At 66.3% G+C, this 57,671-nt stretch carries 46 protein-coding genes, 1 tRNA gene, 1 pseudogene and 2 riboswitches (1 of these 50 running past the window's edge); of the genes and pseudogenes, 19 read left to right on the forward strand and 29 right to left on the reverse strand.

Annotated elements, in window-relative coordinates; all coding sequences use genetic code 11:
- Nucleotides 1-51: 51 nt before the first annotated feature.
- The 4 genes from ACLQ62_RS13585 to ACLQ62_RS13600 form a co-directional block, all read right to left on the reverse strand.
- Nucleotides 52-125 (reverse strand) — tRNA-Met (locus ACLQ62_RS13585).
- Nucleotides 126-299: 174 nt separating this feature from the next.
- Nucleotides 300-1,211 carry a class I SAM-dependent methyltransferase gene (locus ACLQ62_RS13590; RefSeq protein ID WP_411722166.1) on the reverse strand — a complete coding sequence of 304 codons (912 nt, stop codon included), beginning with the start codon at nucleotides 1,209-1,211 and terminating at the stop codon, nucleotides 300-302.
- Between the two features lie 22 nt (nucleotides 1,212-1,233).
- Entirely contained in the window at nucleotides 1,234-4,170 is a 2,937-nt protein-coding gene (locus tag ACLQ62_RS13595) for a UPF0182 family protein (RefSeq protein WP_411722167.1), read from the reverse strand.
- A 69-nt stretch (nucleotides 4,171-4,239) separates the two neighbouring features.
- Nucleotides 4,240-5,409: a PDZ domain-containing protein gene (locus tag ACLQ62_RS13600; protein ID WP_411722168.1), complete on the reverse strand. Its 1,170-nt coding sequence runs from the start codon at nucleotides 5,407-5,409 to the stop codon at nucleotides 4,240-4,242.
- Between the two features lie 118 nt (nucleotides 5,410-5,527).
- Here ACLQ62_RS13600 and ACLQ62_RS13605 point away from each other — a divergent pair, with 118 nt between their 5' ends.
- Together ACLQ62_RS13605 and ACLQ62_RS13610 are read left to right on the forward strand one after the other, a co-directional pair.
- A complete protein-coding gene (locus tag ACLQ62_RS13605; protein WP_411722169.1) occupies nucleotides 5,528-6,889 on the forward strand; it encodes a zinc-dependent metalloprotease in 1,362 nt (453 codons plus the stop codon).
- A 331-nt stretch (nucleotides 6,890-7,220) separates the two neighbouring features.
- Nucleotides 7,221-7,850: pseudogene (locus ACLQ62_RS13610) on the forward strand (hypothetical protein); the annotation flags it as partial.
- On the opposite strand, the gene ACLQ62_RS13615 reads toward ACLQ62_RS13610, so the two are convergent.
- On the reverse strand, nucleotides 7,789-9,531 hold the full coding sequence (locus tag ACLQ62_RS13615; RefSeq protein ID WP_411722170.1) for an ATP-dependent helicase: 1,743 nt from the start codon (nucleotides 9,529-9,531) through the stop codon (nucleotides 7,789-7,791). The pseudogene ACLQ62_RS13610 and the gene ACLQ62_RS13615 overlap by 62 nt on opposite strands.
- Complete coding sequence (gene nudC / locus ACLQ62_RS13620; protein ID WP_411722171.1) at nucleotides 9,528-10,556, reverse strand: NAD(+) diphosphatase; 1,029 nt, start codon at nucleotides 10,554-10,556, stop codon at nucleotides 9,528-9,530. The genes ACLQ62_RS13615 and nudC overlap by 4 nt, the downstream gene beginning before the upstream one ends.
- Before the next feature lie 57 nt (nucleotides 10,557-10,613).
- Here nudC and ACLQ62_RS13625 point away from each other — a divergent pair, with 57 nt between their 5' ends.
- Complete coding sequence (locus ACLQ62_RS13625) at nucleotides 10,614-11,951, forward strand: phosphotransferase (RefSeq protein WP_411722172.1); 1,338 nt, start codon at nucleotides 10,614-10,616, stop codon at nucleotides 11,949-11,951.
- Here the strand turns inward: ACLQ62_RS13625 and ACLQ62_RS13630 are convergent.
- Nucleotides 11,855-15,154, reverse strand: coding sequence for an ATP-dependent DNA helicase (locus tag ACLQ62_RS13630; protein ID WP_411722173.1), 3,300 nt, complete (start codon nucleotides 15,152-15,154; stop codon nucleotides 11,855-11,857). The two genes, ACLQ62_RS13625 and ACLQ62_RS13630, sit on opposite strands and share 97 nt — an antisense overlap.
- A complete protein-coding gene (locus ACLQ62_RS13635) occupies nucleotides 15,151-18,321 on the reverse strand; it encodes a PD-(D/E)XK nuclease family protein (protein WP_411722174.1) in 3,171 nt (1,056 codons plus the stop codon). The genes ACLQ62_RS13630 and ACLQ62_RS13635 overlap by 4 nt, the downstream gene beginning before the upstream one ends.
- Nucleotides 18,322-18,441: 120 nt before the next feature.
- On the opposite strand from ACLQ62_RS13635, the gene ACLQ62_RS13640 reads away from it, so the two are divergent.
- Together ACLQ62_RS13640 and ACLQ62_RS13645 are read left to right on the forward strand one after the other, a co-directional pair.
- Nucleotides 18,442-18,666 carry a DUF3107 domain-containing protein gene (locus tag ACLQ62_RS13640; RefSeq protein ID WP_411722175.1) on the forward strand — a complete coding sequence of 75 codons (225 nt, stop codon included), beginning with the start codon at nucleotides 18,442-18,444 and terminating at the stop codon, nucleotides 18,664-18,666.
- A gap of 9 nt (nucleotides 18,667-18,675) precedes the next feature.
- Nucleotides 18,676-18,963 (forward strand): hypothetical protein, encoded by a 288-nt coding sequence (locus tag ACLQ62_RS13645; RefSeq protein WP_411722176.1) that lies wholly within the window; start codon nucleotides 18,676-18,678, stop codon nucleotides 18,961-18,963.
- A gap of 98 nt (nucleotides 18,964-19,061) precedes the next feature.
- On the opposite strand, the gene ACLQ62_RS13650 is transcribed toward ACLQ62_RS13645, so the two are convergent.
- The gene (locus tag ACLQ62_RS13650) at nucleotides 19,062-19,778 is read right to left on the reverse strand and encodes a ferritin-like fold-containing protein (RefSeq protein ID WP_411722177.1); all 717 of its coding nucleotides are present in this window, start codon (nucleotides 19,776-19,778) and stop codon (nucleotides 19,062-19,064) included.
- 151 nt (nucleotides 19,779-19,929) lie between these two features.
- Between ACLQ62_RS13650 and ACLQ62_RS13655 the strand changes: the two genes are divergently transcribed.
- Entirely contained in the window at nucleotides 19,930-21,330 is a 1,401-nt protein-coding gene (locus ACLQ62_RS13655) for a DEAD/DEAH box helicase (RefSeq protein WP_411722216.1), read from the forward strand.
- Between the two features lie 330 nt (nucleotides 21,331-21,660).
- On the opposite strand, the gene ACLQ62_RS13660 is transcribed toward ACLQ62_RS13655, so the two are convergent.
- A complete protein-coding gene (locus ACLQ62_RS13660) occupies nucleotides 21,661-22,536 on the reverse strand; it encodes a PHP domain-containing protein (RefSeq protein ID WP_411722178.1) in 876 nt (291 codons plus the stop codon).
- Between the two features lie 77 nt (nucleotides 22,537-22,613).
- Here ACLQ62_RS13660 and ACLQ62_RS13665 point away from each other — a divergent pair, with 77 nt between their 5' ends.
- Nucleotides 22,614-23,636 (forward strand): endonuclease/exonuclease/phosphatase family protein, encoded by a 1,023-nt coding sequence (locus ACLQ62_RS13665; RefSeq protein WP_411722179.1) that lies wholly within the window; start codon nucleotides 22,614-22,616, stop codon nucleotides 23,634-23,636.
- 54 nt (nucleotides 23,637-23,690) lie between these two features.
- Entirely contained in the window at nucleotides 23,691-25,136 is a 1,446-nt protein-coding gene (locus ACLQ62_RS13670) for an aminopeptidase P family protein (RefSeq protein WP_411722180.1), read from the forward strand.
- A gap of 24 nt (nucleotides 25,137-25,160) precedes the next feature.
- Here ACLQ62_RS13670 and ACLQ62_RS13675 read toward each other — a convergent pair whose 3' ends face one another.
- Entirely contained in the window at nucleotides 25,161-25,661 is a 501-nt protein-coding gene (locus tag ACLQ62_RS13675) for a general stress protein (protein ID WP_411722181.1), read from the reverse strand.
- An 88-nt stretch (nucleotides 25,662-25,749) separates the two neighbouring features.
- Between ACLQ62_RS13675 and ACLQ62_RS13680 the strand changes: the two genes are divergently transcribed.
- The 4 genes from ACLQ62_RS13680 to ACLQ62_RS13695 are packed head-to-tail and all read left to right on the forward strand — an operon-like array spanning nucleotide 25,750 to nucleotide 29,560.
- Nucleotides 25,750-27,039 (forward strand): magnesium transporter MgtE N-terminal domain-containing protein, encoded by a 1,290-nt coding sequence (locus tag ACLQ62_RS13680; RefSeq protein WP_411722182.1) that lies wholly within the window; start codon nucleotides 25,750-25,752, stop codon nucleotides 27,037-27,039.
- Between the two features lie 52 nt (nucleotides 27,040-27,091).
- On the forward strand, nucleotides 27,092-27,544 hold the full coding sequence (locus ACLQ62_RS13685) for a DUF1003 domain-containing protein (protein ID WP_411722217.1): 453 nt from the start codon (nucleotides 27,092-27,094) through the stop codon (nucleotides 27,542-27,544).
- On the forward strand, nucleotides 27,531-28,694 hold the full coding sequence (locus ACLQ62_RS13690; protein WP_411722183.1) for an Mrp/NBP35 family ATP-binding protein: 1,164 nt from the start codon (nucleotides 27,531-27,533) through the stop codon (nucleotides 28,692-28,694). Before ACLQ62_RS13685 ends, ACLQ62_RS13690 begins: the two co-directional genes overlap by 14 nt.
- A 2-nt stretch (nucleotides 28,695-28,696) precedes the next feature.
- Nucleotides 28,697-29,560 carry a hypothetical protein gene (locus tag ACLQ62_RS13695; RefSeq protein WP_411722184.1) on the forward strand — a complete coding sequence of 288 codons (864 nt, stop codon included), beginning with the start codon at nucleotides 28,697-28,699 and terminating at the stop codon, nucleotides 29,558-29,560.
- Nucleotides 29,561-29,606: 46 nt separating this feature from the next.
- Here ACLQ62_RS13695 and ACLQ62_RS13700 read toward each other — a convergent pair whose 3' ends face one another.
- Nucleotides 29,607-30,068, reverse strand: a complete 462-nt coding sequence (locus tag ACLQ62_RS13700; protein WP_411722185.1) for a Sec-independent protein translocase TatB — start codon at nucleotides 30,066-30,068, stop codon at nucleotides 29,607-29,609.
- Nucleotides 30,069-30,152: 84 nt separating this feature from the next.
- Between ACLQ62_RS13700 and ACLQ62_RS13705 the strand changes: the two genes are divergently transcribed.
- On the forward strand, nucleotides 30,153-30,782 hold the full coding sequence (locus ACLQ62_RS13705; RefSeq protein ID WP_411722186.1) for an O-methyltransferase: 630 nt from the start codon (nucleotides 30,153-30,155) through the stop codon (nucleotides 30,780-30,782).
- A gap of 75 nt (nucleotides 30,783-30,857) precedes the next feature.
- Here the strand turns inward: ACLQ62_RS13705 and ACLQ62_RS13710 are convergent, their stop codons facing one another.
- The 3 genes from ACLQ62_RS13710 to dapE all read right to left on the reverse strand — a co-directional run bounded on the left by ACLQ62_RS13710 (nucleotide 30,858) and on the right by dapE (nucleotide 33,445).
- A complete protein-coding gene (locus ACLQ62_RS13710) occupies nucleotides 30,858-31,031 on the reverse strand; it encodes a DUF3117 domain-containing protein (protein WP_090712530.1) in 174 nt (57 codons plus the stop codon).
- Nucleotides 31,032-31,125: 94 nt separating this feature from the next.
- A complete protein-coding gene (locus ACLQ62_RS13715) occupies nucleotides 31,126-32,349 on the reverse strand; it encodes a hypothetical protein (protein ID WP_411722187.1) in 1,224 nt (407 codons plus the stop codon).
- Complete coding sequence (dapE, locus tag ACLQ62_RS13720) at nucleotides 32,342-33,445, reverse strand: succinyl-diaminopimelate desuccinylase (protein ID WP_411722188.1); 1,104 nt, start codon at nucleotides 33,443-33,445, stop codon at nucleotides 32,342-32,344. Before dapE ends, ACLQ62_RS13715 begins: the two co-directional genes overlap by 8 nt.
- Nucleotides 33,446-33,520: 75 nt before the next feature.
- Here dapE and dapD point away from each other — a divergent pair, with 75 nt between their 5' ends.
- Nucleotides 33,521-34,489, forward strand: coding sequence for a 2,3,4,5-tetrahydropyridine-2,6-dicarboxylate N-succinyltransferase (dapD, locus tag ACLQ62_RS13725; protein ID WP_411722189.1), 969 nt, complete (start codon nucleotides 33,521-33,523; stop codon nucleotides 34,487-34,489).
- A gap of 31 nt (nucleotides 34,490-34,520) precedes the next feature.
- Nucleotides 34,521-37,061 (forward strand): penicillin acylase family protein, encoded by a 2,541-nt coding sequence (locus ACLQ62_RS13730; protein WP_411722190.1) that lies wholly within the window; start codon nucleotides 34,521-34,523, stop codon nucleotides 37,059-37,061.
- A gap of 160 nt (nucleotides 37,062-37,221) precedes the next feature.
- Here ACLQ62_RS13730 and ACLQ62_RS13735 read toward each other — a convergent pair whose 3' ends face one another.
- The 11 genes from ACLQ62_RS13735 to ACLQ62_RS13785 form a co-directional block, all read right to left on the reverse strand.
- A complete protein-coding gene (locus ACLQ62_RS13735) occupies nucleotides 37,222-38,529 on the reverse strand; it encodes a citrate synthase (RefSeq protein ID WP_411722191.1) in 1,308 nt (435 codons plus the stop codon).
- 138 nt (nucleotides 38,530-38,667) lie between these two features.
- Complete coding sequence (gene dapC / locus ACLQ62_RS13740) at nucleotides 38,668-39,789, reverse strand: succinyldiaminopimelate transaminase (protein ID WP_411722192.1); 1,122 nt, start codon at nucleotides 39,787-39,789, stop codon at nucleotides 38,668-38,670.
- 3 nt (nucleotides 39,790-39,792) lie between these two features.
- The gene (fdxA, locus tag ACLQ62_RS13745; RefSeq protein ID WP_411722193.1) at nucleotides 39,793-40,110 is read right to left on the reverse strand and encodes a ferredoxin; all 318 of its coding nucleotides are present in this window, start codon (nucleotides 40,108-40,110) and stop codon (nucleotides 39,793-39,795) included.
- A gap of 38 nt (nucleotides 40,111-40,148) precedes the next feature.
- The gene (locus ACLQ62_RS13750) at nucleotides 40,149-40,628 is read right to left on the reverse strand and encodes a hypothetical protein (protein ID WP_411722194.1); all 480 of its coding nucleotides are present in this window, start codon (nucleotides 40,626-40,628) and stop codon (nucleotides 40,149-40,151) included.
- A gap of 47 nt (nucleotides 40,629-40,675) precedes the next feature.
- The gene (locus ACLQ62_RS13755; RefSeq protein ID WP_411722195.1) at nucleotides 40,676-40,990 is read right to left on the reverse strand and encodes an AzlD domain-containing protein; all 315 of its coding nucleotides are present in this window, start codon (nucleotides 40,988-40,990) and stop codon (nucleotides 40,676-40,678) included.
- Nucleotides 40,987-41,760, reverse strand: coding sequence for an AzlC family ABC transporter permease (locus ACLQ62_RS13760; protein ID WP_411722196.1), 774 nt, complete (start codon nucleotides 41,758-41,760; stop codon nucleotides 40,987-40,989). The genes ACLQ62_RS13755 and ACLQ62_RS13760 overlap by 4 nt, the downstream gene beginning before the upstream one ends.
- A gap of 68 nt (nucleotides 41,761-41,828) precedes the next feature.
- The gene (typA, locus tag ACLQ62_RS13765) at nucleotides 41,829-43,736 is read right to left on the reverse strand and encodes a translational GTPase TypA (RefSeq protein WP_411722197.1); all 1,908 of its coding nucleotides are present in this window, start codon (nucleotides 43,734-43,736) and stop codon (nucleotides 41,829-41,831) included.
- A gap of 235 nt (nucleotides 43,737-43,971) precedes the next feature.
- Nucleotides 43,972-45,735 carry a dipeptide ABC transporter ATP-binding protein gene (locus ACLQ62_RS13770; protein WP_411722198.1) on the reverse strand — a complete coding sequence of 588 codons (1,764 nt, stop codon included), beginning with the start codon at nucleotides 45,733-45,735 and terminating at the stop codon, nucleotides 43,972-43,974.
- Nucleotides 45,732-46,685 (reverse strand): ABC transporter permease, encoded by a 954-nt coding sequence (locus tag ACLQ62_RS13775; protein ID WP_411722199.1) that lies wholly within the window; start codon nucleotides 46,683-46,685, stop codon nucleotides 45,732-45,734. The genes ACLQ62_RS13770 and ACLQ62_RS13775 overlap by 4 nt, the downstream gene beginning before the upstream one ends.
- On the reverse strand, nucleotides 46,675-47,604 hold the full coding sequence (locus ACLQ62_RS13780) for an ABC transporter permease (protein ID WP_411722200.1): 930 nt from the start codon (nucleotides 47,602-47,604) through the stop codon (nucleotides 46,675-46,677). Before ACLQ62_RS13780 ends, ACLQ62_RS13775 begins: the two co-directional genes overlap by 11 nt.
- 177 nt (nucleotides 47,605-47,781) lie before the next feature.
- Entirely contained in the window at nucleotides 47,782-49,404 is a 1,623-nt protein-coding gene (locus ACLQ62_RS13785; RefSeq protein WP_411722201.1) for an ABC transporter substrate-binding protein, read from the reverse strand.
- Nucleotides 49,405-49,629: 225 nt separating this feature from the next.
- On the opposite strand from ACLQ62_RS13785, the gene ACLQ62_RS13790 reads away from it, so the two are divergent.
- From ACLQ62_RS13790 to ACLQ62_RS13800, 3 genes are all read left to right on the forward strand, one after another.
- Nucleotides 49,630-50,397: a CPBP family intramembrane glutamic endopeptidase gene (locus ACLQ62_RS13790; protein WP_411722202.1), complete on the forward strand. Its 768-nt coding sequence runs from the start codon at nucleotides 49,630-49,632 to the stop codon at nucleotides 50,395-50,397.
- A 100-nt stretch (nucleotides 50,398-50,497) separates the two neighbouring features.
- Nucleotides 50,498-50,848: a DUF485 domain-containing protein gene (locus tag ACLQ62_RS13795; protein WP_411722203.1), complete on the forward strand. Its 351-nt coding sequence runs from the start codon at nucleotides 50,498-50,500 to the stop codon at nucleotides 50,846-50,848.
- On the forward strand, nucleotides 50,845-52,425 hold the full coding sequence (locus ACLQ62_RS13800) for a cation acetate symporter (RefSeq protein WP_411722204.1): 1,581 nt from the start codon (nucleotides 50,845-50,847) through the stop codon (nucleotides 52,423-52,425). Before ACLQ62_RS13795 ends, ACLQ62_RS13800 begins: the two co-directional genes overlap by 4 nt.
- A gap of 171 nt (nucleotides 52,426-52,596) precedes the next feature.
- On the opposite strand, the gene gcvP is transcribed toward ACLQ62_RS13800, so the two are convergent.
- From gcvP to gcvT, 3 genes are read right to left on the reverse strand one after another with little or no spacing between them, the layout of a single operon-like run.
- Nucleotides 52,597-55,455, reverse strand: a complete 2,859-nt coding sequence (gcvP, locus tag ACLQ62_RS13805; protein WP_411722205.1) for an aminomethyl-transferring glycine dehydrogenase — start codon at nucleotides 55,453-55,455, stop codon at nucleotides 52,597-52,599.
- Complete coding sequence (gcvH, locus tag ACLQ62_RS13810; RefSeq protein ID WP_411722206.1) at nucleotides 55,455-55,829, reverse strand: glycine cleavage system protein GcvH; 375 nt, start codon at nucleotides 55,827-55,829, stop codon at nucleotides 55,455-55,457. The genes gcvP and gcvH overlap by 1 nt, the downstream gene beginning before the upstream one ends.
- Nucleotides 55,830-55,832: 3 nt before the next feature.
- Nucleotides 55,833-56,954: a glycine cleavage system aminomethyltransferase GcvT gene (gene gcvT, locus ACLQ62_RS13815; RefSeq protein WP_411722207.1), complete on the reverse strand. Its 1,122-nt coding sequence runs from the start codon at nucleotides 56,952-56,954 to the stop codon at nucleotides 55,833-55,835.
- Nucleotides 56,955-57,022: 68 nt separating this feature from the next.
- Nucleotides 57,023-57,183: riboswitch (glycine riboswitch) on the reverse strand.
- A gap of 1 nt (nucleotide 57,184) precedes the next feature.
- Nucleotides 57,185-57,273, reverse strand: a riboswitch (glycine riboswitch).
- Between the two features lie 191 nt (nucleotides 57,274-57,464).
- Here gcvT and ACLQ62_RS13820 point away from each other — a divergent pair.
- Nucleotides 57,465-57,671: the start of an NUDIX hydrolase gene (locus ACLQ62_RS13820; RefSeq protein WP_411722208.1), read on the forward strand. The gene runs 513 nt beyond the window's last position; only the first 207 of its 720 coding nucleotides appear in the window; its start codon is at nucleotides 57,465-57,467; the stop codon falls past the right edge of the window.

Consider the following 57,671-nt stretch of genomic DNA (forward strand, 5'->3'; position numbering starts at 1 on the left):
GACTAGCACTATGAAGCAATCCACTTCGAGATCTTCGCTGTGCGATTTTAGTAGCGGGGGCAGGATTTGAACCTACGACCTCTGGGTTATGAGCCCAGCGAGCTACCGAACTGCTCCACCCCGCGGCACAAGAAGAAACTCTAGCACGGGAATTGAGGGAGCGCGAATCGGCGACGGCGGATCTCTGCTGACGTCACGTGTCCGACCGTGGGAGACCGCTCTCCTGCTCGGCTTCGCCGCCCTGCTCCCGTGGAGACCCGCGACGCCACGGCGTGTCAGACCGCACCGATGACTCACGTTCACGACGATCCTCCCCCTGGCTTGGAGGCGACCAGGCTGACCGCCAGCGGCAGCCAGCTCTTGTCTGGCCAGCCGAACATGCCGTCGCCGACGGGAACGAGATACGGGTACATCCGCCAGGGAAGTTCGTCGTGCTCGGCAAGCCGGTCGAGGCTCAGTCCCGCGTCGAGCAGGGCCCCGACGGTCTGTGACAGCGGGTGTGCCCATTCCCACCCGCGGGTGTTCTTCAGCACTGCCGTCTCATCGGCGTAGTCGGAGGCCTCGTCGTAGACGTCAGGCGCATCATCGGCGTACGGAAAGCGGAACACCGGCAGCGTGTCGGGCTTCTCCGGGTCTGCGTCGAACACCTGGGCCGAGGGGTGGCTGTCGGCGAAGTAGAGGACGCCGCCTGGTTTGAGGAACCATTCGACGATGCGTGCCCACTCGGCGATGTCCGGCAGCCAGCAGATCGTGCCCCAGGTCGTGAAGACGACGTCGAACGAATCCGGCTCAGGCAGGGCATGCCTGGCGTCATACAGGTTGGATGCGAGGAACCGGGACTGCTCGTGGAGACCGAGCTCCGCTGCGAGCTTCCGTGCCTCCCGGACCGCGGCCATCGAGAAATCCAGACCGATAACGGATGCTCCGCGCTGGGCCAGCGTCAGCGTGTCCGCCCCGAAATGGCACTGCAGATGCAGCACCCGCTTGCCCGACAGGTCGAATCGTCCGTCGGCGCCGGGGAAGAGCCTGAACAGTTCTGCCTCGTCGACCCGGCTGAGCCGCCCCGCGCCGGCACGGAGGGGCCCCTGGTCGTAGAACGTGCTGGCCACGTGGATGGGAACGCGTTCGTCCCAATGGGCACGGTTGGCGTCGAGCCACTCCCCTGATCGGAGATCGACACTGCGCGGGGAGCCTGACGGATTTCCGGTCACGCTCCCCACGCTACCGTGTCGGTCAGCGGTTGAGCAGGGCGAGTGCCCTGCCGAGGGCGTCACTGAGTCGGGCGTCAGCCTCGCCGTACGCGGCCCAGTCGCCTTCGGCGAGAGCCGCGGACTTGTCGTCCATCGCGGTCTTCGCCTCGGCCAGCACAGCGCGCAGCGCCTGGTCGGTGGCGGGGTCACCTGAGCCCGGCTCTGTGGGCGTCGACGGCTCCGCGCCCGGCTCGGTCGGCTCGGTCGGTTCCGTCGGCGTCTCCGGGGCCGGGGCACCGGTACCAGGCGTGTTGCCGTCACCGGCATCCGCACCGGAGTCTCCACCGAAGAGCGAATCCAGAGCCTGATCCAGGGTGTCCTCGAAGGCGATCTGGTCACCGAATGCCACGAGCACCTTCTGCAACAGTGGGTAACTGGTCTCACCGGTCGACTGGACGTACACGGGCTGCACGTAGAGCAGTCCGCCACCGACCGGGAGCGTCAGCAGGTTACCGTTGAGCACCTTCGACTGCCCCTGCTTGAGCAGGTTGATCAGCGAGGAGACCTCAGGGTCGGTGTTGAACGCGTTTTGCACCTGCCCGGGCCCTGGCACTGTCACGTCCTTCGGCAGCGTCAGCAACCTCAGCTTCCCGTATCCGTCTCCCGGCTGGCCTGCCTCGGCACCGGCGTCCGCATCCACCGCCAGATACCCGGTCAGCACACTCGAGGCACTGTCGCCCGTCCCACGTGGAACGAACGTCGAATACAGCGAGAAGGTCGGCGATTCCTGGCCCGGCATCTGCAGGGTCAGGTAATACGGCGGTTGCAGGGCCGCTTCCGCAGCCTCGGACTGTGGGTCGGCTGGGGTCGACCAGGCGTCGGTCCTGGAGTAGAACTTACCGGCATCCGTTACGTGGTACTGCCCGAGGATCTGGCGCTGCACCTTGAACAGGTCCGCCGGATAACGGACGTGGCTCATGAGATCGCCGCTCATCTCAGACATCGGCTGAAGGGTCGACGGGTAAATCTTCTGCCAGGTCTTGAGGATGGCGTCTTCGGTGTCCCACGCATACAGGGTCACCGATCCGTCGTATGCGTCGACCGTGGCCTTGACCGAGTTGCGGATGTAGTTGATGTCGTCGAGCGCGAACCGCTGGTCGTTCGTCGCTGAGTCGGCGATCGCGGTGGAGAGGCCGACGGTGCGTGAGTACGGGTAGGCGTCCGAGGTGGTGTACCCGTCGACGATCCAGACGACACGGCCGTCGACGACGCTCGGGTACGGGTCGGAGTCGAGCGTCAGGTACGGCGCAACCTTCTTGACGCGTGTTGCGGGGTCGCGGTCGTACATGATCTGCGATTCGCTGGTCACGTCATCGGAGAGGAAGATCTGCTCCGACTGGAACTTGAGTGCGTAGACGAGCTTGTTGAGCACCGAGTCAAGCTTGGGTCCTGCGTCCCCTTCGAACGTGTTGTACGTCTCGGAGGCGCCGTCCTCGCCGGACGGGAAGTCGAGCTCGACCGGATTGTTGCCCTTCGGTGCGCCGACGATCGAGTACTCGGGGGACGCCTCGCCGAAGTAGATGCGCGGTTCGAACTTCCCGAGCGCTCCGGAGGTCGGGATCCCGGACTCGAGGAAGACGGGCTGCCCGTCGACCGAACGCTGGTTGCCGTAAGCGGCGACGAGTCCGTAGCCGTGGGTGTAGACGAACGTGTTGTTCACCCAGGTGTCATCGGGGTCCTGGCGCAGCTCGCGGAGCGCCACGACGGCATCCTGGCTTTCACCGTCGACCTGGTAACGGTCGACGTCCAGGGTGGGCGCGAACGCGTAGTAGTTCTTGAAGCGCTCGAGCTGTGAAATGGAGGGGCTCACGAGCGCGGGGTCGATGATTCGAATGGACGCCGTGGTCTCCGCGTCCTCGCGCAGTGCGCCTGCGGTCGCATCCGTGGTGGCGTTGTACGGGATCTCCTCGAGGTCCGCAACGTCGTACGCGTCACGGGTGAGGTCGATGTTCCGCTGGATGTACGGCGTTTCGAGCGACTTCGCGTTGGGGTCGACCTGGAAGCGCTGGACGACCCACGGGTATGCGGTGCCGACGAGGAGGCCGGCGACGAGAAGGAGGGCCGTTCCGACGACGGGCAGACGCCAGCGGCCGATGAACGCCGTGACGAGGAAGAGCACGGCGACCAGCGCAGCGATGCCGGCGAGAATGACCCGGCCGGGGATCGTGGCGTTGTCGTCCGTGTAGTTGACCCCGGTGATGAGGTCACCGGTCTGGTTGAGCGTGACGTACTGGTCGAGCCAGATCGACACCGCCTGGAGGGCGATGTACAGCGCAGAGAGGATGGCGATCTGGATGCGGGCTGCCTTCGAGATGCGCAGCTCGCGGCCGGTGACGCGGATCGATCCGTACAGGTAGGTGACCGCGATGGTCAGAAGCGTCGCGAGGAGGACGACGGCGGACGCGAAGCCGACGAGGCCACGGAAGAACGGAAGCTCGAAGAAGTAGAACGATACGTCGAGGCCGAACTGCGGGTCCACTTTGCCGACGGGAGTGCGATTCAGCCACAGCAGAACGACGTCCCAGCGCGTCGCCGCGGCGAACCCGGCGAAGAGGCCAAGCACGATCGGAATGCCGTAGGTGGCGAGGCGACGGAGCGGCTCGACAAGTTCCTGGTACCGGTCGAGCTGGCTGCTCAGTTTCGCGTAGACCGGGCGCAGGCGGTAGGCGAGCATGATGCTCGCCCAGACCGGGAGAGCCATCCCGAGGAAACCGATCACGAACATGACCGCAGAGGCGACCCACTGGGTGGTCAGCACAGTGGAGAAGCCCAGCTGCCGGTACCACAGGAAGTCCGAGTACAACCCGGCGAAGATGAAGAATGCAACGACCAGCACGCCGACCACAGCTGCCGTGATGGCGAGCGGAGCTCTGCTGCGGTTCGGTGTGGGACGGGCTGATGCTGATGGAGCGGTTGTCACGTGTGGCCTCTGTCAGTTTTCGGGTTCTGTGACAAGTCTATGGGGCGCGCAGCCTTTGGTGGCTGGGAGCTAGCCCGCTGCTTCCTGGAGCTCACAGGCGGGCAGAGCGTCGATTCCGTCGGAAGTGGCGACCGCGTCCAGCGCGGCGAGCGCGTCGTCGAGCGTGGCGACGCTGAGGACCCGGAGGCCGTCTGGCACGTGTCCGGCGACTTCGTTACAGTTCGCCTCCGGTGCGAGGAAGTAGTCCGCACCCGCGTCGACCGCCCCGTAGAGCTTTTGTCGGATGCCGCCGATCGGCCCAACAACGCCTTCAGCGTCGATCGTGCCGGTTCCCGCGACCCTTTCCCCGCCGTTGAGCTCGCCTGGGGTCATCTTGTCGATGATTCCGAGGGCGAACATCATGCCAGCGCTCGGCCCGCCGACGTTGTCGAGCTGGATCGTGACGTCAACCGGGAAATCGTAGAGAACCTTCGTGGCGACACCGATGATGCTCGTCTTCTCCCCGTCTGCCGCTGTGGCCGGGACTGGAGTGATGGACACCGTGGTCGGCACTCCCGCGCGCGCCACCTCGAATACGGCCGGGGACTCCGAACCGTTTTCGGCGATCGCGTTGCGCAGAGAAGCCAGGTCAGGGACGGCGACGTCGTTGACCGCGAGGATCTCGTCGTCGACCTTGAGTTTGCCGTCCGCCGGCGCACCATCGGCCACCTGGCCGACGGCGAGCTGGGCGGGGAATTCGTAGTCGAGTTCGGTCAGGGCCGCCGCGATGGCATCCTGCTGGGAATCGACCATCAGCGCCGCGTTCTCCGCCTTGCGTTGCTCCGTCGTCACGCCTTCGGGGAACACCGACTCCACGGGAACGATGGCTTTACTCGGTGCGAACCAGGCAAGCGCAACTTCGAACCAGTTCGGCCGGGTCTCCCAGTTGCCGACCGCCTGCACGGTGAGCATGTCGAGCGAACCGCTGGTTTCGTAGGTCTCGACGCCCTCCACTGTCACGAGCGGAACTTCCTTCTCCTTGATCGTGACCGAGCCGAGCGTGTTGAACACCGGCCCCGGCTGCTGGATGACGTACGACGTCGGCCAGAAGGAGAGCCCCAGAAGGATCACGAAGGAAACGGCGAGCGCCAGCCAGCCGCGGTTACGACGACGGCGGGAGGACTCCATTCCCGCGATTTCGGCCTCTGAGTACAGCGCCTGCGCTCCGGATTCGGGCGGGTGTTCGTTGAACAGACTCATCGTGCCTTTCGGGGTGTTCGCGGCGGGCGGACACCTGCCACGGGCAGCCACGCGAATCTCAGGGGATCAACGACTAGCGTAGATCCCGCAACCGAATGCTGTCTGAAAGGTGGCCTCTGTGCCCGACGAATCCGACAAAAACCCCGAGGACGAGTTCCGCGACATGCTGCGGCAGTTCCTGGCAGGCAACGCCGGCATCGATCCCAGCCAGCTCGCCGGAGCCGCGGGCCTCCCAGGTGACCCTGCCTCGGTCAACGCCATGATCAGCCAGCTTCGAAACGCTCTCCAGGGTGCCGGCGACGGCAAGATCAATTGGCAGGCCGCCACCGACCAGGCCGTCTCCCTTGCTACGAACGACGCTGTTCCCGCGAGCACCGCGCAGCGTGCAGCTCTCGACCAGGCTTTCTCGGTTGCCGCGCTCTGGCTCGACGATGTGACCGGGATCAGCGAGTTGACGAACGTGCCAAGGCTTCTCACCCGGGCCGAATGGGCTCGCGCGACGATGCCGGTGTGGAGCCAGCTCGCCGAACCGGTTGCGACGAGCATTTCGGATGCTCTCACCGGTGTGCTCCGCGACCAGGCTCCCGAGGAGTTCCAGGGCATGGTCGAAAACGCCGGCGCGCTCCTGAAGAGCATCGGCGGCGCCTTGTTCGCGATGCAGCTCGGGCAGGTCGTCGGCCAGCTCTCCACAGAGGCGGTCTCGGGTGGCGACATCGGCATCCCCCTGCTCGATGACAACCAGGCCGCCATCCTGCCGCAGAACGCGACAGCGTTCGGCGAGGGTCTCGACATTCCGGACGACCAGGTCCACCTGTACCTGGCTGTCCGCGAGATCGCCCACGCTCGCCTGTTCCGGCACGCGCGGTGGCTGCGCCTGCACCTGATCTCGTCCATCACCGAGTTCGCCCGCGGCATCCGGATCGACACCGATCGGCTCGAGAGTCTCGCCGAAGGCTTCGACCCGTCGAATCCGGAGGAACTGCGCCAGGCCATGGTCGACGGTTCGCTGATCCCGCCCAAGACGGATGCGCAGCTGGGCACGCTCGCCCGGCTGGAAACCACCCTCGCCCTGGTCGAAGGCTGGGTCGATGTCGTGACTGCCCGTGCGACATCCCGGCTGCCGAAGGCCGACGCGATCGCGGAGATGGTTCGCCGTCGCCGCGCCACCGGCGGGCCTGCCGAGTCGGCGTTCTCCACCCTCGTCGGCCTCGAATTGCGGCCGCGCCGGCTCCGGGAGGCGGCAGCGATGTGGCAGCAGATCACGGATGCCGTCGGCGACGAGGGACGGGACGCCCTGTGGGCTCACCCTGACGTCCTTCCAACCGGTGACGACATCGACGATCCGGCGGCGCTGATCGCACGCCTCGAAGCACGTGCCCGCGGCGAGGTTCCTGAGCCTGACGATTTCGACACGGCGCTCGAGGACCTCCTCCGAGGCGAAGAGGGCCCGTCGAAGGACGACGCTCCGCCGGCGGTCTGAGCCGGAGCGCAGTCGGACCACTCGGCGGCGAAGGGGCCCAAAAAGTCGTCCCCGGGCAGGCGGTTTCAGGTTTCTAACGCAACACGAGCGACCGTTCGGGACCCCTCAATTCCCGCAGCGACATCTGACAGTTCTCGACCGCACGAGCCACTGTGGATAACGTGCACGCCGGGGCGCAGCATGGGGCATGATCTCCGGCATGATCCTCCGACTCGATCCCCGCTACCCGATCGTCTGGCGCACTCCCACGGCCCTGCAGATCGGCGCCGAGCACCCGATCGCTCGGCTCGACGGAATCACACCGGCCCTGGAACACCTGCTCGGCGCGGTGATGGCGGGCACCAGCCGGAAGCAGCTCGAGGTGCTGGCCGCACGCGTCGGCGCCCGACCGTCAGAGGTGGATCGGTTCCTCAGCGACATCACCCCGGCGCTCCTCGCCCCCGAACCACACAGCAGGAGACCCGGGTGGATCGTCGACGGCGAGGGGAAGACGGCCGACGGCATCCGTTCCCTTCTCCGTTCATCCGAGTTCCCTGAGGCAACCGGAGCGGACCCTGCAGGGCCACCTGAGCTCGCCGTGCTCGTCTCGACCCATGTCATCGACCCGCGGCGGTATGTGCGCTGGCTGAGCCTCGACATCCCCCACCTTGCGGTGATCTACACCGACATCGGCGTGCAGATCGGCCCGTTGGTCGAGCCGGGCGCCGGCCCCTGCCTGCACTGCCTGGCTCGGGAACGCACAGACGCGGATGCCGCATGGCCGGTGATGGCGTCGCAGCTCCTTGGCCAGCCCTCGCTGGCGGAGCAGGAACCGCTGATCAGCGAAGTCAGCGCGCGGGCGGCCCGGATCGTGACGGCGCGACTCGGGAACGGCTCGAACGACCTGGTCTCGGCGTCGCTCAGGATCGACGGGTTCCGAGTGTCTGGGAGCCTGACCGCGCACCGGCCGCACCCGGAATGCGGATGCCGATCTCTGTCAGAAAACGTGAACGTTCCCGCGGCTGCGGAGACCGTCCTGAGTGCTCCGCCCAAGACATGAACAACCGGGACCGGGCACGGGTGATACCCACGTACAGAAGCCGCCGTTCCTCGTCGACCTGCTCGAAGGTTTTCGCGTAGCTGATCGGGACGAGACCCTCGCTGAGACCGAGCAGATAGACGGCATCCCATTCCAGTCCCTTGGCGGAGTGCAGGGTCGCGAGAGTCACCGCCGACACCGTCGGTTCGTGCTGGCCAGCCTGCCGCTCCAGCAATTCGTCGGTGAACTGGCGGAACGTCGTGCCCGGCGCGGCCTGGTCCACGAGCCCCATGATCGCGTTGAGCGACTCCCACTTGTCGCGCACCGCGCCGGCGGCCTCGGGGGCGACCTGCGTCCAGCCCAGTGAGCGCAGCACATCGCTGACCGACTTGAACAGCGGTTCGCCGGTGATCGACACGGATGCTCCGCGAAGCGCCATGATCGCCTGCCGCACCTCGGGCAGGTCGAAGAACCGTTTGCTGCCGCGCAGCAGGTAGGGGATACCGGCGTCACCGAGTGCGGTTTCCAGTGCAGCGGACTGCACGTTCACCCGGTAGAGGATGGCGATGTGTTCCGGTTTGGTCCCTGCGGCGATCTGCTCGAGCACCGACTGGGCGATCGCCCGCGCCTCGGCGATGTCGTTCGGGTATGAGGTGATGTCGGGTTGACGGTGGCTGTCGGCGCTGCGGCTGGCGTGCAGGCTCAGCGCCCCGGGCCGGCCGCGCATCAGCCGGTTGGCGGTGTCGACGATCTGCGGCGTCGAACGGTAGTTCTGTTCCAGACGCACCACGGTGGCGTCCGGATGTCGCGTCGGGAAATCGAGGAGGAAGTCGCTTTTCGCTCCAGCGAAGGAGTAGATGGTCTGGCTGGCGTCACCGACCACGCAGACATCGTTTCTGCCGCCGATCCACAGTTCAAGGAGTTGTTGCTGCAGCGGCGACACATCCTGGTATTCGTCGACGACGAAGAACCGGTACTGCTCATGCACCTGCATGGCGACAGCCGGTTCGGTCTGGATCATCCCGGCGCAGGCGAGGAGAACGTCCTCGAAGTCGAGCTGACGGCGTTCGTCCTTGAGGTCCTCGTAGGCCTGTTGCATCGCCGCGACCTGGTCGACGGTGAGGTTCTGGGGTGCCGGCCGGTTCGCGGCGGCGTACTGTTCGACGCTCAGCCCGGATACCTTGCGCCATTCCACTTCGGCGGCGATGTCGCGGAGGGTTGCCGTGTCGAGCTTGAGGTGGAGCCGTTCGGCGGCGTGCCCGAGCATCTTTCCCTTGCTCGTGATGAGCGCGGGCATGATGCCGCCGACGGTGTGCGGCCAGAAATAGTTGAGCTGGCTGAGCGCCGCGGCGTGGAAGGTGCGCGCGGCGACTCCCCCGGCGCCGAGCTGGCGGAGCCGGCCGCGGAGTTCCGCCGCTGCCCGGTTCGTGAAGGTCAGGGCCATCACCCGGTTCGCCGCATACGTTCCGGTGGCCACCCCATGCGCGATCCGGTGGGTGATGGCCCGCGTCTTGCCTGTCCCGGCCCCGGCCAGCACACAGACGGGACCGCGCAGGGCTTCAGCGGCGACGCGCTGGTCGTCATCGAGTCCAGCGAGGAGGTCGGTGGGTTCGGTGCCGCTCATGCCCGAGAGCCTGCGGATGCGGCGGACGCAGTTCGAGCCGATTCGTCGAGGTTCCCCCCACCGTCGGCGACGAGCCACAGGTCGAGCAGATCCCGGGCGATCGAGGTCCTGCCCGGCAGGAGCAGGGTGGCGGACTCCTTGCGGAGCTGGTTCCGGCTGAACCACCGAAGGTCGACGATTTCCTCACCGTCCGGCTGGAGGTCGTCGGGGTCCACCCCGGCGGCGACACGAGCGGAGAAGCCAAGCATCATGGACCGCGGGAATGGCCACGGCTGTGAGCCCAGATAGTGCGGGTTCTCGACCCTCAGCCCTGACTCTTCCGCGATCTCACGGCAGACCGCGCTCTCCAGCGACTCCCCCGCCTCGACGAAGCCGGCGAGCAGTGAATAGCGTCCCTCAGGCCAGAGGACGTTCGATCCGAGCAGAAGTCGGTCGTCGTCATCGAGGACGAGAACGATCACGGCCGGGTCCGTTCGGGGGAAGGTCTGGTTCTGGCAGGCGGGACAGCGTCTCGCCCAGCCGGCGAGTTCCGGATCGGTGGCTGCTCCGCAGCGGGGACAGTTCGTTGAGGAGGCGTGCCAGTTGGCCAGGGCAAGAGCCGCGGTCATCAGGGCGGAGTCCCCGTTCCCCAGTGAATTGCCGGACTCGCGAAGCGACACCCAGCGTCCCGGGTCCGGTTCGATCGCCGCGGCGCCCTCGTCGCTCATCACGGCGGAGAGGATCGGAGCACCGACCGCGGCGCCAGATCCGGATTCGGTGGTCCTGCCGAGGTAGCAGAGCAGCTCTGCGGCGGCGGCGGCGTCTGCTGGGAAAAGAGCCAGCCGGTCGCCGACCATCGGAGCCTTGCCGTTCCACAGCGGGAGAACGCGGCAGTCCGGGTCGCGCGCGAGTTCGGCGAACAGTTCCGGTCGAACGCGCGCGTCCGCGTCCCGGTTCACGGCACTGCGAGCGAGCGGAGGTTCCGGAAGCGCAGCAAGCTCGAACAAAAGCACTCCCACCTGAAAGGCGTGGCGAATGGCCGCCACGGGGCTGGGCAACCTAACCTAGATGCCATGGCCAGATCGCATCTAACTCTAGCCGCGTTGGCTACATCAGCCGTCGCGGACCTGCGGATTCTCGGCGCAGGCCCGTTCGGGCACGGCACGACCGGCGATTTCGATTCAGCGCTTCTGCGCACCAGTGACGACCGCGAACTCGTGATCCGGGTGCCAGCGAACGAGCGCGCCGCGAGTGAACAGTCCGTCGAACTCATCGCCCTGCAGGCGATGACCGCCGGGATCCGCAGTCGTCTCCCCTTCGAGGTGCCCAGCGTCGTCGGACAGGGATCGACACGCGGAACCCGGGTCGTCGTCTACGAGTACCTGCCCGGCTACACCGTCGAAGCATCAGTGATCCCAGCCGGTGACGGCGTCGCCACATCCATCGGCGCGGCGATCGCCGCCATCCACGCCCTTCCCGGTTCATTCGTCGCCGAAGTGGGACTGCCTCACCTCACCGCGGCGGAATGCCGCAACGAAGCCCGCAGCGTGATCGAGCGCGCAGCGTCGACCCGGCTGCTTCCAACCGCTGTGCGCAAACGGTGGACGGATGCCGCTGCAGACGACTCGCTCTGGCAGTTCCAGCCGACCGTCATCCACGGTTCGCTCGGCGCGGAATCCTTCGTCCTCACCGACCACAGCGTCGGCTCGATCGTCACAGGCGTCCTGGGCTGGAATTCCCTGCGCGTCGGCGACCCGGCACGTGACCTGCACTGGCTCAGCGGCGCCGGCGAGGCTGCGGAGAGCATCCTCGCCGCCTACCGTTCCTCGTCTTCACGACACCACGACCGTTTCCTGGTGCAAAGGTCCATGCTGCACGCCGAGCTCGAACTCGCCCGCTGGCTGTTGCACGGTGTCGACTCGCGCGACCAGGGCATCATCGACGATGCTGTGAGCCTGCTCGACGGCCTCGTCGATCACGTTCTCGGAGACCTGATGAATCCCCTGTCGCCACAGACCGGGCCCATCATGGCCGTGTCCGATGTCGAAGACATGCTCACCCGCACGCCGCAGGCAACCGCAGCTTCCGGCTCGACCGGAATCGGCATGGAAACCGACAGCTATGACCGTTCAGAACTCGAGGCCGTCTTCGGCCGCGACGCTGAACTCGTCGGCGACCAGGAGCGCACCGGCGATCCGAACGGACGGTCCCCTTCGGGATCCAGGGATCATGACCCGGATGCCGTCGAGACCGGTCCGATCGACGTCGTCGCGTCGGGCAGCGCGGCGTCTGGCCGAGCGGCGTCTGACATCATCGCAGCGAAAGGCGACCGCGGCGACGCCGGTTACACCGCCGAACTGGACTTCTCGGCGCTGGAGGCCGCGGAGTCCGGTGAGATCACTCCCCTGACCCAACGGCGCCCCAGCTCTTCCGCTGAGTAGAGGGTCGCCGGCCGGATCACACGGTTCTCGGTGACGTAGTAGAACACGGCATCGATTTTCTCCGCCGGCACTCTCTTCCACTGCGCGAAGGCGAGGCGGTACAGGGCGAGCTGGTACTGGCGTTCCTCCAGCTCGGCGGCCGATGTGGGCGCCTTGCCGGTCTTCCAGTCGACGATCTGAAACCTGCCGTCCCGTTCGTAGACGGCGTCGAGCTTGCAGATGATGATCTGCTCGCCGAGGACGAAGTTGATTTCCCGTTCCACCTCGACGGGGCGCAGGTCCGCCCATTCGGATGCCTCGAACGTGCGCTGGAGGACGGCGAGCTCGTCGAGCTCCCGTTGCTCGAGGGGCAGCAGAGTACCCGGCGCTTCATCGACGTCTTGTTCGAGGAAGCTCGAATCGAGCGATTCCTGGCCGCCTGCTATTCCGGCGCGTTGCTCCACCCAGCTGTGGAAGAGCGTTCCGAGGCGGGTCTGCCGGTAGGGGCGCTCAGGGAGCGGGCGGCGCATCCGGGTCGCGAGGCCGGCGGCATCCGTCACGTACTCCTTGAACCGGGACGCCGGTACCCGGTCGGGAAGCGTGACGTATTCGTCCGCGGAGAGCCGGGCCTCGCGTTCGGCGAGGAGCAACGCGATGTCATTCGACCAGATTGTCGGCGACGCGGGGTCGGCGGACCGGACAGCCTCGGCGGCAGCCGCAACCGGACCCCGACGGGCGCCGAGGGGGTCGAGCGGCCAGGAGATCTCGTTCTGCGTGCCGGCCAGCGGGTTCTCCTCGAACTGGGATTCCTCAGGAAGCCCGTCACAGCTCGACGGCACCGCGGCGGCGATCTCGCGCAGGAACTGCCCTGGGCCGCGGGGTTTCGACTGCGTCGCCCAGAACGACCCACTGGCCAGAAGGGCGTCCTTCGCCCGGGTGACCGCGACATACGCCAGCCGGCGCTGCTCAGCGGCGTTCCTGTCCTCGAGGCCAGCGCCGAACGCCGTGTACGCCGCGTCGAAGTCCGCTTGAGTTTCGGCGCCGCGCCAGGCGAGGGTCGGCAGTTCGTCGCGGTCGCCGCGGAACTCGTACGGCAGCTCGCCGAACGCCGTCCACCCGCGTTTGCTGCGCAGAGTGCCTGGCAGTTCGTCAGCGACCATCCGCGGCACGGCGACACTGTCCCATTCCAGGCCTTTCGAACCGTGGATGGTGAGAATCTGCACGGTTCCGGGTTCCGGGTCCTCACCACGTGGGTTGAGATTCTCCCGCCGCTCCGCCTCAGCCAGCCAGGACAGGAACGGCCCGAGGCTGCCCCCTTCGACGACGGCGAGGTACGACGCGATCTGCTCGGAGAAGGCGTCGAGGCTCGGCTGGCCGAGCGGGTTCTGCTCGTTCGCCGCCACCTCGATGTCGAGCTGCAACTCCTGCACCACGAGGTTCACAAGGTCGTACAGGTCGAGCCCGGACCGGCGACGCAAGGCGGCGAGCTGACGGGCGACGAGTCGCATCCGGCGGATGCCTTCAGCACTGAATTCGCGAAGCGCCGAGTGACCGGCCGGCGCGGTCTGGAGGAAATCGAGCGCATCGACGATCGATTTGCCGTCGTCGTGGGCGGCGGAAGCGGCGATTCTGCCGCGAACGTCCTCGGCGATCAGGCGCTGCGACAGGTCGCGGTCGGCGAGCCAGCGGGCCAGCCCGCTGAGCGCCTTGATGTCGCGTGGGCCGATCCGCCAGCGCGCGCCGGTGAGCAGCCGGACCAATTCGGAGCCTGCGGTCGGATCGTGGAGGACGCGGAGAGCCGCGACGAGGTCGACGATCACGGGTTGCTGCAGCAGTCCGGCGACGCCGAGGATGTGGAACGGCACGTTGTTGCGGCGAAGGGCCTCGGTGAAGACGTCCACCTTTTTCAGGGACCGGCACAGCATCGCCGCTGTGCGTTGCTCGTTTTTCGCCGACGGGCGGGCGAGTTCCCCAGCGAACCAGCGCGCGACGGCGTCCGCCTCTTCGACCACGGTCTCGGCGAAGAGCACCGAGATGTTCCCCGGACCGGCGAACGGCGAACGTTCCAGCCGCCGAACGGGGACATGCGGGGTCGCCGGCAGCGGGCCGACGATCGCATTCGCCGCGTCGAGCACCTGCCCGGAGTTACGCCAGCTGGTCGACAGGGCGTAGGCGTCGGCGGTGCCCGACGCTGTTGAATCTGCAACGGAGAAGTCTGCCGAGAACCGGGCGAGGTTGGCGGCGCTGGCACCGCGCCATCCGTAAATCGACTGGTTCGGGTCGCCGACGGCCATCACCGGGTGGCCGGAGAACAGCCGGGCCAGCAGGTCGGTCTGCACGACCGAGGTGTCCTGGTACTCGTCGAGGATGACAACTTTGAAGCGTGACCGGTATTCGTCGACCACTCGGGGTACCCGGCGGCAGATCTCGAGCGCGAGCGCGACCTGGTCGCTGAATTCGACGAAGCCGAGCCGCTGTTTCTCGGCAGCGAACCGCTCAGCGAGGTCGACGAGCAGGCCGAGTGAATCGATGTCGGCGACCGCATCGGTGACCGATTTGAACGGCACCGTCTTGCGCATGGAGCCGTCATGGACGGGAAGTTCCGCGAGGGTGAGGAACCGCCTCGCGAATGAACGGATGTCATCGGTGCTGCCGGCCGCGTCGTTGTCGCTGAGCGCGTGGCTGAGCGACAGAACAGCGGCAGTGACCTGGTCGACGCTCTTGTCGATGCCGACGAGTCGATCGTCGGCGCTGTCGACGACGATCTGCCGGGCCAGGCGCCAGGCGGACGCCTCGGTGATCACTGTGGCGTCGGGTTCGCGCCCGATGAGCCGGGCGTACTCCCGGAACAACCCGCTGGCGAAGGAGTTGTACGTGGCGATCGTCGGCGCTTCGAGCACATCGATGGCGGTGTCGGGGTTCTCGGCCAGCTGGAGGTCCTGAAGCTGGCCGATGCGCCGGCCCACCCGTTCCGCGAGTTCGCCGGCGGCCTTTCGGGTGAAGGTGAGACCGAGGATCTCAGGCACTCGCACTTTGCCGTTTGCAAGAAGCCAGACGATCCGGTTGGCCATCGTCTCGGTTTTTCCGCTGCCGGCACCGGCGACCACCAGCGCAGGGGCGAGGTCCGCCTGGATCACCGCGACCTGCTCGTCGGTGGGTTCGGGGAGCGCCAGTTTCGCCGCGATCTCCTTCGCTGACATCGCGATGCCCGGTGCGGCGGTCATGCGCTCACCGCGGCGACGAGGTGGATGCGGTAGATGGGGTCCGCTTTCGGGTCGCGTTCGTCGAGGTTCGGGTTTCCGGTGAATTCGGCAGCGGCCATGCCGATACCGGCCGTCACCACCCGCTCGCTGAACGCCTTGCGTTCGTCGTCGGTCATCGGCTGCTGGGTGAGTACCCGGTAGCCCTTGCCTCGCGCTCCGCCTGACACGTAAAGAAGCGTCGCCCCGCCTGACGGGTCATCCGGTGTCGTCCCTCCGACGGCGCCGGCCGCCAGCGCCAGCTGGTAACCGCCGAGCTGCGGGTTCTCGTCGACCTTGGCCCTGGTCGGTGCGTTCTTGCCGGTCTTCAGGTCGACGATCACGACCTCGCCGCTTGGGAGACGCTCGACCCGGTCGATCGTGCCCGTCAGCGTGACCTGCCCGAGCGTCACCGAAAACTTGCCTTCAGCGCTGATCGTTTCGCTCCCGGCCCGCCGGAAGTCGGTGAGGTACTCGGACAGCCCTTCGACGAGCCGCGAGGTGAGCCGCCGCTGACGTTCGGCCAGCCACGGCGCCTCGAAGTAGAGCTCCGACCAGTGTTCGTCGATGTGCTCCCACAGCCGCTCGACGCTCACGTCGTCGTCGGTGAGTTCGTCAGCCGGGATCCGCCCCGCCTGCTCCATGGCCGCATGCACGACGGTACCGATGCCCGCTGCGAGCCCGGACGGCGCCGCAGCCATCGTGTCGATGAACCAGGCCAGGCCGGACTTCTCGAACGTTTCCAGTTTCGACGGGGACACCGACACGCTTGTTTCCGGGTCGGTCAGGTCAGCAAGCGGAGCCGACGTCGATGGCTCGAGGAGGCCGTACCAGTCCTCAGGATCCGCGCCGGGTACGCCTTCGGCGGCCAGTCGCGCGAGAGCGGAAGCTGCGTGCGGATCTGACGTGGTGACAAGGCGACGCCGGAGCGCGCCGACCATTCCGCGGAGTGAAAGCGGATGCTGGGCGTCGGCTCCCTGCAGCGGTTCGACCGCGCGGATGGCAGGGAACCGCAGGAACGCCGATGGCTGTTCGTCGTCGTTGACGGTCGCCGTGAGGACGACCTGCGTGCGGGCCCGTGAGATCGCGAGGGCGAACATCCGCAGTTCGTCTGACAGGACTTCGGCCCGCGCATCGAGATCGGCGACGGGGAGACCGGCGGAGAGCTGGCTGAGGGAATGCGGGTAGAGCAGCGAACCACGCAGCTGTGGGTTCGGCCAGGCGCCGTCCTGGAGCCCCGCGACGATCACGACGTCGAACTCACTGCCGACGACGGCGCTCGGTGTGCCGATGAACACGGCGTCGGCGGCAGACTGGGGCGTCAATGAGTCCTCAGGAACTTCCGACGCGAGGATCTCGTCGACGAAACGGCCGGCGGGTTCCGCCGGGTGCCGTTCCACGAATCGTTTCGCCGCGGTGAACAACGCCATCACGCTGTCCAGGTTGCGGTTCGCTTCGTCGGCGGCGAGACCGGAGCCCAGCGCTTGCGCAGACCAGGTCGCGGCAAGACCGCTGCGGTCCCAGAACAGCCAGAGCAGCTCTTCGATGCTGGAGCCCGCCCCGGCCGCCGCGCGCGCCTCAGCAAGCGTGCTGGCAAACCGGCCCGCCGCCCGGGCAGCGGCGGAGTCGATGGTGGCGAATCGCCCCGGCTGCTCGAGGGCATCGAGCAGCAGCTCATCGCCGGAGCGGCTGCCGTCGCCCGCGAGCTCCTCGTGCCGGAGCGCCCGGCGGACCCGGCGCAGTGAGATGCCGTCGAGGCCACACAGCGGCCCGGTCAGGAGGGACGTGACGAGCTCCGCGGTCGCCTCGGTACGGCCGAGCACGAACGCCACAGCCGACAGCAGCTGGGCGGACGCGAACTCCGCGCGGATCGTGCGGCCCCCGGCCGGCGTCGTCGCGGGGACCTCCGCGAGGGCGAGCGCCCGGGCCAGGACAGGGATGGTTGCACCCGAGCGCACGATCACGGCAAGCCTCGACCACGGGATGTCGCCGAACAGGTGATGCTCGCGGAGCACCCGCGCGATCTGCTGGTGCTCAGCCGCCGTCGATGAGGCCTCGATCCGCACGATCGGCTGGGTGTTCTCGAGCGGGAAGTCGTCGCGCTCCGCGGCGACAGCCGAGCGGTGGGCGATCGAACCGGCCGCCCCCACACGCTCCGTCACCTGGCGGACCAGTCCGCGGATGTCGTCGCCGTGCCGGTAGGACGTCGAGAGGGTGAGCCGCTCCACCGCCACCCCCAGGGCCGGACCGAGACCCGCCAGAGCCGCCGGGTCGGAGCCGCGGAAGGTGCTCGAGGTGACGTCCGGGTCGCCGAACGCGATCACAGCGACACCCCGGCGGGCGAGGGCACGGAGCAGCCCGATCGCCGACGGTCCCTGCTCCTGGACGTCGTCGACGACGACGAGCCGGAGACCGTCAAGACCGAAACCCCGGTTCAGCTCTGTTGTCGCCTGCGCGACGATCTCGGCTGAATCGAGGTAGTCGGCGCCGAAGCTGTCGACGACCTGTTCGTACTCGGCGAGAAACCGGCCGGCCGCGGCCCATTCCGGCCGGCCGTTCTCCTGACCGAGCCGTGCCAGCGACTCCGGGCGCAGCCCGGCCTCGACCGTTCGCATCATCAGTTCCCGCAACTCGGTGCGGAACCCCTTCAGCCGTCGCACGTCGGCGCCGAGCGGTTCTGGCCAGTCCGGGCCTGTGCCGTCGGCCTCATGCCAGGCGAGCAGTTCGGCGATCACCGTGTCCTGTTCGGCCCCGGTGAGAAGCCGCGGCGCCTCCCGGCCTTCGAGCGACGCCCGCGCCCCGACGATCTGGAACGCGACCGAGCTGAGGGTTCGCGCGAGCGGCCCGGTGGTCGGAACGCCGACCCGCAACGCCAGCCGATCCCGGAGCGCGGCGGCCGCGCGACGGTTCGGGGCGAGCACGAGCAGTTCGGCCGGGTCGTAACCGCGGAGCACGATGCGATCGGCGACGAGCTCGACCACCGTCGACGTCTTGCCGGTGCCCGGCGCCCCGGCGACCGCCGCGCTGGCGCCGTCGACAAGATCCAGGACCGCCTGCTGCGAAGCATCCGGAACCAGCAAAGCGGGTGCAGCGGTACTGCGCTTAGAACTGTTGAATCCCCGGATTGCCACGACAGCCAAGTTACCGGGCACCAGTGACACCGTCGGGACGCACGCCGGGGTGGCTGTTCGCTCTCGGCGAGGACGTGCGGTCGAGGTGTGCACGGCATCTGCCGTAATGTTGCTGGTAACGCAAGGGAAAGGTGCTTTTTCGTGGAGATCCGTATCGGTATTACCAACAGCGGGCGCGAGCTCAGCTTCGAGTCCGCTCAGACCGCCACCGAGATCGAGAAAACGATCTCAGAAGCACTCGGGTCCGAGAAGAGCTACTTCAGCCTCAGCGACGACAAGGGTCGGCTCTACATCGTCCCGACCGCAGGCCTTGCCTACGTCGAGGTCGGTAGCGAAGAGACCCGCCGTATCGGTTTCGTCGGCTAAGGCTCCCCGGTGGAACTCCTCTTCATCATCCTGTTCGCCGCCGCCGCGGGTGTCGCCGTTCACTACGCGCTGCCGTGGCGCGGCACCCACGGGTTCGCGCTGATTCCCGCCGTTGCGAGTGTCGTCGCGGCGATCGTCTGGGTCGCCCTGACCTGGCTCGGATGGGCGTGGGACGGCGGCTGGATCTGGGCAGTGACCCTGATCGTGGCAACCGTCGCGGCCGCTGTCGTCGACCTCTACCTCGGCAGGCACCGCAAGGCGTCGGACCAGCGCCGGCTGGTTGCGCTCGGCGGCTGACCGGCTGCATTTCCTGAGCTGGCCCCGGGTAGCTGGGGTCCGCGCGACCGCTGCGGGTGATGGCAGCTCTGAGGACGTCGCTTCGATCGATGACCTGGTCAGGCCGTCAGGCCGAGCGCGTCCATCCGGCGGGTGTGCGTGGCGATGAGTTCGGTGAAGACCGGCTCGATCCGCGCGTCATCCGACGTGTTGTGCCCATCGAGGTTCAACGCCGACTGCGCCAGAAGCAGCGTGTCACCGACGAGCCGCCTGCCGCACATCGCGAAGAAGTGGGCGCGTTTCGGGTCGACCGCGATGGCATCCGTCAGCAGTCCGACGATTCCGGCTGACCCGGAGTCCGCGCCAAGCAGGCTCGCGTAGCGCGCGCCGATCTCGGACGGCAGACCGTCTGAGAGCCGGATGAAGAAGTCGTCGAGAAATCCCTGGGTGATGTAGAGCGTGAGCAGGCTTTCATTGACGGACGCTCCCCGCGTGAGTTCGAGGAATCGATCGATCCCGGGCACGAACGGCGCCATCACCTCGGTCGGGTTCTCGCCGCGGCGGCGGATCTCGGCGACGAGGCCCTGGTGCTTGGCCAGCGCGAAGCCGGCGGCAGCCGAGAGAGTCTGGGTGGCCTCGAGGTCCTTCGACGTGGCGCTGATGTTCGAGATCGACTGGAAGAAGCAGAGCTGCAGGTAGGCGACCTGGCCGAGGTAGCTCGAGGTGTCTGGGGCGAGCTCAGCGAAGTCCACTTTGGTGGCCTGGATGGTGCTGGCTCGGGGGCGGAGGCGCGGCAAGGGTGCTCGGGACCGGGACGCACTAAACCATGAAACCACGGCTCCAGTGTAGATGTTCGGTAGGCTGGGCTTTGTTCCCGGCATCGGATCGGGATACTACGCCTCAAAAATATGCAGGGCGTAGACCGCTTATATGCATTGACAGGCAACCAACCAAGTGAATTTTACCGATCTCGGCGTCGACCAGGACATGGCAGACGCCCTCGCAGCAAAGGGCATCCTGGAGCCTTTCCCCATCCAGGAACAGACCATCCCCCTCGCGCTTGACGGCCAGGACATCATCGGCCAGGCGAAGACGGGAACCGGCAAGACGTTCGGTTTCGGTCTTCCTCTCCTGCAGCGCATCGGGCAGGACCCCGCCCCCGGTGTCGTCGCCCTCATCGTCGTGCCCACCCGTGAACTCTGCGTGCAGGTCACCGAGGACATCGAGCTGGCCGCAGGCAACCGCCCCACCAAGATCGTCTCCATCTATGGCGGCAAGGCCTACGAGGGACAGATCGAACAGCTGAAGGCCGGCGCCCAGGTGGTCGTCGGTACTCCCGGCCGCCTGATCGACCTCAACAACCAGCGCCTGCTCGACCTCTCGAACGTTCGCGAGATGGTGCTCGATGAGGCAGACAAGATGCTCGACCTCGGCTTCCTCGCCGACATCGAGAAGCTTTTCTCGAAGACCCCGCAGGACCGGCACACCATGCTGTTCTCCGCAACGATGCCCGGGCCGATCGTCGCCCTGGCGCGTCGCTTCATGTCCAAGCCGATCCACATCCGGGCGACAGATCCTGATGAGGGTCTGACGCAGGCGAACATCAAGCACCTGGTCTACCGTGCCCACAACATGGACAAGGACGAGGTCATCGCCCGCATCCTCCAGGCAGAGGGCCGCGGCAAGACGGTGATCTTCACCCGCACGAAGCGGTCAGCGGCCAAACTCGTCGAGGAACTCACCGACCGCGGCTTCAACGCCGCTGCCGTCCACGGCGACCTCGGCCAGGAGCAGCGTGAACGGGCCATGGCCGCGTTCAAGGCAGGCAAGAAGGACGTTCTCATCGCCACGGATGTCGCCGCGCGCGGTATCGACGTCAACGACGTCACCCACGTGATCAACCACACGATTCCGGAGGACGAGAAGACCTACCTGCACCGCGTCGGTCGTACCGGCCGTGCAGGCAAGACCGGTATCGCCGTCACCTTCGTCGACTGGGACGACCTGCACAAGTGGGCGCTCATCAACAAGGCGCTCGACTTCGGCCAGCCGGAGCCGACCGAGACGTACTCGTCGAGCCCGCACCTGTTCTCCGACCTCGACATCCCCGAAGGCACCAAGGGTCGGCTTCGAGCGTCGACCGCGGTTCCTGCCGAGAAGCGCACCGGCCCGCCTCGCGACGGCTCGCGGCCTCCCCGTGAAGGATCACGCGATTCCTCCCGCGGGCGTACGCGCACCCGCCCGGCGGCCTCCGCCGATGCTCCGCGCGAGGACGCACCGGTCGTCGCAGCGGGCACCCACGACGGGCAGGGCAGCGAGCACCACGACGGCAACAGCGCACCACGCCGCCGCAGCCGCACGCGCCGCCGCACGAACCGCCCGGAGTAACGTCGGCTTCCTGCTGATCAGGCCCGCCCGAACTTCGGTTCGGGTGGGCCTTTCTCGTGCCCGGATGCTTCCCCCGAAGCGCGGCTCCCTTGCTCCGGCGAAAACGGTCGAACTCCCACGCTTTCACTCACTCCGGACGAGGACACCCGGCGTACCGAGTGTTTCGGTCCGGAGGGAGTGAATCGGCGGCCAGCCGGCAGACAGGCACAGCAACCCCCGTTCCACCCCCGGAAGCACCAGCATCCGTGCGTTCACTCACTCCGGATGAAGACACCCGGCGTACCGAGTGATTCGGTCCGCGGGGAGTGAATCGGCGGCACCGCGCAGCGGCTATCCCCGCGGGTAGACCGGGGCCGACCCGGACGCTTCGTCGATGATCGCCTGCACGACGGCATCCGGGGTGGTGTTCTCCCCCAGCCGGTTGGGTTTCCCCTCACCGTGGTAGTCGCTCGACCCGGTCAGCACGAGCCCGAACATGTCGGCGAGCTCCCGGAGCCGTACCTTGCCTTCCTCGCTGTTCTCGCGGTGGTCGACCTCCAGGCCGAACAACCCGGCGTCGACGAGTTCGCCGAGGTGCTTCTCGTCGATCATGGCGTCGAGGCCGCGAGTGGCGGGGTGGGCAATCACCGGCACTCCCCCGGCCGCACGCACGAGGCGCACCGCCTTGAGCGGATCGGGGGCGTAGTGCGGCATGTAATAACCCGTCCGCGGGTGCAGGATGCCGGCGAACGCCTCACTGCGGGTGGGCACGTGACCGCGAGCGACCAGCGCATCGGCGATGTGCGGGCGGCCCACCGTCGCCCCCGGTGTGGTCTGGGCGACGACGTCGTCCCAGCTGAGGGTGTAGTCGGCGGCGATCCGCCGCACGATCGACTCGGCGCGACGCAACCTGGATTCCCGGATCCGCGCTGTCTCGGAGTTGAGGGCGCCGTTGTCCGGGTCGAAGAGGTAGGCCAGCAGGTGAACGCTCTGGAATCCGAGCCTCGCACTGAATTCCATTCCGGGAAGAAGGGTGATCCCCACGTCGGCCGCGGTGACGGACGCCTCGTGCCAGCCGGCCGTCGAATCGTGATCGGTGAGGGCAACGACCCCGAGTCCCGCTGCCGCGGCCTGGCGGACGACCCGCGAGGGCGACTCGGTGCCGTCGGACACGCGCGAGTGGGTGTGGAGGTCCGCGGGCCCGGCGAACAAGGGACGAACTGGCATCCTCACAGTGTATGGCTCGCGCCGCGCCCGCCGTTTCCCGGCTAATCCCAGCCCAGTGTCGATAGTGTGGCTGAACCATGCTCAAAGTCCTCGGCGCCATCGCCACCGTGGGAATCGCCGTCGCGCTCCTTGTCATTTCCGTGCCGCAAATGTTCGGCCTGCAGACCACGTGGATCATCGCGCAGATCACCTCGATGCGGTCCCTGGCGATCGTCGCCGGGGTGCTCGCCGCCGTCGCGTTCGCTCTGCTCGCCCTGGCGCGCCCCTTTCGAGCCTTCGCCGGCACAGTGGTCGTTTTGTTGCTCCTCTTCGTCGGCGGCAATGCCGCCATCGGGGTCTCCCGAGGGCTCGGCAACACCGTTTTCACGGAGGCGACACCGAACTCGGTCACCGTGCTCAGCTGGAACACCCTCGGCGACGCGCCGGGCGCCGACGCCGTCGTGAACCTCGCCATGGATTCCGGTGCTGACGTCATTTCCCTCCCCGAGACCACGCAGGCGACAGGCATCGAGATCGCCGAGACGATGCGGGCCCAGGGACGCCCGATGTGGGTGCTCACTGAGTGGTTCGACCAGATCTCCCCTGCGCGATCGACCACTGTGCTGATCAGCCCCGACCTCGGCGATTACGTCAAGGTCACGAGCAATGAGGACCGGGACGACAACACCGCCGTCCTGCCGACGGTCATCGTCGAACCCGTCGATGGGGACGGCCCGACGATCGTCGCCGCCCATGCCGTCGCCCCGATCACCGGCCAGATGGACAACTGGCGCAAGGACCTCGCCTGGCTGGCAGAGCAGTGCCGGACGGACAACGTCATCATGGCGGGCGACTTCAACGCCACCCTCGACAACATGGCCGGGCTCGGCGCAACCGACGAGGCCGCGCTCGGCAACTGCATCGACGCAGGCAAAGCCTCGGGCAACGCGTCCGTCGGAACCTGGCCCACCAGCATCCCGGCCCTGATCGGGTCGCCGATCGACCACGTCATGGCGACCCCGGACTGGCAGACGACGGGGATGCGCGTGGTCACCGAGGCGGATGGCACAGGAAGCGATCACCGACCGGTTCTCGTGCAGCTGACCCGCACAGCTCCCTAGGCAGGCACCGGCGCCCCGAAAGCGGCGGGGCGTCATCAGTGGAAGAATGGCTGCATGCAGACTGCCAGGAACACCCCGACCACGACGAGTACAGGCGTCCAGCCGGCCAGCGACGAAACCACCAGCGAAGAACCGCGCGGCACGTCGAACCGGTCGACGACCCCGGCATCGGCCCAGTTCCAGGATTTCATCGGCTCCTCATGGGCCGACCGGGTCGACGAACTCCCCGCTCCCCGAGAACAGGCCCGCTTCGCGGCCGAGCGCCGCGCCCGTCTGTCATCGGCGTTCCCCGGCAAGCGCATCGTCCTCCCGGCGGGCGCGCTCAAGCAGCGGTCAAACGACACCGACTACCCCTACCGTGCGCACTCGGCCTTCTCACACCTCACCGGCTGGGGTTCAGACTCGGAGCCGGACGCGGTCCTCGTGCTCGACCCCGCCGACGACGGCCACGACGCGACACTGTACTTCCGTGAGCGGGCTGACCGGACGTCGAACGAGTTCTACGCGAACCCGGCCATCGGGGAATTCTGGATCGGCGCTCGTCCGTCGCTCGCCCAGGTCGCAGCCGACCTCGCACTCGCCACCGACCACATCGACCGGTTCGAAGCAACGGACGCCGACCTCACCGTCGAGGAGGACGACAAACTGACGTCGTTTGTCTCCGAGCTGCGGCTGGTCAAGGACGACTTCGAGATCGCGCAGCTCCGTCTCGCCGTGGATGCCACGGCCCGCGGCTTCGACGACGTCATCGCTGATTTCCCGCGCATCTCAGCACACGAGCGGGGCGAACGCGCCGTTGAAGGTGTCTTCTACACCCGGGCGAGGCTCGACGGCAACGCTGTCGGTTATGACACCATCGCTGCGTCGGGTGCGCATGCGTGCATCCTGCACTGGACCCGCAACGACGGCCCGGTCACCCCCGGTGACCTGATCCTGCTCGACGCCGGCGTCGAAGTTGACAGTCTGTACACGGCGGACATCACGAGGACCCTGCCGGTGAACGGACGGTTCACCGACGTGCAGCGCGCCGTCTATGAGGCCGTGCGTGAAGCGGCAGACGCCGCATTCGCGATCGTCCGCCCCGGCATCATCTTCCGTGACGTGCACGCCGAGGCCATGAAGGTCATCGCGAAGCACACGGCACAGTGGGGGCTCCTCCCGGTATCAGCGGAAGAGTCGCTCGAGGCATCGAACCAGTTCCACCGCCGGTACATGGTGCACGGCACGAGCCATCACCTCGGACTCGACGTGCACGACTGCGCGGCTGCGCGCCGCGACATGTACCACGACGGCGAGGTGAAGGCCGGCATGGTCTTCACCATCGAACCGGGGCTCTACTTCCAGCCGGACGACCTGACCGTGCCGGAGGAGTTCCGCGGGATCGGCGTGCGGATCGAGGACGACATCCTCGTCACCGAAGACGGCGCCGAGAACCTCTCAGCGGCGATCCCGCGCACGGCAGACGACGTCGAGGCCTGGATCGCCCGCCTCAACGGCTGACGCCCGGCGCCGGGCAGCCTCTGGCTACTGCTGGGTCGGGGCTTCGCTGAGCACGTGCCTGGCCCGGTTCGCGAGTTCCGTCGACACCGTCACGGCGTAGCTCGTCGCGATGACCTGCATGACCGAGGTGAAGTCGCGTCGCCGGCGGTTCACCGCGTACGAGACAATCGTGAACATCATGCCGAACGCGGCGCCGATGAGCACGGCGGCGCCGACGAAGACGAGGTCGGATGCCGGGTTGACGATCACGAGGAGCAGCCCGAAGAACAGGCCGAGCCAGGCGCCGCTGAGGGCGCCAGCGCCAGCGGCGCGGCCGTAGCTGAGTTTGCCGGTGACGCGTTCAACGCTTTTGAGCCCGTCACCCACGATCGACACCTGCTTGACCGGGAAATCCGCCTGGGCAAGCCGGTCGACGGCGCGTTGCGCCTCGGTGTAGGTCTCGAAGCTGGCGACGGTCTCGCCGCGGGGAATGACGGTGTCGAGGGGCCCGCGGGACAGGCCGCGACGCTGCTGTTGGTTGCTCACCTGTCCATTCTCCCACCCGCTCCCCGGGAATCCGTCTGTGACGGCACCTCGATCCCCGCCACGCGGCTGCGCGCACTAAGTTAGAGGGGTGAGTGGCACGAGAGTTTTCGTCGCCCGGTTGGCCGGGTGCACCGTTTTCGATCCCGCGGGTGACCGTGTGGGCAAGGTGCGCGACGTGCTCGTGGTGTATCGCAAGAACGATCCGCCTCGGGTGGTCGGGCTCATCGTCGAGATTCCCGGAAAACGACGGGTTTTCGTGTCGATCGGCCGAGTGACGTCGATCGCATCAGGACAGATCATCACGACCGGGCTCATCAATGTGCGCCGTTTCGAGCAGCGAGGCGGGGAAGTTCGTGTGATCGCCGAGCTCCTCGGCCGCAAAGTCGACTTCGTCGACGGCTCTGGCGAGGCGACCATCGAAGACGTCGCCATCGAGGAGGTGGGACCGGGCGCATGGGCGGTCAGCCAGTACTTCGTCCGCCGCCCCAAGGTTTCATCGAGCCCGTTCGCGAAGGGGACGACCGCCTTCGCGACCTGGCGCGAGATCCGGGAGAGGCAGACCGGCAGCGAAGCACAATCGGCTGAGCAGCTGATCGCAACCTATTCAGATCTCAAACCGGCAGACCTCGCGAACACCCTGCTCGACCTGCCCCAGGACCGCATGATCGAGGTCGCCGAGGAGCTCTCAGACGACCGCCTCGCCGACGCCCTCGAGGAGATGCCTGAATCCGATCAGGTCCACATCCTCACCGAGCTCGGCGACGAACGCGCCGCAGACGTCCTCGACCACATGCAACCAGACGACGCCGCCGACCTCGTCGCGCAGCTCCCAGCCGAGCGCGGCGAACGTCTGCTCCAGCTGATGGAGCCGGAGGAGGCGGAGGACGTTCGGATGCTCCTCGCGTTCGCCCCTGACACCGCCGGCGGCCTGATGACGACGGAGCCGGTGATCCTCTCGGCTGACTCGACGGTCGCAGAAGCACTCGCCCTGATCCGCCGGCCCGAGCTCCCCCCTGCCCTCGGCGCAGCGGTGTGCGTCACCTTGCCGCCGTACGAGCCGCCGACCGGCCGCTATCTCGGCATCGTGCACTTCCAACGGATGCTCCGGTACCCGCCGCACGAACGTCTTGGCTCCATCATGGACCAGAGCCTGGATCCAGTCACCGCGAAAGCATCCGCCGCTGAAGTGTCACGGATTCTCGCCAGCTACGACCTCGTCTCCGTCCCGGTTGTCGACGACAACCATCGACTCGTCGGGGTGGTGACAATTGACGATGTCCTCGACTACCTCTTGCCCGAAGACTGGCGAAGTCAGAACGACGACGACGAGTCCGTAGCGCCCAACAGACCACAGGGAAGGAGGCCAGCTCGTGCCTAAGATCCGCAGGAACGAAGTACGCCTCGATGCCCCCAAAGGCCTGCGTTCGTCCATGCTTCCTGGCCGTAACCGTGAGTCGAGTGACCGCTTCGGGCGGTTCACCGAGTGGGTCGCCCGCAAGATGGGAACCCCCGGCTTCCTCTTCGGACTCACGGCCTTCTGCCTGGCCTGGATCGCCTACAACAGCTGGGGGCCCGAGGAGTTGCGTTTCGACTCGGCCGCGCTCGGCTTCACGGCGCTGACGCTCATCCTGTCCCTGCAGGCTTCGTATGCCGCTCCGCTCATCCTCCTCGCCCAGAACCGCCAGGACGACCGAGACCGGGTACAGATCGAGCAGGACCGCCAGCGCTCCGAACGCAACCTCAACGACACCGAATACCTGGCCCGCGAGGTCGTTGCCCTGCGCCTGGCCATGAAGGACATGGCGTCGAAGGACTTCATCCGCCAGGAGCTTCGCGGGCTGCTGGAGGAGCTTGAGAAGGACAAGGACGATGTCCAACGCTGAGCTCGAGGCCCGCATCACCGCGGCTCTCGGCCGAGTGATCGACCCCGAGATCCGCAAGCCGATCACCGAGCTGGGCATGGTCGCCGGTGTCGATGTCGATGACGCCGGTGCGGCATCCGTCGCCATTACGCTGACCATCGTCGGCTGCCCTGCGGCGACCGCGATCGAGCGGGATGTGACAGCGGCCGTCGCCGGCGTGACCGGCGTCACCTCCACGAGCGTTGCAGTCGGCGTGATGACAGCGGATGAACGCCGCGCCTTGATCGAGAAGCTTCGCGGCGGGAAGGCGGCCCGGGTGATGCCGTTCGGCCCGGACTCCCTCACGCGGGTGATCGCCGTCACGAGCGGCAAGGGCGGCGTCGGCAAATCGACGCTCACCGCCAACCTCGCGGTCGAACTCGCCTCCCGCGGCCTCAACGTCGGGATCGTCGACGCCGACGTGCACGGGTTCTCCATTCCGGGCCTGCTCGGCCTGACGGATGCCGCGGCAGCGGCCGGCGCGATCACCCGCCCCACACAGGTCGGAGACATGATCCTCCCGCCTCTAGCCTTCGGCGTGAAGGTGATCTCCATCGGCATGTTCGTCGAGCCGGGCGGCTCGTCCGCTGTTGCATGGCGGGGACCGATGTTGCACCGCACCATCACGCAATTCCTCACCGACGTGTATTTCGGCGACCTTGACATCCTTCTGATTGATCTGCCCCCTGGCACCGGCGACGTCGCGATCTCGATCGGGCAGACACTCCCCCACGCCGACGTGATCGTCGTCACCACACCTCAGCCGGCAGCGGCGGATGTCGCCGAACGCAGCGGCATCGTCGCCAGGCAGACCGGCCAGCGCGTGATCGGCGTGGTCGAGAACATGGCCGGCCTCCTCCAGCAGGACGGCACCGTCCTCTCCCTCTTCGGCGAAGGAGGAGGGGCGGAAGTGGCAACGAGGCTCAGTGCCGCGGACGACGCGCCCGAGGTCCCACTGCTCGCCTCGGTGCCGATCAGCGTGCCGCTGCGCTTCGGAGGCGACGCGGGAATGCCGGTCGTCCTCAGCGACCCGCTTGACCCAGCCAGCGTCGCCATCCGCACGGTCGCCGACCGGCTCATCGCCACCGGCCGCGGCCTCGCCGGCCGCAAACTGGGCCTCGCTCCGGTGTAGTCGTGCTTGATCGGTGGCTCAGTCGCCTGAACGCGATCGTCTGGTGCGCGGCAACGGCCGTCCTCAGCGGCTGCGCCGCCAGCGCGCCGGCGGAACTGCCCGACGGCGTTCGGGTCGAAGTTCTGCAGGGTCGCACCGACTACACGAGCGGGACCCTCGTCATCCGCGTCGTCAACGAATCAGGCTCGGACCTCGCGTTGCAGAGCGCCCGGGTGTCCTGGCCGGGCTTCTCCGCACCGGCGGAGTGGGAGCGGGGCACAACGGTGCGCTCGGGAACCACCGTCGACCTGCGGGCACCGGTGCCTGACGTCGAGTGCGACGGGGCCACCGCCGAGCCGGTCGCGGTCCTGAGCTTCCTCGACGGACAGGCGCGAGCCACTGCCTCGGTCCCCGTCGCCGACCCCCTGGCGACACTCGAACGGTTGCGCGGAGAAGGTTGCATAGCCGAACAGGTCGAACGGGTGGCCGCCGTCTCGGTCGGTTCTCTCGTCGTCGAGGGCGAAGGGCGGGCCTCCGTCGCCGTCGTGACGCTGACCTTCGCCCCGACGGGCGCTGAGGGGCGAGTCGAGGTCGAGGGTGTGTCGTCCACTCCGCTGCTGCGGCCGGATCCTGCGACGCACCAGAACGCCGAGGACTGGCCGCTCGACGTGAGCGTCGACGCGGCATCCGGGTCGGTGACCGCCGAGCTTCGGATCGTTCCCGCCCGCTGTGACGCGCACGCCATCGCCGATGACAAGGTCGGCACAGTGTTCAACATCGCCGTTCGACTGTCGGACGGCACAGCAGGCGAATACCGCCTTATTCCGAGGGACGGTGTCCGAGAGGAACTCCTGAACTACGTGCGCGCCACCTGCGGGCTGCTCTGAGCAGGCGAAATCCCGTTCATGAACAGGCACCGCCTCACACTGCCGGTCAGGTCGACTCGGGATCGTACGGCGGCGGCGTGACCGGTTCCCCTGCGGCGATCCGACGACGACGATCGATCGCTCCCGGCGTCACGAACGGCGACGACGCCGCCCCGGGTACCGTTTGCTCCGACACGGCTCCCCCCGCTGCGGCGGCGCCCGCAGCCGCCGGGAAGGTCGACGGTGGCTTGATCACGGGTTCGGGCTCGGGCGAGTCATCGAGGAGGGCCTCCCGGATGATCCGGCGGGGGTCATACTGTCTGGGGTCGAGTTTCTGCCAGTCGACGTCGTCGAACTCCGGTCCCATTTCGTCGCGCATGCGGTCCTTGGCCCCGCGAGCCATGTCGCGAAGCGACCGGATCAACTGTGCGAATTTCGCGGCGTACCCCGGCAGCCGCTCAGGGCCCAACAGGAAGACAGCAATCACCCCGATGATGAGCAGCTTCTCGAACGTCAGGCCAAAGAACACGAGTTCAGACTATCGCGCCGCGCCTTGCAAAATCCCGCACATTCCGCCGGTACTGTTGTGCCAACCACCATCGGGAGCGAAGAAGTGTCAGAACAAGATTCGAACTGGAAGTACGCCGACTACATCGTCACCGAATCTGAGGCGATCGCGAAGGCCCGGTCACAGTCCCTCGAGCTCGGCATCGAACCCTTGTCGCCTGCGATGGGGGCACAGGTCGCGGTTCTTGCTGCTGCCACGAATGCGATGAACATCGTTGAGATCGGAACCGGAGCCGGCGTGTCGGGCTTGTGGCTGCTGCACTCATCTTCCCGTTCGGTGCTGACCTCCATCGACTCCGAAGTGGAACACCTCGGCTACGCCAGGCAAGCGTTCTCCGACGCCCGTATCGCTGCGAACCGTGTGCGTCTCATCACGGGGAGAGCCCTCGATGTGCTTCCTCGCATGAACGAGAACTCGTACGACGTCGTCTACGTCGACGGCGACCCCGCCCAGGTGATCGAGAACGTCGAACACGGGTTACGGCTGGCCCGCGCCGGTGGCACGGTTCTCGTTCCTCACGCCCTGTGGCGCGGTCGAGTCGCCGACCCCGCGCAGCGCGACGACGTCACCAGCGCCTTCCGCACACTGGTACAGGAGATCGCGTCGTCAACTGCCGTGGTGAGTGCGCTCTCACCTGTCGGCGACGGCCTGCTGCAGATTACCAAGCTCGACTGACGCCCCACACAACAAAGACGCGGATGCGTGTGGTCAGGTGACCACCGGCATCCGCGTCCTTTGTGCTTGGAAGAACTAGCTCGGGGAAACAACCCCGGCGAGTGCATCGTGGAGTTCTTTGGCTTCAGCATCGTTCACGGAGACGACGAGTCGTCCGCCGCCTTCGAGTGGAACCCGCACGATGATCAGCCGACCCTCCTTCACGGCCTCCATTGGCCCATCCCCAGTCCTCGGCTTCATCGCTGCCATTCGGCTCCCCTTTCGTTGCTTAGAACTCTATTATCTGCCTTTCAGGGGGGACAGGCGAAATCGGCCCCGTTCCAGTCCCGGATTGGGGGCACTGCTACGGCGGCGTCCAGTCGTAGCCATCGACCCGCCAGGCGAGAAGAATCCAGCCGATCTGACCAGCGATACTGAGCACGACGATCGCGCTCCGATAGACGAGCGATCGCGGCTGAGCGAGCACTCCGGCCAACGGGAAGACCGGAACGAGCAGCCGGAACGTGCTCGACTGCGGAAAGAACACCGCCCAGAGGTAGAGCAGGTAGCTCGCAACCCAGAGCCGGAGATCGATCCCCAGCCGTTTGGCCTGCGGCGACACGAGGAGTGCCACGACGGCCGCGACGAGGAGGACGACCCCGCTCGCACCCCACCAGAACCCCGCAGGTAGCCCGAGCCCGTTCACCGCCCACCAGTCCAGCCCCTGGAACCATCCGGCGAACGGCACAAGGTCGGTGTAGCCGATGTACGCCGATCGCCACGCCAGTTCGGTGTCGGTGTACGCGGTGAGGGAGCCGGTGACCGCCCAGGCGGTGACGAGCCAGCCGAGCCCCAGGACACCGCTCGCCACGGCGGTGACGGATGCCGCGATCACCTCCCTCCGAGGGAACGGGTTCTGCCGTCGCGTCCACCAGCGGTGCAGCACGTGCAACAGGAGGAACAGCGCGAAGGCCAGGCCGCTCGGGCGGGTGAAGGACGCCACGGCGATCAGGGGCAAGGCGAGCCAGTACCGCCGGCGCATCACGAGGGAGAGCGCGCCCGCGAGAAGCAGAAGGTGCATCGATTCGGCGTAAGCGACCTGCAGGATGGGCGCGAGCGGCGACACCGAATAGCAGACGACGGCGAACATCGCGGTTCCGGCCGGGAGAACCAGCCGGAACAGCCGTGCAATGACGACAGCGGATGCGAAGCCGCAGGCGAGTGAGACGAACACCGCCGTGGGCGCCCAGGGCATCCCGGTCAGCACCATGACTGCCCGGACCACCATCGGGTACACCGGCATGAAGGCCCACGCGTTCTCGCCGACATGACCGTCCTCGGTCCGCGGCAGGACGCTCGGGTAGCCGGACTCGGCGATGATGTTGTACCAACGGCCGTCCCAGATCGACGCGAAATCAGCGTAGCCGGGACTCGGGCCGGTCCAGGCGTTCGCGGGCTGGCCTGCCGCCACCACGAGCAGGATGACGGTCGTCACCACCCGCGCCGCAGCGAACACGAAAAGCGCCTGGCCCCACCAGGGAGTGCGCCGCCACAGGTCGGGAATCGACCTGGTTCGGATCTCAGCCACCCGCGCCGGTCAGCCAGGTGCGGAGTGCCGTCTCACAGCCCGCGATCTCGTCCAGCGCGACCCGTTCGTCGTCGGCGTGGGCCTTCAGCGGGTCCCCGGGGCCGTAGTTGACGGCGGGGATGCCGAGGGCGGAGAACCGGGCGACGTCGGTCCAGCCGTACTTGGGCAACGCGACGCCGCCCACCGCGGCGAGGAACTCCTGAGCGATCGGCGCGTCCAGTCCCGGCCTGGCCCCGTCGGCGGCATCCGTCAGCGTGACGTCGAAACCGGAGAACAACTCGCGGACCTCGGCCTCGGCCTCGGCTGCACTGCGGTTCGGCGCGAACCGGTAGTTCACCGTCACCGTGCACTCGTCGGGGATGACGTTGCCGGCGATGCCGCCGGAGACGCCGACGGCGTTGAGGCTTTCGCGGTAGACGAGGCCGTCGACTTCGATCGAGCGGGGCTCGTAGGCGGCGAGGATGCCGAGGATCGGCGCCGCTTTGTGGATGGCGTTGTCGCCGACCCAGCTGCGGGCGGAATGGGCGCGAAGCCCCGTGGTGGTTATCTCGACCCGGAGGGTGCCGTTGCACCCGCCCTCGATGTCGCCGCGGGTTGGCTCACCCAGGATGGCGAAGTCGCCGACGAACAGATCAGGGCGGCGTTCGGCCAGCAGTTTCAGGCCGTTGATGTCGCTCGACACTTCCTCGTTGTCGTACCACATCCAGGTCACGTCGAGAGAAGGGGCCGTGAGCTCTGCGGCCAGCTTGAGCTGAACCGCGACTCCGGCCTTCATGTCGACGGTGCCCCTGCCCCACAGGTAGTCCCGGCCGTCGACGGTTTCGAAGCGGGTGGGCAGGTTCTCGTTCAGCGGAACCGTGTCGATGTGCCCGGCGATGACCACCCGCCGCCCCCGGCCCTGTAGCGTGCGTGCCACGATCGTGTTGCCCTCACGGACGACGTCGAGGTGAGGGTATGCGGCCAGCGCGAGCTCGATGGCATCCGCGAGAGTTCTCTCGTTGCCCGACACGGATTCGATGTCGCAGATCGCCCGGGTGAGATCCACCGACCCGGCGGTGAGGTCGAGTTCAGGGGCGTCGAGGGGCTGATCCGGCATGGCTTCAGTCTATGGGCGGCCGAACGGGTCGGCCGGGCGCCCACCGGGGCGTGCCGCATTCGCTAGCCTTGAGGCATGACCACCGCTTCAGAGAATACTGCCCTGCCAACCCACGCCTGGGGCTACGGCCTCGCCACGGTGAGTGCGGACGGGACAGTGCTCGACACCTGGTATCCGGAACCGAAGCTGGGGATACTGCCGCCCGGCCGGGAGCGCTGGATCGCACCGGCAGAGATCGAAGCCCTGGCCATCCCGGACGAACGCCGTAACGTGCGCGTCGACATCGTCACCGTCGAGGTCGATCTGCGCGAGCAGGCGAAGGACACGCCGGACGCGTACCTGCGCCTGCACCTGCTGAGCCACCTTCTCGTCCGGCCGAACACGATCAACCTCGACGGCATCTTCACTCACCTGCCCATCGTCGTCTGGACCAACGCCGGCCCCGTCCACCCAGAGGAATTCGACCGGCTGCGCCCGGCACTGTCCCGGCAGGGCATTCACGCCACCGGCATCGACAAGTTCCCCCGGCTGCTCGACTACGTCACCCCGTCGAAAGTGCGGATCGCGGACGCTTCGCGCGTGCGCCTCGGAGCACACCTCGCGCCGGGGACGACGGTAATGCACGAAGGGTTCGTGAACTTCAACGCGGGAACCCTCGGCGCCTCCATGGTCGAAGGGCGGATCTCGCAGGGTGTCGTGGTCGGCGACGGCTCAGACATCGGCGGCGGCGCCTCGATCATGGGTACCCTCTCCGGCGGCGGAACCCAGCGGGTCTCCATCGGCGCACGGGCCCTTCTCGGCGCGAACTCCGGCATCGGCATCTCCATCGGAGATGACAGCGTTGTCGAAGCGGGCCTGTACGTGACCGCGGGCACCAAGGTTCTCGTCCTCGACGGCGCAGCGGATTCGCCTCGCACCGTGAAGGCCGTCGAACTGTCCGGCGTTCCCAACATCCTGTTCCGACGGAATTCCGTCTCGGGGGCGGTCGAAGTCCTGCCCCGCACCGGCGCAGGGATCCAGCTCAATCAGGCTCTCCACGCCTGATTTCCCCTCTACCTCTTCACAAAGGAGTGATGTGGTCCGAACCTCACGCCGCGGTCGGCGCTCGCGCGCCTTCACCGTCTTCCTCAGCATCACGGCGGTGTTCGTTGTCGTTGTGCTCGTCGGCGGCGGCCTCGGAATCTGGACTGTGCAGCGCTCCTTCCCCCAACTCTCCGGGACACTCACGGTGCCAGGGCTCGACGGCGACGTCACCGTCGAACGCGACGACGCCGGCATCCCGACGATCGAAGCAGACAACGCCCACGATCTTTTCCAGGCGCAAGGGTTTGTGCACGCCCAGGATCGTTTCTGGGAGATGGACTTCCGCCGTCATGTGACCAGCGGGCGGCTCGCCGAGCTGTTCGGCGCGTCACAGGTCGGAACAGACACTTTCGTGCGGACCCTTGGCTGGCGCGTGGTCGCTGAAGAAGAAGTGAAGCTCCTCGATGCGGAGACTCTCGGCTGGTACCAGGCCTACGCCGACGGGGTGAATGCCTACCTCGCCCAGCGAAGCGGGGCCGACCTCTCACTCGAGTATGCCGTCCTCGTACTGCAGAACCCGGGCTATGAGCCGGAGAAGTGGACCCCAGCCGATTCGGTGGCCTGGTTGAAGGCGATGGCCTGGGACCTCCGCTCGAATCTGGAGGATGAGATCGACCGTGCGCTGCTGGCGACGGAGCTGACGCCCGAGCAGGTGGCCCAGATCTATCCGCCGTACCCGTTCGCGGACAACCCGACGATACTCCCGTCGTCGGCGCCCGCACCGGCATCCGTCGGCTCGGCCATCCCGATGGCGCCGGCCACAGACGGCACTGCCGATTCGCTCCTCGAACTCAGGGACATCCTCAAGAGGATGCCCGAGTTGCTCGGCCGGGCAGGCCCTGACATCGGTTCGAATTCCTGGGTGGTTTCGGGGCAGCACACGGCGTCGGGCAAACCCCTGCTCGCCAACGACCCGCACCTGGGCCCGGCCCTTCCGTCGGTCTGGTACCAGATGGGTTTGCGCTGCTCCACCGTCTCCGCGGAGTGCCCGTTCTCCGTGGCCGGCTTCAGCTTCTCCGGCATGCCTGGCATCATCATCGGCCACAACGATCGCGTCGCGTGGGGGTTCACCAACCTCGGTCCCGATGTGGCCGACCTGTACCTGGAGAAGGTGTCAGGCGACCTGGTCGAGCTCGATGGCGTCACAGCGCCCCTCACCATCCGCGAGGAGATCGTGAAGGTCGCCGGAGGGGACGATGTCCCGATCCGCATCCGTTCGACCTCACACGGCCCTTTAGTCACCGGGATCAGTGGCGAGTTCGGCGACATCGCAGCCGACTACCCCGCGACCGCCGACCTGCCGGAGGGCCGCTATGAGCTGTCCCTGCAGTGGACGGCGCTCACACCGGGGCGCACCCCAGGCGCGATCTTCGCCGTCAACAAGGCAACCGACTGGGAGAGCTTCCGGGCCGGGGCACGGCTGTTCGACGTGCCCTCGCAGAACCTCGTCTACGCCGACATCGACGGCAACATCGGCTACCAGGCCCCTGGTCTCATACCAATCCGCCAGAGCGGCGACGGGACCCTCCCTCAACCAGGCTGGTTCGCTTCGACGGCCTGGGCCGGCTACGTGGACTTCGACTCTCTTCCGTCGCTGTACAACCCCCCATCCGGCTACATCGTCACCGCGAACAACGCCGTTGCTTCAGAGAGCGCCGCTCCCCTGCTGACCCGGGACTGGGATGCCGGCTACCGCGCGTCTCGCATCGTCGACCTGATCGAGCAGTCCATCGCCTCGGGCGGCGGCTTCACTACCGACGACATGAGCGCGATCCAGGCCGACAACGCGAACTCCTTCGCTGAGCGCATCGCACCCTATATCGCCGCCCTTGCGCCGTCCGGCAACGCCCGGCTGGGCAAACAACTCCTCGACGGCTGGGACTTCCATGACGACGCGGACAGCGCGCAGTCCGCGTACTTCAACATCTTCTGGCGGAACCTCCTCGAGACCACGTTCGCTCCCAAACTGCCGGACGCGATTCCGCCTGCGGGCGGGTCGCAGTGGTTCCAGGTGGTCGGTGCGCTCCTCGACGAACCGGATTCGGAGTGGTGGGCGGGCCAGGACGACATCGTCGTCAGCCGAGACGACGCCCTCACGCTTGCACTCAGCAAGGCCTGGACCGAGGCCGAGCAGCTGATGGGACCCGACCAGGAGGACTGGACCTGGGGTGAACTGCACACCCTCACCATCCGCAATGAGAGCTTCGGCGAATCCGGCGTCGCACCGATCGAGATGCTCTTCAACCGCGGTCCGTACGAGCTCGCCGGCGGGTCCTCCGTGGTCAACGCCGTCGGCTGGTACGCCCCCGAAGGCTATGTGGTCGACTGGGTTCCGTCAATGCGTCAGGTGGTCGACCTGGCCGACCTCGACTCGTCGACCTGGATCAACCTCACAGGCACGTCGGGGCACGCGTTCCACGCCAACTACGTCGACCAGACACCGCTCTGGCAGAAGCAGGAGACCCGGACCTGGCCGTTCAGCCCGGATGCCGTGACGCAAGCGACGAGGGACACCCTGACACTCGTGCCTTGAGCCGCTGGGCGCGGCATCCGCCGTCGGGCGCCGCAGCATCCGCTCGCGCGGGAGTCGATGCATCCGCTCGCGCGGGCCGATTCGCGCCGCGCGGGCGCAATCGCACCCGCGCCCGGCAGAAACACCCGCGCAGCCGTTGAACGGTTACCGCGGATGCGGCTCAGCGCTGGGGAAGGTTGCGCTCGACCGCACCGGTGTACAGCTGCTGCGGGCGGCCGATCTTGGTCTGCGGGTCTTCGTTCATCTCACGCCAGTGGGCGACCCAGCCGGGCAGACGACCGATGGCGAAGAGCACGGTGAACATGCGGGTCGGGAACCCCATCGCCTTGTAGATCACGCCGGTGTAGAAGTCGACGTTCGGGTACAGGCGACGTTCCTTGAAGTAGTCGTCCTCGAGGGCGATCTGTTCGAGCTCCTTCGCGAGGTCCAGGAGCGGGTCGCTGATGCCGAGCTGGGCGAGCACCTGGTCGGCGCTTTCCTTGACGATCTTCGCGCGGGGGTCGTAGTTCTTGTAGACGCGGTGCCCGAAGCCCATGAGCTTCACACCTTCTTCTTTGTTCTTCACCCGGTCGACGAAGCGCTGGACGCCCTCCCCCGAGTCGCGGATCCGGCCGAGCATGTCGAGAACGGCCTCGTTGGCGCCGCCGTGCAGCGGGCCGGAGAGGGCGTTGATGCCGGCCGAAATGGAGGCGTAGAGGTTGGCGCCAGTCGAGCCGACGAGACGCACGGTCGACGTGGATGCATTCTGCTCGTGGTCGGCGTGCAGGATGAGGAGCTGCTCCAGGGCGGTGGAGAGCACCGGGTCGATCTCGTACGGTTCGGCCATGTTGCCGAAGTTGAGCCGGAGAAAGTTGTCGACAAAGCTCAGGCTGTTGTCGGGGTACAGGAACGCCTGGCCGAGCGCCTTCTTGTGCGCGTACGCGGCAATGACCGGCAGCTTCGCCAGCAGGCGGATCGTGGTGAGCTCCACCTGCTCGGGGTCGGTGGGGTCGGCTGCGTTCTCGTAGTAGGTCGACAGCGCCGAGAGGGCGCTGGAGATGACGGCCATCGGGTGCGCAGTGTGCGGCAGCGCCGAGAAGAAATGCTTGAGGTCTTCGTGGAGCAGGGTGTGACGGCGGATCTTTTCGTCGAACTCGCCGAGCTGGTCGGCGGTGGGAAGCTCACCGTGGATGAGGAGCCAGGCGACCTCGAGGTAGCTGGACCCCTTCGCGAGCTGCTCGATCGGGTAGCCACGATACCGAAGGATGCCGGCATCCCCGTCGATATAGGTGATGTCAGACTTCGTGGCCGCGGTGTTCACGAATCCGTAGTCGAGGGTGGTGAGCCCGGTTTGCCGTGTCAGCGTCGACACATCGATGCTGGACGCCCCCTGGCTGGAACCCAGAATCGGGAATTCGGCGGTACCTCCGGGGTACGTCAGTGTCGCTTTGTGGTTCCTTGCGCGGAAGTCCTGCTCGACGTCGCCCACGGCGCCTCCTTGTGCTGGTGATTACGTTCGTCGGACCTGACGCGGGAACCACTGCCGGCCATGCAAGGTCCGGATACAGCCTAATCGGCTCCGAGGCCAACTGTCGCATTCGCCAACAGGTGCGCCAGTGCGTTGGAGCTATCCTCCTAAAGCGGGTGTTTCTCGCAGCCGCGCCGCCGCCGCGGCGATACGTTCGTCGGTCGCCGTCAGCGACAGCCGCACGTGATCCGGGTAGAACTCCCCGTAGAAATGGCCGGGGCCGGCGAGGATTCCGAGGTCCGCGAGCCGGTCGATCGACGCCCATGCGTCGCGACCCTCCGTCGCCCACAGGTATAGCCCAGCCTCGCTGAAATCGATCCGGAACCCCGCTTCTTCGAGCGCTGGGACGAGGATGTTCCGGCGTGCGCGGTAACGCTCCTTCTGCTCGGCAACGTGCGCGTCATCGGCAAGCGCAGCGACCATCGCGGCCTGGAGCGGGCCGGGAAGCATGAGGCCGGCATGCTTGCGCACGTTGAGCAAGCGCGCGATCGTCTCGGCGCATCCGGCGGCGAACGCGGCCCGGTAGCCGGCCATGTTGGACTGTTTGCTCAGCGAGTAGATCGCCAGGATTCCGCTGACATCTCCCTCGGTGACGCGCTGGTCAAGGACGCTGGGGATCGGTGTCTGTTCCCACGGTCCGCTCCAGCCGAGTTCGGCGTAGCATTCGTCGTTGATGAGAACGGCGCCGAGCTCCCTCGCCCGCTTCACGGCCGAGCGCAGGAAGTCGACATCGAGCACGCGGCCGTCCGGGTTCCCAGGCGAGTTCAGCCAGATGAGCCTCGTTGACTCCGGCCATTCGGCGGGGTCGTCGGATGCTGTCGACTCGGCCCCGCAGAGCGCCGCACCGATCGCATAGGTCGGATATGCGGCCTTCGGGTGCACGATGGTGTCCCCGGCCCCCAAGCCGATCATGAACGGGAGCAGGGCAACAAGTTCCTTCGATCCGATGCTCGGCAGCACGTTCTCCACGTCGAGCCCGGTCACGTTGCGGCGTCGCTCGAACCAGGCCACGATGGCTTCGCGCAGCGCTGGTGTTCCCGCCGTGGTCGGGTAGGCGTGCGCGTCAGTGGCTGCGGCCAAGGCATCCCGCACGACGGCGGGAGTGGCGTCGACCGGTGACCCGATCGAGAGGTCGGCGATGCCGTCCGGGTGCGAGCGGGCGCGCCTGGCGAACGGCGCCATGGCATCCCACGGATAATCGGGAAGTGGCTGGAGCGCCACGGGTCAGGCCTGCGGAGGCAGGGCGGCGATGACCGGGTGGTCGTACTTGATCACTCCGACCTTGGCCGCTCCGCCTGGCGAGCCGATCTCGTTGAAGAACTCGACGTTGGCCTTGTAGTAGTCCGCCCATTCCTCAGGCAGGTCGTCCTCGTAATAGATCGCCTCGACGGGGCACACCGGTTCACAGGCACCGCAGTCGACGCATTCATCCGGGTGGATGTAGAGGGAGCGTTCCCCCTCGTAGATGCAGTCGACGGGGCATTCATCGATGCACGCTCGGTCTTTGACATCCACACACGGGAGGGCGATCACGTAGGTCACGGTTTGCTGGGTTCCCTTCGATTACAGGAGTACCCAGTCTACGCCTCAGGCCAGTGCCGCAGGTTCTCGGGTGCTGGGGAGGGCCTCCGGGCGGTCGCCACGGCTGGTCGTTGCGGCATCCGCGGCCAGGCGACGACCACTGTTGCGACGAGGACGGGCACCACCGTCCAGGCCAGTCCGACGACTCCCTGAGGAATCAACACCGACCCGCCCGCGCTGGCGATCGAGAACAGGGCGATCATGCCGACCATTCCGATGGCGGTGAAGAGCACGGGGACCCGATCGTCGAACAGGAGGCGGAAGCCGACCAGCAGGCCGAGGGCTCCGATCAGGGAGAGGACGAGCCCGACGGGAAGCGCTGCTTCTCCGATCCGAAGCACGTTCTGATGCGAGACAGTACCGACGGCGCCGTAGATCGCTCCGACGAGGGCGGACAGCAACGCCCCCGGGAGACGGGATGCCAGCCGGGAGCCGGACTCGGCTGGCGGAACGGGCTGGCGGGAGTCGTCGAAGGTCACCGGCACAGTTTAGCCGCGGGTGCTGGGCAGGAACTGCGCTGGCACGGTCACGCCATCCCACCCCAGGAACGGAGCATGGCGGCCACGAGAGCCGCCGCGATCACGACGACGAGGAACGGCACGCGCAGCCAGTACAGCAGTCCTGCGGCGGCGAGAGCAGGCACGCGAGCGTCGACGACGAGGCCCTGGCCTGCACCGACCGTCTGCACGGCGATGAGGGCGGCGAGCAAGGCAACAGTGAGAAGGTCAGCGGTCCGGGCGGCCGCCGGTTTCTCCAGCCAGTGCGGCGGCACCGCATAGCCGACCAGCTTGAGGGCGACGCAGGCGATGGAAGCGATCAGGACGATGTGCCAGAAGGTCACTGCGCGACCTCCGCGTCGGTGCGGCGGCCGAGCCAGTTCGTCGTCCCCACGATCACAGCGACGAGTGCAGCGGCGAGGACGGGCACACCGGGTGCGACGACCGGTGTGAGGGCGGCGGCCGCGACGGCCGCTGCGCAGGCGACGGCGATGGTCTGGTGACTTCGCAGCCGGGGCCAGATCAGGCCAAGGAATGCTGCGGCGGCAGCTGCGTCGAGGCCGTAGGCGCGGGTGTCACCGAGCAGGTCGCCGATGAGGGCGCCGAGCAGGGTCGTGAGGTTCCAGCCGATGTAGACGACGATTCCGGTGACCCAGAACCCGCGACGGCGGGCGGCGGGCTCATTCTGGGCGAGAGCAACGGCCGTCGGCTCGTCGATCGTCAGCCATGCCGCAGCCGCGTTCTTCCACCAACCGCTTGCAGCGACGACGGGTTTCATCCGCATCCCGTACGCGGCATTCCTCACGCCGAGAAGCGCCGCGCTCGCAATGGCCGTTCCGCCTGCCGCCGCTCCCCCTGATGCCAGGATGCCGACGAGAGCGAATTGTGAGCCGCCGGTGAACATGACCAGGCTCAGGACGCAGGCCTGCCAGACGTCGAGGCCGGCCGCAACGGCGAGGGCACCGAATGAAACGCCGTACGCGGCTGTCGCAACGCCCACCGCGATGCCCTGACGGGTGGCGAGCTGTTCGGGCGTGCGTTCGATCGCTCTGGCTCGCGAACGTCGCGAGCGGATGCCTGTCGGCACGTCTGATTCGAATCGTGCACGCGACATGGTTCAAGGGTAGCGGGAACGACGAAGCGCCCGGAATCCAGGATTCCGGGCGCCCGACCAAAGGGGTGTTACTCGTTCTGCTTCTTCATCCGGCTCGTCATGCGGGCGCGGGCGTTTGAGTCCAGCTCGACCTTGCGAATACGGATGATCGCCGGGGTGACCTCAACACACTCGTCTTCGCGGGCGAACTCGAGGCACTCCTCGAGCGAGAGCTGGCGCGACGGGGTCATCGACTCGAAGGTATCCGAGGTCGACTGACGCATGTTCGTCAGCTTCTTCTCCTTGGTGATGTTCACGTCCATGTCGTCCGAGCGCGAGTTCTCGCCGATGACCATGCCCTCGTAGACCTCTTCGGTCGGGTTGACGAAGAACGACATCCGCTCCTGGAGGGCGATGATGGCGAACGGCGTGACGACGCCGGAGCGGTCGGCGACGATCGATCCGTTGTTGCGGGTCACGATCGATCCGGCCCACTCGTCGTAGCCGTGCGAGATCGCGTTGGCGATTCCGGTTCCGCGGGTGAGCGTCATGAACTCGGTGCGGAAACCGATGAGGCCTCGCGACGGGATGATGAATTCCATTCGGACCCAGCCGGTGCCATGGTTCGCCATGTTGTCCATGCGTCCCTTGCGGGCGGCGAGCAGCTGCGTGATGGCACCCAGGTATTCCTCGGGAACGTCGATGGTGAGGTGCTCGTACGGCTCGTGGGTCTTGCCGTCGACCTTCTTGGTGACGACCTGCGGCTTGCCGACGGTGAGCTCGAATCCCTCACGACGCATCTGCTCGACGAGGATCGAGAGGGCGAGTTCGCCTCGGCCCTGAACTTCCCACTTGTCAGGGGAACCGATGTCGACGACCTTGAGCGAGACGTTACCGACGAGTTCGCGGTCGAGGCGGTCCTTCACCATGCGGGCGGTGAGCTTGTGGCCCTTCACCTTGCCGACGAGCGGTGAGGTATTGGTTCCGATGGTCATCGAGATCGCAGGCTCGTCGACGGTGATCGTCGGCAGCGGACGCACGTCCTCCGGGTCGGCGAGGGTCTCACCGATGGTGATGTCCGGGAATCCGGCGACGACGACGATGTCGCCGGGGCTGGCGCTCTCGGCCGGGTACCGGTCGAGAGCCTTGGTGATGAACAGCTCGGTGACGCGGACGTTGTGGACGGATCCGTCGTACTTGACCCAGGCGACCGTCTGGCCCTTTTTGATCGTGCCCTGGAAGACCCGCAGGAGCGCGAGGCGACCGAGGAACGGCGAAGCGTCGAGGTTGGTGACGTGCGCCTGGAGGGGGTGCTCGTCGTCATAGACCGGGGCGGGGATGTGCTTGATGATGGCGTCGAACAAGGGCTCGAGGTCCTCGTTGTCGGGCAGCGAGCCGTTCTCGGGCTTGTTCCAGCTCGCCGCGCCGTTACGGCCGGAGGCGTAGACGACGGGAACGTCGAGCACGGCGTCGAGGTCGAGGTCGGGAACGTCGTCGGCCATGTCGCTGGCCAGGCCGAGCAGCAGGTCCTGGCTTTCGGCGACGACCTCGTCGATGCGGGCATCCGGGCGGTCGGTCTTGTTCACCAGGAGGATGACCGGCAGCTTCGCCTCGAGTGCCTTGCGCAGCACGAAACGGGTCTGCGGAAGCGGGCCCTCGCTCGCGTCGACGAGAAGCACGACACCGTCGACCATGGACAGGCCTCGCTCGACCTCTCCACCGAAGTCGGCGTGCCCGGGAGTGTCGATGACGTTGATCGTGATCGGGCCGTTGGTGGTGTGCTTGCCCTTGTACGACACCGCCGTGTTCTTGGCGAGGATCGTGATGCCCTTTTCGCGCTCGAGCTCGTTGGAGTCCATGGCGCGTTCTTCGAGGTGTGAGTGCTCGGCGAATGAGTCCGTCTGCCGGAGCATGGCGTCAACCAGCGTCGTCTTGCCGTGGTCAACGTGAGCAACAATTGCTACGTTTCGGAGGTCGTCGCGCGAAGCAAGCGCCATGAAAAATATCCTTACAGAGTATGGATGCCGCGAATTTTCGATTGCGGCGGAAAAGGGATCATCGGATCAGAGTCCGACCCAACAGAATATCTTACCGCACTCAAGGTGAACCGGTGCTGTGAGGCACCGGTTCACCGAAAAGCGGGGCGGGACCCGAAGGCCCCACCCCGCTTGTCCGGTGTTGTGCGTTATTTCTTCCAGCCGACCGTCGCCCAGTCGATGGTCTCGAAGAACGTCACGCCCCGAGCTGGATGCCGGCGCCCGGGATAGCCGCGAGCAGCTCCTTCGTGTATTCCTCACGCGGGTTCTCGAAAACCTCATCAGTGCTCGCCGCCTCGACGATCTTGCCCCGACGCATTACACACACGTTGTCGGCGACGAGCCTCACGACCGCGAGGTCGTGGGTAATGAAGAGATAGGTCAGCCCGAGTTCGGACTGGAGGTCGCTGAGCAGCGCCAGAATCTGCGCCTGCACGAGCACATCGAGGGCAGACACTGCCTCGTCGAGGACCACGATCTCCGGCTTGAGCGCAAGCGCCCGCGCGATGGCGATGCGCTGGCGCTGGCCGCCGGATAGCTCGTTTGGGTACCGGTCCACGAGGCTCGAGGGTAGTGACACCTGGTCGAGGAGCTCGAGGACCCGGGCCCGCTGCTCCCGCTTGCTCCCCACACCATGCGCGACGAGCGGCTCCGCGATCGTCGCACCGATGTTGTAGAGCGGGTCGAGCGAGCCGAACGGGTCCTGGAACACCGGCTGCATTTGCCGGCGCAGGGCGAGCAGGCTCCGACCTGAGATGCTCGAGAGTTCCTCTCCACCGACCTGAATCGATCCTGAGGTCGCCTCCTCCAGTTTCAGAATCAGCTTCGCCACCGTGGACTTACCCGATCCGGACTCACCGACGAGCGCCATCGTGGTGCCCTTCGGAATGGAAAAGGACACCGAGTCTACAGCCGTGAACGGTTGCCTCTTGAGCTTTCCGGTGTTGATCTGGAAGACCTTCGTCAGGTCCTCGACGATGATCGGGTGCGGAGCTGAGCTCGGTGCAGCGGCGTGCTCGACACGAGCCTCGGCCGTGGCAATGAGGTCGACGTCCTGCGTTTCTTTCGGAGCGACGTAATCGAGGCCTATAAGGCTCTGCTCGCTCGACTGGATCCGACGGGACGCCAGGCTCGGAGCCGAGGCGACGAGCCGCTTCGTGTACGGATGCTGTGGATTCTGCAGCAGTTCGACTGACGGCCCGGACTCGACGATCTTTCCCTTGTACATCACCACGAGCTTCTCGGCGCGCTCCGCAGCGAGGCCGAGGTCGTGGGTGATGAACAGCACCGCAGTACCGCTGTCGCGCGTCAGCGTCGCGAGGTGGTCGAGGATGACCCGCTGCACCGTCACGTCGAGAGCCGAGGTCGGCTCGTCCGCGATGAGAAGCGACGGCCTCGACGACAGGCCGATGCCGATGAGCACCCGCTGCTTCATTCCCCCAGAGAACTGGTGCGGGAACTGCTTGAGCCGGTGTTCCGCGTCATCGAGGCCCGCCTGCTGGAGCACCTCGATAGCCTTGATCTTTGCGTCCTTGCCTCGCGTCGCCTTGCCGTTTGCGACGAGGGTCTCTTCGACCTGAAAGCCGATGTTCCACACCGGGTTGAGGTTCGACATGGGATCCTGCGGCACGAAGCCGATCAGATTGCCACGGATCTCCTCGAAGTCCTTGGGCTTGGCAGACGCCAGGTCCATTCCGTCGAACAGGATCTGCCCGCCGGTTATCTTGCCGGTGCCGGGCAGCAGATCGATGATCGCGTGCGCGGTGGTCGACTTCCCGGACCCGGATTCCCCGACGATGGCGACTGTCTCGCCCGGCATGATCGTAAGGTCGATGCCGTTGACCGCGGGGACGACTCCGTTCTGAGTCACGAACCCGACGTGCAGGTCTTTGATCTCGATGAGGGGCGCGTGGGAACCGAAGCTCGGCTCAGCTGGTGTTCGGGTGGACGTGGAGGTCATCGGCGGGCCCTTGCTTTCGGATCGAGGGCGTCACGAATGACTTCGCCCATCATGATGAACGCAAGGACCGTCAGCGAGAGCGCTATCGACGGGTAAATCAGCGTCATTGGATTGTTACGGAGGTCACCCTGCGCCTGACTGATGTCATTGCCCCAGGACATGATCGTCGGCGGTAGCCCGACACCAAGGAACGACAGGGTGGCTTCGGCCACGATCGCCCCGGCGAGCCCGATCGTCGTGAGCACTATGACCGGCGTAATCGAGTTGGGCAGTACATGACGAAGCAGAACCCGGAATCGGGAAACACCGAGAGCTGTCGCCGACATCACGTAGTCGGAATTCTTCACCGACAAAATGGTGCCCCGCAATACGCGGGCGGTGCTCGGCCAGGCGAAGAGTCCGATCGCCAGAGATATAACGAGGATGTTCCGCTGCTCCCGAAGCACCGACATCACCACGACAGCGGCGAGGATGTAGGGAATGGCGAAGAAGATGTCACCGACGCGTGAGAGCACGGCGTCGACCCAACGGCCGTAGTAGCCAGCGAGCGATCCGAGCACGATACCGATCACGCCGACGATCAGGGTTACGAGCAGGCCGACCGACAGCGAGGTCCGGGTGCCGTAAATGATGCGCGCGTAGACGTCACACCCCTGTTTGGTGAAGCCGAGAGGGTGGCCAGCCGACGGTCCGTCGTTGCTGACCGCGAGTAAGCAGAAGCGTGGGTCGACCTGCGTGAACCATTGGGGGAAGATGGCGACCACGACGACGAGCAGGATGATGATTCCCGAGATGTAAAACAGCGGTCGCCTGCGCATGTCTCGCCAGGCATCGATGTACAGGTTGCTCGGTTTGGCGTCGACTGAGACACGGTCAACTGCGACAAGCGGCGTCTCGTCGAGTGGCGCGACGTAGTGGGTGGGAGAGAGCGGAGCATTACTACTTGGCATAGCGAATCCTTGGGTCCAGGAAGCCGTAGAACAGGTCGATCAGCAGGTTGGCGACCAGGAAGATGATAACCATCACCGTGACGAACGAGACGACGGTGGGCGCCTCGCCGCGGAGAATGGCCTGATAGAGCGTCCGGCCGACGCCGGGCACGTTGAATATTCCCTCGGTGACGACCGCTCCGACCATCAGCGTTCCGAAGTCGGTGCCGATGTAGGTAACGACCGGGATCATCGAGTTGCGGAGGATGTGCACCCGAATGACTCGCGGCCTTGAGAGTCCTTTGGCCGTTGCCGTACGAACGAAGTCTTCATTGAGGTTCTCGATGACCGACGTTCGAGTGAGCCGCACGATGTACGCGAAACTCCCACTCGCGAGGACGAATGCCGGGAGGATGAGGTCTTCCCAAGGGGCTCCGGCCCCAACCGTCGTCCGGAATATTCCGAGCTGAATCCCGAAGACGTACTGCGCAACGAAAGCGGTGACGAAGATCGGCAGCGAAATCAGAATCAGGCTCACGACGAGCGCCGAGGAGTCGAAGAGTTTGCCCTTGCGGAGCCCGCTGACGAGCCCGATGAAGATTCCGGCGAACGATTCGATGAGGACCGCGAGTAATGCAAGACGGAGGGTCACCGGGAAAGTCTGGGCCAGGATCGTGGAGACCGGCTGCCCAGAGAACGACGTGCCGAAGTCTCCGACGACGATCCCGCCGATGAAGATCAAGTACTGGATGATGAAGGGCTGATCGAGGTGGTAGCGCTCCCGGAGGGCGTCGGCGACCGCCGGATTGAGCCCCCGGTCACCGCCGAGAGCGATGATCGGGTCGCCCGGGAGGGCGAAGACCATGAAGTAGATGAGCAGCGTCGCCCCGAAGAAGACAGGGATGATCTGCAGGACGCGGCGGATGATGTACCAGACCATGCGTCTAGTCTCCGACTCTGCGAGGGAAGTTCATAACTGGAAGCGACATTAATATTTTCAATCTCCGGTGAAACGGGGGTCTCCCTCTTGTCACCGATCGGTGCCATCAAGTTCGTGGGGCGACAGCGCTGCGCGCTGCCGCCCCACTATACGACCGATTTAACGGTCAGGTTCCCACTACTCTGTCTTGGTGATCTGGAAGTAGATCGGCACCGTGTGCCAGTCGATTTCCACGTTCTCGACGTTCTCGCCATAGGCACCAAGGGAGTTGGTGTACCACAGCGGAATGGCGGGGAGGTCCTCGAAGAGGATCTCCTGAGCCTTGAGGAACGACTCGTTCGCAACGTCCACGTCGGCCTGGCCGAGTCCTTCCTTCAGCAGCGCGTCGAACTCAGGGTTCGAGTAGTCGCCGTCGTTGGATCCCGCGTCGGTTCCAAAGATCGGGCCGAGGAAGTTGTACAGAGCCGGGTAGTCGGCCTGCCATCCGGTGCGGAACGCGGTCGCGATCGTGCGCTCGGTGACGAGCGTGCGAAGCTCAGCGAACGTCGGGTAGGCAACGCCCACCGCGTCGATCCCAAGGGTGTTCTTCACGGAGTTCATCGCGGCGTCGACCCAGCCCTGGTTGGGGCCGTCCGAGTTGTAGGCGAGTCCGAACTGGCCCTCCCACGGGGAGATGGCGTCGGCCTCAGCCCACAGCTTCTTGGCTTCTTCCTCGTTGTACTCGAGAACCTCGCTGCCGGCAACGGAGTCAGAGTGTCCGGCGACGACCGGTGATGTGAAGTCCGTCGCCGGGGTGCGGGTACCTGCGTAGATAACCTCGGTGATCTCCTCACGGTTGATCGCCATGGAGATCGCCTGGCGGCGCAGCTTGCCCTCTTCGCCTTCGAAGTGCGCGAGACGCTCAGGAATGGTGATGGTGGCGTTTGCGGCACCGGGCTGGTTGATGGCGCGGTCGCCGAACTCGTCCTCGAAACTTGCGAGTGCGCTCTCGGGAATCTCGTCGAGCACATCGAGGTTTCCGCCCTGCAGGTCGGCGTACGCCGCATCCGTCGAGGCGTAGAACTTGATGTCGAGTCCACCGTTTTTGGGCGCGCGAGGGCCGTCGTAGTCCGGGTTCACGACGAGCGAGATGTTCTCGTTGTGCTTCCAGGCGCCTTCGCCATCGAGCATGTAGGGCCCGTTGCCGATCGGGTTCTCACCGAAAGCCTCGATGTCTTCAAATGCGGCCTGGGGCAGCGGGAAGAACGCCGAGTAGCCGAGACGCAGCGGGAAGTCAGACTCCGGCTGCTTGAGCTTCACTGTGAAGGTCGTCTCGTCGACAACCTCAAGCCCGGTCAGTTCGCTGTCTTCGTCGTAGCTGAAGCCCTCGATCGACTCGAAGAAGTAGCTGCTGAGCTGTGCGTTGCTGAGAAGTGCACCGTAGTTCCATGCGTCGACGAAGGAATCTGCAGTGACGTCCTCGTCGTTCGTGAACTTCAGACCGCTCCGGAGCTTGATCGTGTAGTTCTGAGCGTCTTCGGTCTCGATGGACTCAGCGACGTCGTTGATCGGCTTGCCGTCAGCGTCGTAGTACACCAGCCCAGCGAAAATGTGGTCGATGATCTTTCCGCCACCAACCTCGTTGGTGTTGGTGGGGATCAGGGGGTTCTGCGGCTCAGTGCCGTTGGTGGTGATGATGGCGGAGCTATCGCCCGCAGGCGCATCACCACCTGAATCTCCTGCCGGCGCGCAGCCGGTCAGCGCGAGTGCGCTGGCAGACAGCAGCGCAAGGGCGCCGAGGCCAATGCGTGATTTCTTCAATTTTCCTCCTGTGCAAGTGAGCACGGCAGTCAGAGTCGTGCCCCAACCACCGCGCTGGATACAAGAACACTAGGTATCGTGAGGGGCAACCGCAAAACTCCTCGGAAAATCGTTACACACCGGTAACTCAACCTGAGGAATTTTGCGTTGATCGCGGCTTCCTTGCACACCACTGCGTGTGGCCGCGTGAATTTCGCCGGAACCGATATTGACCCTGGAGCGTTCATGCCCGATTCGAGCAGAGCGCGAGCCTGGTGGGAGATCGCGATCGTTCTCGGGCTGAGCGTCGGAGCATCCGCCGTGTACTCGCTCGTGTCGATCGTCGCTCGCGTCACCGACACGACTCCTCTCGCCGAGCAGTCAGCGCGACTCAACACGTCGCAGAGTGAACGGGAGTGGCTGGACTTCAGCTACCAGTTCCTCGGCATCTTTTTCGGATTGTTCGTCGTTGCTCTCGTTGTGTTCCTGCTCTGGCAGGGCGGGCGAAGCGGCTTCGCACGGATCGGCCTCGATTTTCGCGCCGGCGGGAGCGACGCGTGGCGCGGCATCCTGCTGTTCCTCGCCATCGGCGTCCCAGGAATCCTGCTGTATGCGGTCGGGAGGGCGGCCGGTCTCACCGTCGCCGTCGAAGCGTCACCGCTGGAGACGTATTGGTGGACGATCCCGGTTCTGATTCTCGCGGCTCTGCGTGCCGGGCTGGTCGAAGAGGTGATCGTGGTCGGTTATCTCTTCACACGGCTGCGCGAACGCGGGTGGACGGATTGGATGATCATCCTGGGCACCTCACTGCTTCGCGGGATCTACCACCTGTACCAGGGCGTCGGCCCCTTCTTCGGCAACGTCGCAATGGGCATCCTGTTCGGCTGGTGTTACCGGCGGTGGGGTCGGGTGATGCCGCTCGTGGTGGCCCACACGCTGCTCGATGTGGCGTCCTTCGTGGGATATCCGCTCGCCGCGAGCCTCTGGCCGGACCTGTTCACCGCCCCGAAGTGATGCCCCTCAAACCTTGTTGCGCTCGCGCCGTTCCGACTAGGGTTTCACCAGCGCACAGAGCGGTGCGCCGCGCGACGGTGCGCGAACTCTCTGGAGGATCATGGCCCACGACGACGCGGGAGCGAATGTTCCCGGTACTGCCATCGACTACATCGCGATAGAAGAGTCCCCCGCGTTCGTCGAACACAAAAGAAGGCATCGAAGTTTCGTCTTCCCGCTCGCCGTTGCCTTCCTTCTCTGGTACTTCGCGTACGTTCTGCTCGCCGACTATGCGCACGAGTTCATGTCGACCAAGGTCTTCGGAAACATCAACGTGGGCCTGTTGCTCGGGCTCAGCCAGTTCGTCACCACATTCGCCATCACCACCTGGTACGTCTCGTTCGCCAACCGGAAGCTCGACCCGGCCGCAGAGAAGTTCCGGGCCGAGCTCGAGGAGGTTGAACGTTCATGACTGTCGGCGATCCCATCCTGAACATTTCCATCTTCGCGGCGTTCGTCGCCGTGACCCTCGTCATCGTGATCAGGGCCTCACGCTCGAACAAGACCGCGAACGACTTCTACGCTGCAGGCCGTTCCTTCAGCGGAGGCCAGAACGGAACGGCCATCGCGGGCGACTACCTGTCGGCCGCATCGTTCCTCGGCATCTGCGGAGCGATTGCCGTGAACGGCTACGACGGATTCCTCTACTCCATCGGGTTCCTCGTGGCCTGGCTCGTCGCTCTGCTTCTTGTCGCCGAGCTGCTGCGCAACACCGGCAAGTTCACCATGGCGGATGTGCTTTCCTTCCGGCTCAAGGAACGCCCGGTCCGCCTCGCCGCAGCGACGGCAACGCTCGCCGTCTGCTTCTTCTACCTGCTCGCGCAGATGGCAGGTGCCGGCGGGCTCGTCTCTCTTCTCCTCGGGGTGAACGACCGCCTGGGCCAGTCGGTGGTGATCGCCGTCGTCGGATTCATCATGATCTTCTACGTGCTCATCGGCGGCATGAAAGGCACGACCTGGGTGCAGATCATCAAAGCCGTACTCCTCATCGCCGGCGCCGGCGTCATGACGGTGTGGGTGCTCGCGCTCAACGGCTTCAACCTGTCGGCATTGCTCGGCCAGGCGGTCGCCGTCGCGGGTGAAGGCATCCTGCAGCCCGGTGCCCAGTATGGTCTCACGGGCGTCTCCCGACTCGACTTCGTGTCGCTCGCCCTCGCCCTCGTTCTGGGAACGGCCGGTCTCCCCCACGTGCTCATGCGGTTCTACACCGTGCCGACGGCGAAGGAAGCCCGCAGAAGCGTGGTCTGGGCCATCTGGCTCATCGGCCTCTTCTACCTGTTCACGCTCGTGCTCGGCTATGGTGCCGCATACCTCGTCGGCAAGGAAACCATCCTCGCCGCACCGGGTGGTGTGAACTCGGCGGCGCCGCTGCTCGCCTTCGAGCTGGGCGGGTCCATCCTGCTCGGCATCATCTCGGCTGTGGCATTCGCGACCATCCTCGCGGTGGTCGCCGGGCTGACCATCACCGCCGCTACATCGTTCGCACACGACGTGTACGCCAACGTGATCAAGAAGGGAGCAGTTCCCCCGAACGGGGAAGTGAAGGTCGCCCGAATCACAGTCGTCGTCATCGGCGTGCTCGCCATCGCCGGCGGCATCGGAGTCCAGGGGCAGAACATCGCCTTCCTGGTGGCTCTCGCCTTCGCCATCGCGGCGAGCGCGAACCTGCCGACGATCCTGTACTCGCTGTTCTGGCGCAAGTTCACCACCCGTGGTGCACTGTGGAGCATGTACGGCGGCCTGGCGTCAGCGCTGCTGCTGATCATTTTCTCCCCGGTCATCTCCGGGGCGGAGACGTCGATGTTCCCGAACGCGAACTTCGCGATCTTCCCGCTGAACAACCCGGGCATCATCTCTATCCCGCTCGGGTTCCTGCTTGGCTGGCTCGGCACCGTCACCTCGTCGGTGAAGGAAGATCCGAGAATTGCAGCCGAAATGGAGGTGCGCTCACTCACCGGACATGGTGCGGAGAAGGCTTCGTCGCACTAGCTCGGCAGTGAACACTCACCCCATCCGCGGCTTCGCGGGTGGGGTGAGTTTTTGCATGACCGGATTAACAGGAGATCGCACGTTTATCAGGACGAAACCCGAGGAATCGTCCTAATAAACGTGCGATTGCCTGTTACGCGTGCGACGGGGAATCTCCGCCGGAGCTGTGCCCTACTCGAACGCTTCGGGCGGCGGGCAGGCACACACGAGGTTGCGGTCCCCGTAGGCATTGTCCACACGGCGCACCGGCGGCCAGTACTTGGTCCGCACGAGCGACCGCACCGGGTAGACGGCCTGTTCACGGGTGTAGGCGTGCTCCCACTCCCCTTCGATCACCGACTGGGCGGTGTGCGGTGCGTGCACCAGCGGGTTGTCGTTCGCCGGCCAGGTCCCGGCGCCGACGGCATCCGCTTCAGCCTTGATCGCGATCATCGCGTCGATGAACCGGTCGATCTCGGCGAGGTCTTCGCTCTCGGTCGGTTCAACCATGAGGGTGCCGGCCACCGGGAACGACATCGTCGGCGCGTGGAAGCCGTAGTCGACGAGCCGCTTGGCGACGTCGTCGACGGTCACGCCGGTTGCTTCCCGAAGCGGACGCAGGTCGAGGATGCACTCGTGCGCGACCAGCCCGTTGTCTCCGGTGTAGAGCACCGGAAAGTGGTCACGCAGCCGCACGGCAATGTAGTTCGCCGCGAGCACCGCGGCGCCGGTGGCCTGCTTGAGTCCCTCTGCACCCATCATGCGTACGTACGCCCACGAGATCGGAAGGATGCTGGGGCTGCCATAGGGGGCCGCCGAGACCGGTCCGCCGGCGTGGGTGTACGCGCCGTGCTCGTCGCGCTGGGCCATTGGGTGCCCAGGCAGGAACGGCGCGAGGTGCGCCTTGGCCGCAACGGGACCGACACCGGGGCCGCCCCCGCCGTGCGGGATGCAGAACGTCTTGTGCAGGTTGAGGTGCGACACGTCGCCGCCGAAGTCACCGAACCGGGCGTAGCCGAGCAGCGCGTTGAGGTTCGCACCGTCGACGTAGACCTGGCCGCCGGCGTCGTGAACGGCCTGGGTGATCGCCGTGACCTCGTGCTCGTACACGCCGTGCGTCGACGGGTAGGTGATCATCAGTGCCGCGAGCGTCTCAGCGTGCTGCGCAATCTTCGCGCGCAGGTCGTCGAGGTCGACATTGCCGAGGTCGTCACAGGCGACGACGACGACTCTCATACCCGCAAGAACAGCGGATGCCGCATTCGTGCCGTGTGCGCTCGACGGAATCAGGCAGACGGTGCGGTCGACATCGCCGTTCGCGCGGTGGTAGCCGCGGATGGCGAGGAGCCCGGCGAGTTCACCCTGGCTGCCGGCGTTCGGCTGTAGCGAGACGGAGTCGTACCCCGTGACCTCGGCGAGCCAGCTCTCGAGCTGTTCGATGAGGCCGAGGTAGCCGAGTACGTCCGCTTCGGGGGCGTACGGGTGCAGCGAAGCGAACTCGGGCCAGGTGATGGCCTCCATCTCGGTCGCCGCGTTGAGCTTCATCGTGCACGAGCCGAGCGGGATCATGCCGCGGTCGAGCGCGTAATCCCGGTCGGCCAGCTGCTTGAGGTACCGCATCATGGCGGTCTCGGAGTGGTGCGTGTTGAACACAGCATGCGTGAGGTACTCGCTCGAGCGGACGAGGTCGGCCGGCAGGCGGGTGGATTCCGCATCCAGTCCGGCGAAGGACTCGTCGCCCGAGAAACCGAATGCAACGACGACGGCGGTCAGTTCCGCGGCCGTGGTGGTCTCGTCCACGGAGATACCGACGGTGGCGTCATCGACGAGGTGCAGGTTGATCCCCAGCTCGCGGGCACGCTCGACGATCGTCGACGCCTCACCAGGGACGTGCACACGCAGCGTGTCAAAGAACGCCTCACTCGCAAGCGTCAGTCCGTGACCGGTGAGTACGGTAGCGAGGGCATCGGCGCGCGCGGCGGTCTCGGCGGCGATCCGGCGGATGCCGTGCGGCCCGTGATACACGGCATACATCGACGCCATGACGGCGAGGAGCACCTGCGCCGTGCAGATGTTCGAGGTCGCCTTCTCACGGCGGATGTGCTGTTCACGGGTCTGCAAGGTGAGCCGGTACGCGGGGTGCCCAGCAGCATCCTGGCTCACGCCGACCAGACGGCCGGGAAGCTGACGTTCGAGTCCCTTGCGCACGGCCATGTAACCGGCGTGCGGGCCGCCGAAGCCCATCGGCACTCCGAGACGCTGGCTCGTGCCGACGGCGATGTCTGCGCCGAGTTCCCCGGGTGAGGTGAGTAGCGCGAGGGCGAGCAGGTCGGCGGCAACGACGGCGAGACCGCCCTGTTCCTTCGCCGACGCGAGAACGGATGCCGGGTTCCAGACCCGCCCGGATGCTCCGGGGTACTGCACGAAGATCCCGAACGCTGACTCGGGCAGCGCTCCCCCACCGGCGAGGTCGACCTCGGCCAATTCGATGCCAACGGCGTCGGCCCGGCTGGCGAGCAGAGCTTTGGTCTGCGGGAAAGCGTCAGCGTCGACGACGAAGACGTTGGTGGTGAGCTTCGAGGCGCGGCGGGCGAGCAGCATTCCTTCAACGACGGCGGTGCCCTCATCGAGCATCGACGCGTTGGCAGTGTCGAGCCCGGTCAGGTCGGTGACCATCGTCTGGAAGTTGATCAGCGCTTCGAGCCGACCCTGGGAGATCTCCGGCTGGTATGGCGTGTATGCCGTGTACCAGGACGGGTTCTCGAGAACGTTCCGTTTGATGACGGCGGGCGTGATGGTGCCGTAGTAGCCCAGGCCGATCATCGACGTGCGCACCGTGTTCTGGTCGGCCAGCAGCCGAAGTTCGGCGATGGTCTCCCGTTCCGTGGCCGCGGGCGGGATCGATGAGTTCACGATCTCACCGACGTGGATGGACTCAGGCACGGCGGCCTCGACCAGCGCGTCGACGCTGTCGTAGCCGACGGATGCCAGCATGCTTGCCTGCGCAGCGGCATCCGTCCCGATGTGGCGCTCGGAGAAGAGTTCTGGCATTACTCGCCGACCAGCGCTGAGTACTCGTCCCAGCTGAGCAGGCCGTCCGGTGCTGCGTCGAACTGCACCTTGATGAGCCAGCCTTCGCCGAACGGGTCGCTGTTCACGAGCGACGGCTCGTCGACGACGGCCGAGTTGTTCTCGGTGACGGTGCCGTCCACAGGGGCGAAGAGTTCACCGACCGACTTGGTCGATTCGATCTCACCGATGACGGAGCCGGCGGTGACGGCTGCGTCCGCGTCAGGGAGCTCGACGAACACGACATCGCCGAGCTTGTCTGCAGCGTAGGCGGTGATGCCGACGGTCGCGACGTTGCCGTCGATGTCGAGCCACTCGTGCTCAGGCGTGTACTTCAGCGTGGTCTTGTCAGCCATGGGTTACTTCTTTCTTCTGTAGAACGGGAGTGGGGTGACGGTCGCAGGGATGGGTGTGCCGCGAACGTCCACAGCGAGTTCGGTGCCGGCTTCGGCGAGAGTGGGGTCGACGTACGCCATCATGATCGGATGCCCCAGCGTCGGCGACAGCGCACCGCTCGTCACGATTCCGACAACGGTGTCCCCGGAGACGATGGGGTAACCGGCACGGCCCGCACGGCGGCCATCCGAAACGAGACCGACGAGGACCCGCGCATCCGCGCCGGGCCCGGCCTCCACAGCGGCACGGCCGACGAAGTCCACGTCCTTGGAGAGCGCGACGACGCGTCCGAGACCGGCCTGGACCGGCTGGGTCTCGGTGCCGAGCTCATGACCGTAGAGCGGCATGCCGGCTTCGAGCCGGAGAGTGTCGCGGCTCGCCAGCCCGGCCGGCACCAGCCCGTGCTCGGCGCCCGCCGCCTCGAGTGCGCGCCACAGCGCAACAGCGGCTGTGGTGCGGAGGTACAGCTCGAAGCCGTCCTCGCCGGTGTAGCCGGTGCGGGCGACCAGGAGCGGCACACCCTCGAAGAACGCATCCGTCGCGCGGTAGTACTTCAGTTCATCGAGCGACACCCCGAGCTCGGTGATCCCAGCGGTCTGCTCCAGGATGGCTCGCGAGTGGGGTCCCTGCACGGCGATGAGCGCGTAGTCGTCGCTCTGGTCGTCGACGGTGACCTCGAACCCCGCAGATCGCTCGGTGAGCGCAGCGGCCGCGGCTTCCCGGTTGCCGGCGTTCGCGACGACGAGGAATGTGGTGTCGCCGAGGCGGTAGACGACGACGTCATCGAGGATGCCGCCGGTTTCGGTGAGGAGGAGGCTGTACTTCGCCTGCATCAGGTCGATGGCCGACAGTTTCCCTGCGAGTGCGGCGTCGAGGAACAGGCCGGCGTCGCGCCCGTAGACGAGGATCTCTGCCATGTGGGAAAGGTCGAAGATGCCGGCGGCGGTTCGCACCGCGGCGTGCTCGGCGAGGTCGCTGGTGTAGCGGACCGGCATCTGCCAGCCGGCGAAATCGGTGAAGCTGGCACCGAGGCCGGAATGTACAGCCTGAAGCGGGCTGGTGCGTTCGAGTGCGGGGTCTGACACGAGTTCTCCAGAAATCGCCGGGGCGATGGTCGCAAAAGCGGCTGCGGCACGCGAGGTGCCTTGGGAACTCCCTCTCTGTCATGGGCCTGAGAGTTTCGCACGCCTTCGCCGGGTTGCGGCGGGGCGGCTTTCACCGTCGGCGGAATGTGTTTTCGACGCTCAGATCTCGATACGGCGCTTCGCGCCTACTCGATCCGAACGTGCGAAGCGCGTTCGCTTTCCAGAGTGGCCAGTTCGATGCGGTACGTAGACCTGAGAGATTGGCAGGGAGGCTTGCTCCTTCGGTGCCGGGCAAGCCCGGCTCTCCCGCATCGCGTGTGCGGCCCGATATTCGATTTGCTCACAGCCTACCGTGACCGACGCGGTGCTGCGGATTTTCGCCGGGAACGGCCCGGCGCGCCGAGAGCGTCATAGTTCGGAGTTCGGAAGGTGTTCGGGTCATCTTGACACTAAGATGAGTTCAGGGTTAGAGTCACTGTGACTTTAACAACGAGCAAACGGGAGGACACCATGACGACACACGCCACCGACGTGAAAGTGGCTGTCTCGACCGTTATCTTCGCCCTTCGACCGCACCCCGAGACCGGCCGGATGACGGTCTGGATGCCGCTCGTCCGTCGCATCCGGGATCCCTTTCTGGGGAGGTGGGCGCTTCCGGGCGGGCCGCTCGAGCCGGATGAGGATCTCGCCGAGTCCGCGGCGCGCACCCTCGCCGAA

Source organism: Mycetocola sp., assembly GCF_046716805.1.
Taxonomy (GTDB): Bacteria; Actinomycetota; Actinomycetes; order Actinomycetales; family Microbacteriaceae; genus Mycetocola_A.

Bases quoted from the DNA above. Each gene is read 5' to 3' on its own strand.
- ACLQ62_RS13775 (WP_411722199.1), bottom strand. From the start codon at position 46,685: ATGCCAAGTAGTAATGCTCCGCTCTCTCCCACCCACTACGTCGCGCCA.
- ACLQ62_RS13615 (WP_411722170.1), bottom strand. From the start codon at position 9,531: ATGAGCGGCACCGAACCCACCGACCTCCTCGCTGGACTCGATGACGAC.
- ACLQ62_RS13670 (WP_411722180.1), top strand. From the start codon at position 23,691: ATGCAGACTGCCAGGAACACCCCGACCACGACGAGTACAGGCGTCCAG.
- ACLQ62_RS13795 (WP_411722203.1), top strand. From the start codon at position 50,498: ATGGCCCACGACGACGCGGGAGCGAATGTTCCCGGTACTGCCATCGAC.
- ACLQ62_RS13665 (WP_411722179.1), top strand. From the start codon at position 22,614: ATGCTCAAAGTCCTCGGCGCCATCGCCACCGTGGGAATCGCCGTCGCG.
- ACLQ62_RS13780 (WP_411722200.1), bottom strand. From the start codon at position 47,604: ATGGTCTGGTACATCATCCGCCGCGTCCTGCAGATCATCCCTGTCTTC.
- gcvH (WP_411722206.1), bottom strand. From the start codon at position 55,829: ATGGCTGACAAGACCACGCTGAAGTACACGCCTGAGCACGAGTGGCTC.
- ACLQ62_RS13790 (WP_411722202.1), top strand. From the start codon at position 49,630: ATGCCCGATTCGAGCAGAGCGCGAGCCTGGTGGGAGATCGCGATCGTT.
- typA (WP_411722197.1), bottom strand. From the start codon at position 43,736: ATGGCGCTTGCTTCGCGCGACGACCTCCGAAACGTAGCAATTGTTGCT.
- ACLQ62_RS13760 (WP_411722196.1), bottom strand. From the start codon at position 41,760: ATGTCGCGTGCACGATTCGAATCAGACGTGCCGACAGGCATCCGCTCG.
- ACLQ62_RS13660 (WP_411722178.1), bottom strand. From the start codon at position 22,536: ATGCCAGTTCGTCCCTTGTTCGCCGGGCCCGCGGACCTCCACACCCAC.
- ACLQ62_RS13800 (WP_411722204.1), top strand. From the start codon at position 50,845: ATGACTGTCGGCGATCCCATCCTGAACATTTCCATCTTCGCGGCGTTC.
- ACLQ62_RS13630 (WP_411722173.1), bottom strand. From the start codon at position 15,154: ATGACCGCCGCACCGGGCATCGCGATGTCAGCGAAGGAGATCGCGGCG.
- dapD (WP_411722189.1), top strand. From the start codon at position 33,521: ATGACCACCGCTTCAGAGAATACTGCCCTGCCAACCCACGCCTGGGGC.
- gcvP (WP_411722205.1), bottom strand. From the start codon at position 55,455: ATGCCAGAACTCTTCTCCGAGCGCCACATCGGGACGGATGCCGCTGCG.
- ACLQ62_RS13710 (WP_090712530.1), bottom strand. From the start codon at position 31,031: ATGGCAGCGATGAAGCCGAGGACTGGGGATGGGCCAATGGAGGCCGTG.
- ACLQ62_RS13770 (WP_411722198.1), bottom strand. From the start codon at position 45,735: ATGACCTCCACGTCCACCCGAACACCAGCTGAGCCGAGCTTCGGTTCC.
- ACLQ62_RS13690 (WP_411722183.1), top strand. From the start codon at position 27,531: ATGTCCAACGCTGAGCTCGAGGCCCGCATCACCGCGGCTCTCGGCCGA.
- dapE (WP_411722188.1), bottom strand. From the start codon at position 33,445: ATGCCGGATCAGCCCCTCGACGCCCCTGAACTCGACCTCACCGCCGGG.
- ACLQ62_RS13655 (WP_411722216.1), top strand. From the start codon at position 19,930: ATGGCAGACGCCCTCGCAGCAAAGGGCATCCTGGAGCCTTTCCCCATC.
- ACLQ62_RS13685 (WP_411722217.1), top strand. From the start codon at position 27,092: ATGCTTCCTGGCCGTAACCGTGAGTCGAGTGACCGCTTCGGGCGGTTC.
- ACLQ62_RS13600 (WP_411722168.1), bottom strand. From the start codon at position 5,409: ATGAGTCTGTTCAACGAACACCCGCCCGAATCCGGAGCGCAGGCGCTG.